This is a genomic window from Terrimonas ferruginea DSM 30193, assembly GCF_000425585.1.
In the GTDB taxonomy this organism is placed as follows: Bacteria; Bacteroidota; Bacteroidia; order Chitinophagales; family Chitinophagaceae; genus Terrimonas; species Terrimonas ferruginea.
Map to the genome: position 1 here is coordinate 200,722 of NZ_AUDS01000009.1, position 57,671 is coordinate 258,392.

Annotated in this window: 44 protein-coding genes (1 of these 44 running past the window's edge); 19 read left to right on the top strand and 25 right to left on the bottom strand. The window is 49.0% G+C overall.

The annotated features are described in order from the left end of the window. The first annotated feature begins 145 nt into the window (after positions 1-145). The 12 genes from trxB to H608_RS0102445 all read left to right on the top strand — a co-directional run bounded on the left by trxB (position 146) and on the right by H608_RS0102445 (position 12,657). Positions 146-1,096 (top strand): thioredoxin-disulfide reductase, encoded by a 951-nt coding sequence (trxB, locus tag H608_RS0102390; protein ID WP_028786270.1) that lies wholly within the window; start codon positions 146-148, stop codon positions 1,094-1,096. Between the two features lie 18 nt (positions 1,097-1,114). Continuing rightward, complete coding sequence (folB, locus tag H608_RS20970; RefSeq protein ID WP_038006830.1) at positions 1,115-1,474, top strand: dihydroneopterin aldolase; 360 nt, start codon at positions 1,115-1,117, stop codon at positions 1,472-1,474. Between the two features lie 179 nt (positions 1,475-1,653). After that, positions 1,654-2,484 carry a DUF3822 family protein gene (locus tag H608_RS0102400; protein ID WP_028786271.1) on the top strand — a complete coding sequence of 277 codons (831 nt, stop codon included), beginning with the start codon at positions 1,654-1,656 and terminating at the stop codon, positions 2,482-2,484. Then, entirely contained in the window at positions 2,472-3,032 is a 561-nt protein-coding gene (locus H608_RS0102405) for an RsmD family RNA methyltransferase (protein WP_028786272.1), read from the top strand. The genes H608_RS0102400 and H608_RS0102405 overlap by 13 nt, the downstream gene beginning before the upstream one ends. Continuing rightward, complete coding sequence (locus H608_RS23330; protein WP_028786273.1) at positions 3,032-3,601, top strand: 5-formyltetrahydrofolate cyclo-ligase; 570 nt, start codon at positions 3,032-3,034, stop codon at positions 3,599-3,601. The genes H608_RS0102405 and H608_RS23330 overlap by 1 nt, the downstream gene beginning before the upstream one ends. Beyond that, positions 3,591-4,685 carry a tetraacyldisaccharide 4'-kinase gene (gene lpxK / locus H608_RS0102415; protein ID WP_028786274.1) on the top strand — a complete coding sequence of 365 codons (1,095 nt, stop codon included), beginning with the start codon at positions 3,591-3,593 and terminating at the stop codon, positions 4,683-4,685. Before H608_RS23330 ends, lpxK begins: the two co-directional genes overlap by 11 nt. Further along, the gene (gene rnr, locus H608_RS0102420; protein WP_028786275.1) at positions 4,669-6,678 is read left to right on the top strand and encodes a ribonuclease R; all 2,010 of its coding nucleotides are present in this window, start codon (positions 4,669-4,671) and stop codon (positions 6,676-6,678) included. The genes lpxK and rnr overlap by 17 nt, the downstream gene beginning before the upstream one ends. Positions 6,679-6,744: 66 nt before the next feature. Next, positions 6,745-7,710 (top strand): polyprenyl synthetase family protein, encoded by a 966-nt coding sequence (locus H608_RS0102425; protein ID WP_028786276.1) that lies wholly within the window; start codon positions 6,745-6,747, stop codon positions 7,708-7,710. A 43-nt stretch (positions 7,711-7,753) separates the two neighbouring features. Next, positions 7,754-9,502 (top strand): amino acid permease, encoded by a 1,749-nt coding sequence (locus H608_RS20980; protein ID WP_051267945.1) that lies wholly within the window; start codon positions 7,754-7,756, stop codon positions 9,500-9,502. A 241-nt stretch (positions 9,503-9,743) separates the two neighbouring features. Then, a complete protein-coding gene (locus H608_RS0102435; protein ID WP_028786277.1) occupies positions 9,744-10,796 on the top strand; it encodes a Smr/MutS family protein in 1,053 nt (350 codons plus the stop codon). 11 nt (positions 10,797-10,807) lie between these two features. After that, on the top strand, positions 10,808-11,683 hold the full coding sequence (locus H608_RS0102440; RefSeq protein ID WP_028786278.1) for an aldose 1-epimerase family protein: 876 nt from the start codon (positions 10,808-10,810) through the stop codon (positions 11,681-11,683). Between the two features lie 209 nt (positions 11,684-11,892). Further along, positions 11,893-12,657, top strand: coding sequence for an oxygenase MpaB family protein (locus tag H608_RS0102445; protein ID WP_038006833.1), 765 nt, complete (start codon positions 11,893-11,895; stop codon positions 12,655-12,657). A 160-nt stretch (positions 12,658-12,817) separates the two neighbouring features. Here the strand turns inward: H608_RS0102445 and H608_RS0102450 are convergent, their stop codons facing one another. Then, entirely contained in the window at positions 12,818-13,807 is a 990-nt protein-coding gene (locus H608_RS0102450; RefSeq protein WP_038006835.1) for a type I glyceraldehyde-3-phosphate dehydrogenase, read from the bottom strand. A 136-nt stretch (positions 13,808-13,943) separates the two neighbouring features. Here H608_RS0102450 and H608_RS0102455 point away from each other — a divergent pair, with 136 nt between their 5' ends. After that, positions 13,944-14,426 carry a hypothetical protein gene (locus H608_RS0102455; protein WP_028786281.1) on the top strand — a complete coding sequence of 161 codons (483 nt, stop codon included), beginning with the start codon at positions 13,944-13,946 and terminating at the stop codon, positions 14,424-14,426. Here the strand turns inward: H608_RS0102455 and H608_RS0102460 are convergent. Next, entirely contained in the window at positions 14,423-15,202 is a 780-nt protein-coding gene (locus tag H608_RS0102460; RefSeq protein ID WP_028786282.1) for a TerC family protein, read from the bottom strand. The genes H608_RS0102455 and H608_RS0102460 overlap by 4 nt on opposite strands. A gap of 101 nt (positions 15,203-15,303) precedes the next feature. On the opposite strand from H608_RS0102460, the gene hutI reads away from it, so the two are divergent. From hutI to H608_RS0102475, 3 genes are all read left to right on the top strand, one after another. Further along, entirely contained in the window at positions 15,304-16,551 is a 1,248-nt protein-coding gene (gene hutI / locus H608_RS0102465) for an imidazolonepropionase (protein ID WP_028786283.1), read from the top strand. Positions 16,552-16,570: 19 nt separating this feature from the next. Beyond that, positions 16,571-17,800 (top strand): cation:proton antiporter domain-containing protein, encoded by a 1,230-nt coding sequence (locus H608_RS20985; RefSeq protein ID WP_051267947.1) that lies wholly within the window; start codon positions 16,571-16,573, stop codon positions 17,798-17,800. A 206-nt stretch (positions 17,801-18,006) separates the two neighbouring features. After that, a complete protein-coding gene (locus tag H608_RS0102475; protein WP_051267949.1) occupies positions 18,007-19,062 on the top strand; it encodes a formimidoylglutamase in 1,056 nt (351 codons plus the stop codon). Here the strand turns inward: H608_RS0102475 and H608_RS0102480 are convergent. The 4 genes from H608_RS0102480 to H608_RS0102495 form a co-directional block, all read right to left on the bottom strand. Then, the gene (locus H608_RS0102480) at positions 19,059-21,287 is read right to left on the bottom strand and encodes a patatin-like phospholipase family protein (protein ID WP_081658768.1); all 2,229 of its coding nucleotides are present in this window, start codon (positions 21,285-21,287) and stop codon (positions 19,059-19,061) included. The genes H608_RS0102475 and H608_RS0102480 overlap by 4 nt on opposite strands. A 97-nt stretch (positions 21,288-21,384) precedes the next feature. Further along, a complete protein-coding gene (locus H608_RS0102485) occupies positions 21,385-21,801 on the bottom strand; it encodes an SH3 domain-containing protein (protein WP_028786286.1) in 417 nt (138 codons plus the stop codon). 163 nt (positions 21,802-21,964) lie between these two features. Continuing rightward, the gene (locus H608_RS0102490; RefSeq protein WP_028786287.1) at positions 21,965-22,462 is read right to left on the bottom strand and encodes a BON domain-containing protein; all 498 of its coding nucleotides are present in this window, start codon (positions 22,460-22,462) and stop codon (positions 21,965-21,967) included. Between the two features lie 140 nt (positions 22,463-22,602). Next, the gene (locus tag H608_RS0102495; protein ID WP_028786288.1) at positions 22,603-24,585 is read right to left on the bottom strand and encodes an ABC-F family ATP-binding cassette domain-containing protein; all 1,983 of its coding nucleotides are present in this window, start codon (positions 24,583-24,585) and stop codon (positions 22,603-22,605) included. An 84-nt stretch (positions 24,586-24,669) separates the two neighbouring features. On the opposite strand from H608_RS0102495, the gene H608_RS0102500 reads away from it, so the two are divergent. Further along, on the top strand, positions 24,670-25,290 hold the full coding sequence (locus H608_RS0102500; protein ID WP_028786289.1) for a DUF3347 domain-containing protein: 621 nt from the start codon (positions 24,670-24,672) through the stop codon (positions 25,288-25,290). A 178-nt stretch (positions 25,291-25,468) separates the two neighbouring features. Here the strand turns inward: H608_RS0102500 and H608_RS0102505 are convergent, their stop codons facing one another. Next, positions 25,469-25,735 carry a hypothetical protein gene (locus H608_RS0102505; protein ID WP_028786290.1) on the bottom strand — a complete coding sequence of 89 codons (267 nt, stop codon included), beginning with the start codon at positions 25,733-25,735 and terminating at the stop codon, positions 25,469-25,471. Between the two features lie 365 nt (positions 25,736-26,100). Here H608_RS0102505 and lepA point away from each other — a divergent pair, with 365 nt between their 5' ends. Continuing rightward, positions 26,101-27,894 (top strand): translation elongation factor 4, encoded by a 1,794-nt coding sequence (gene lepA, locus H608_RS0102510; RefSeq protein WP_028786291.1) that lies wholly within the window; start codon positions 26,101-26,103, stop codon positions 27,892-27,894. A 226-nt stretch (positions 27,895-28,120) separates the two neighbouring features. On the opposite strand, the gene H608_RS0102515 is transcribed toward lepA, so the two are convergent. The 18 genes from H608_RS0102515 to H608_RS0102600 all read right to left on the bottom strand — a co-directional run bounded on the left by H608_RS0102515 (position 28,121) and on the right by H608_RS0102600 (position 55,732). Then, positions 28,121-29,908, bottom strand: a complete 1,788-nt coding sequence (locus H608_RS0102515; RefSeq protein ID WP_028786292.1) for a thiol-activated cytolysin family protein — start codon at positions 29,906-29,908, stop codon at positions 28,121-28,123. Positions 29,909-29,933: 25 nt separating this feature from the next. After that, positions 29,934-31,724 carry a lipase family protein gene (locus tag H608_RS0102520; protein WP_028786293.1) on the bottom strand — a complete coding sequence of 597 codons (1,791 nt, stop codon included), beginning with the start codon at positions 31,722-31,724 and terminating at the stop codon, positions 29,934-29,936. Positions 31,725-31,856: 132 nt separating this feature from the next. Then, positions 31,857-33,089: a hypothetical protein gene (locus tag H608_RS0102525; RefSeq protein ID WP_155990018.1), complete on the bottom strand. Its 1,233-nt coding sequence runs from the start codon at positions 33,087-33,089 to the stop codon at positions 31,857-31,859. A gap of 69 nt (positions 33,090-33,158) precedes the next feature. Next, the gene (locus tag H608_RS0102530) at positions 33,159-33,806 is read right to left on the bottom strand and encodes a response regulator transcription factor (protein WP_028786295.1); all 648 of its coding nucleotides are present in this window, start codon (positions 33,804-33,806) and stop codon (positions 33,159-33,161) included. A 53-nt stretch (positions 33,807-33,859) separates the two neighbouring features. Beyond that, complete coding sequence (locus H608_RS0102535; RefSeq protein ID WP_028786296.1) at positions 33,860-35,212, bottom strand: sensor histidine kinase; 1,353 nt, start codon at positions 35,210-35,212, stop codon at positions 33,860-33,862. Positions 35,213-35,282: 70 nt separating this feature from the next. Next, entirely contained in the window at positions 35,283-40,997 is a 5,715-nt protein-coding gene (locus H608_RS0102540; RefSeq protein ID WP_028786297.1) for a T9SS C-terminal target domain-containing protein, read from the bottom strand. Positions 40,998-41,187: 190 nt separating this feature from the next. Continuing rightward, positions 41,188-44,301, bottom strand: a complete 3,114-nt coding sequence (locus tag H608_RS0102545; RefSeq protein WP_028786298.1) for an efflux RND transporter permease subunit — start codon at positions 44,299-44,301, stop codon at positions 41,188-41,190. A 65-nt stretch (positions 44,302-44,366) separates the two neighbouring features. After that, the gene (locus tag H608_RS0102550; RefSeq protein ID WP_028786299.1) at positions 44,367-45,446 is read right to left on the bottom strand and encodes an efflux RND transporter periplasmic adaptor subunit; all 1,080 of its coding nucleotides are present in this window, start codon (positions 45,444-45,446) and stop codon (positions 44,367-44,369) included. Between the two features lie 30 nt (positions 45,447-45,476). Then, on the bottom strand, positions 45,477-46,715 hold the full coding sequence (locus tag H608_RS0102555) for a TolC family protein (RefSeq protein WP_028786300.1): 1,239 nt from the start codon (positions 46,713-46,715) through the stop codon (positions 45,477-45,479). 87 nt (positions 46,716-46,802) lie between these two features. Continuing rightward, positions 46,803-47,198, bottom strand: a complete 396-nt coding sequence (locus H608_RS0102560) for a hypothetical protein (protein ID WP_155990019.1) — start codon at positions 47,196-47,198, stop codon at positions 46,803-46,805. 343 nt (positions 47,199-47,541) lie between these two features. Next, positions 47,542-48,564 (bottom strand): hypothetical protein, encoded by a 1,023-nt coding sequence (locus tag H608_RS23335; RefSeq protein ID WP_051267951.1) that lies wholly within the window; start codon positions 48,562-48,564, stop codon positions 47,542-47,544. Between the two features lie 75 nt (positions 48,565-48,639). Further along, positions 48,640-49,881: an HAD-IIIA family hydrolase gene (locus H608_RS23340; protein ID WP_051267953.1), complete on the bottom strand. Its 1,242-nt coding sequence runs from the start codon at positions 49,879-49,881 to the stop codon at positions 48,640-48,642. 14 nt (positions 49,882-49,895) lie between these two features. Continuing rightward, on the bottom strand, positions 49,896-50,471 hold the full coding sequence (locus tag H608_RS0102575) for a D-sedoheptulose-7-phosphate isomerase (protein WP_028786302.1): 576 nt from the start codon (positions 50,469-50,471) through the stop codon (positions 49,896-49,898). A 239-nt stretch (positions 50,472-50,710) separates the two neighbouring features. Then, a complete protein-coding gene (locus H608_RS0102580) occupies positions 50,711-51,739 on the bottom strand; it encodes a GHMP family kinase ATP-binding protein (RefSeq protein WP_038006839.1) in 1,029 nt (342 codons plus the stop codon). A gap of 123 nt (positions 51,740-51,862) precedes the next feature. Further along, positions 51,863-53,017 carry a glycosyltransferase gene (locus H608_RS0102585; RefSeq protein ID WP_028786304.1) on the bottom strand — a complete coding sequence of 385 codons (1,155 nt, stop codon included), beginning with the start codon at positions 53,015-53,017 and terminating at the stop codon, positions 51,863-51,865. A 10-nt stretch (positions 53,018-53,027) separates the two neighbouring features. Then, positions 53,028-53,969 (bottom strand): glycosyltransferase family 2 protein, encoded by a 942-nt coding sequence (locus H608_RS0102590; protein WP_028786305.1) that lies wholly within the window; start codon positions 53,967-53,969, stop codon positions 53,028-53,030. A 3-nt stretch (positions 53,970-53,972) separates the two neighbouring features. Continuing rightward, positions 53,973-54,467: a DUF4199 family protein gene (locus H608_RS0102595; RefSeq protein ID WP_028786306.1), complete on the bottom strand. Its 495-nt coding sequence runs from the start codon at positions 54,465-54,467 to the stop codon at positions 53,973-53,975. Further along, the gene (locus H608_RS0102600; protein WP_028786307.1) at positions 54,464-55,732 is read right to left on the bottom strand and encodes a dihydroorotase; all 1,269 of its coding nucleotides are present in this window, start codon (positions 55,730-55,732) and stop codon (positions 54,464-54,466) included. Before H608_RS0102600 ends, H608_RS0102595 begins: the two co-directional genes overlap by 4 nt. Before the next feature lie 460 nt (positions 55,733-56,192). Here H608_RS0102600 and H608_RS0102605 point away from each other — a divergent pair, with 460 nt between their 5' ends. Continuing rightward, positions 56,193-57,671, top strand: partial view of a SusC/RagA family TonB-linked outer membrane protein gene (locus tag H608_RS0102605; protein WP_155990020.1) — the 5' end (the start) only. 1,590 nt of this gene lie beyond the right edge of the window; 1,479 of the gene's 3,069 nt are visible here — the first part of the coding sequence; the start codon lies at positions 56,193-56,195; the stop codon falls past the right edge of the window.

A 57,671-nucleotide genomic window follows, 5' to 3' on the forward strand; every position in this document is an offset into this window, starting at 1 on the left:
CTTGCGCCGGCTATTTAACTTAATACTTATACTTACTACTTACTACTTATAACTTAAAACGGCTGTTTAACCTCGCTAAAACTTTCTCACCTGCAATCTGTTATTTATAAAACACTTATTTTTGCCGATTAAATTATTGGACGAAATGGAATCTACCACCGTAAGTGAAAAAGTGAACGTATTGATCATCGGCAGCGGACCAGCCGGTTATACTGCTGCTATTTATGCTTCCCGTGCCAACCTGAAGCCCGTTTTGTACCAGGGTATCCAGCCCGGTGGCCAGTTGACGATCACCACCGAAGTGGAGAACTATCCCGGTTATGCCGAAGGAGTGCAGGGGCCGCAGATGATGGTAGACTTCGAAAAACAGGCTGCCCGCATGGGGGCGGATATCCGCTTCGGCCTGGCAACAAAAGTTGATTTTTCCGCACAACCCTATAAAGTACAGATCGATGAGGAAAAATGGATCGAAGCCGATTCGGTCATCATCGCCACCGGTGCTTCAGCCAAATGGCTGGGACTGCCAAGCGAGGAACGCCTGAATGGTTTTGGTGTAAGTGCCTGCGCTGTGTGCGACGGATTTTTCTTCCGGGGAAAAGAGGTAGCCATTGTGGGAGCAGGAGACACTGCCGCGGAAGAAGCATTGTATTTATCCAAACTCTGCACAACGGTGCACATGTTTATCCGCCGCAGCGAAATGCGCGCCAGCAAGGTGATGCAGGACCGTGTGGTCGAAACGCCCAATATCAAAGTATATTGGAACACCGAGACCGAAGAAATCCTGGGCGATAAAACGGTAACCGGTGTAAGGATACGCAATAACCTCACACAGGAAATACAGGAAGTGCCGGTAAACGGGTTCTTCGTGGCCATCGGTCACCAGCCCAACTCCGATATCTTCAAAGGATGGCTGGATATGGACGAGGCCGGTTACCTGAAAACCGTACCCGGTTCCACACGCACCAATGTCGAAGGCGTGTTTGCGGCCGGCGATGTGCAGGATAAAATCTATCGTCAGGCCGTTACGGCTGCAGGCAGCGGATGTATGGCCGCGCTGGATGCCGAGCGTTACCTGAGTGCCAAAGGACTTCATTAATCGAGATAAATCTGTTACATGAACATGTTGACCATTTCCCTGAACAATGTCCGCTTCCGCGCTTATCACGGATTGTACCCGGAAGAGAGACAGAAGGGAAATGATTTTGTCGTCAACCTGAAAGTGAAGTATACACCTTCCGCCGGTGTCATTCAATCACTTGATGAAACGATCGACTATGCCGAGCTGTTTGCCGTGATCAACGAAACCATGCAACAACCCGTCGATCTGCTGGAAACCCTTGTACAGACGATCGCCGTTGCGGTCCATCGCCGCTTTCCCGTGATCCGCGAGGCAGAAGTATCCGTGGAAAAACTCAATCCCCCAATTGATCAGTTTGAAGGTAGTGCGATGGTGAGCTATCGTGCGGTGTTTTAAGTTGCAGATCGTGAGACAATAAGTCAATAAGTGAATAAGGCAATCATTTTAAAGACGATTCACTTAATCACTGATTTGCTCCTTCGAGAGGCCGAAGGATAGGCCTCAGGGAGCACATACCTTTTATTCACCATTCACGATTGACCATTCACTATTCACAATTGCCTATTTTTGCAGCAATGAAACAACCCGTCAAAGAACTCTTTACACTTACTGGCGATGAGTCGACTCCGGCAGCCGACGGGCGCTTGTCCATCAGCGTCAGTGACACGCATGTCAGCTATGCCATCAGCAACGCGGCAGGTGATACCCTGTATTCGCTGAAGTGGTTCAGCCTGCCGGAACTGACAGTCGAAGCACTCGACACCTTGCGCCAATCCAATTCCGCCTTTTCCGGATCTTACCATCATATCCACATCGCTTACCTGTATCCCCAGACCTTACTGACGCCGGCTGCGGATGTTTCGGCAGCGTCGGGCGGACGTTTACTGAACCTCGTTCATGGTAAACCCGATACCGATGTGGTACTGGATGAAGTACTCGCAGGTGGACATATCCGGCAGGTATATAGCGTTCCCAAAGACGTACACGAATGGTTGCAGCAATATTTCCCCCAGGCAGTTTTCCATCACGGTTATGCACTTTTCGTTAATCGCATGATCGATGCTACGGAAAACGGAATACTGGCCGTTGATTTCCGCAACGAAGAATGGTCGGTCGTCGCCGGCGCCTCAGGCAAACCTTTGCTGGCGCAGACTTTCCCTTATCATACACCTGCAGACGTATTATTTTACCTGTTGAAAATATGCCAGGAACTGGGGTTGAAACAGGATTCCGTGCAATTGCAACTATCCGGACTGGTGGCAGAAAAATCTGCTTTATACAAAGAATTGTCGCAGTACTTCCGGGAACTTGCTTTCCACGAAGCTACCTGGGGCAGCATCGGCAACGGCGAAACACCTTCGCATTTTTTCACCTCATTGAATGAATTGAGCCTATGCGGATCATAGGAGGCGAACACGGCGGAAGAAAATTCAATCCGCCGGCCAAAATGCCGTACACACGGCCAACGACAGACATCGCCAAGGAAGGTCTGTTCAACGTATTGCAACATAAGATCGATATTCCTTCACTCGAAACGCTCGATTTGTTTGGCGGCACCGGCAGCATCAGCTACGAACTCGCTTCCCGCGGCGCGCAACAACTCACCATCGTAGAGAAAGATCCCGCTATGTTCGAGTTTATAAAAAAAACAGCGGCCTCGCTCCATATCGATAACCTGCACATGGTGAAGATGGATGTGTTCAAATTCATCGATCAGTGCAAATCTTCTTTTGATTTTATTTTTGCAGGTCCGCCATATGCACTTACGAACATCGACGATTTACCCCGGTTGATTTTTGAAAAAGGATTGCTCAAACCAGGCGGATGGTTTGTATTGGAGCACACACCACGCAACGATTATAAAACGTTTACCGGTTATAAAATGGAAAAGAATTACGGCACCACCATCTTTTCTGTTTTTGTACGGGAACCTAATCCTCCAGATCCTGCTTAATGAATAAACAAGCGGCACGCAGACATTTCCGGTCGTTACGCCAGTCGCTGACCTCCGCTGAGCGCAACCGGTTCGACGATCTGTTGCTGATCGGGTTTCAGTCACTCGACCTGCCTTTCATTCAATCGGTGCTGACCTACGCAGCGATAGATGCGCATGGCGAACCGCCAACCGGGCTCATTACCCGTTACCTGCAATTCCTGAATCCCGAACTGCAGATCGCCTATCCCCGCACCAATTGGACCGAAAACAGTTTTGATGCCATTGCCACCGGCGACGATCCCGTGTTTCAACTGTCGGAGCGTGGCATCCCCGAGCCCCCGGAGGGAGAGATCGTAGCTCCTGAAGAACTGGACATGGTAATTGTGCCACTGCTGGCGTTCGACCGGCACGGTTATCGCGTAGGATATGGTAAAGGATTTTATGACCGCTACCTGGCTCAGTGCAGCAGCCATTGCCTTTTGGCCGGAATAAGCTATTTTGAACCCCTGGACAAGATCACGGACGCCGGCGAATTTGATGTACCTTTAGATATTTGTATTACACCGCAAAACGTGTATGTTTTCTAATCTTTTTCTGAAATCCTTCCGCATACTGCTGCTGCCTTTTTCTATTTTGTATTGGGCAGGTATTGCTATCCGCAATTGGTTTTACGACCGCGGCTATTCCAAATCAGCTACTTTTGGTCTGCCCCTGATCTGTGTCGGCAATCTTTCCGTAGGCGGCACCGGCAAATCTCCGATGGTGGAATACCTCGTACGGCTGTTGCACGAACAATTTAAAACCGCCACACTCAGCCGCGGATACAAGCGCAAAACCAAAGGATATGCTTTGGCTGATGCACAAAGCACCGCGCTCGAGATCGGCGACGAACCGATGCAGTTTCACCTGAAGTTTCCCGAAGTGCCCGTGGCCGTCGGAGAAGAACGTATCGTAGCCATTCCGCAGTTGCTGCACGACCGGCCGGATACGCAGGTGATCGTACTCGACGACGCCTTTCAACACCGCGCAGTAAAAGCCGGACTCAATATTTTGCTGACGGATTACAGCAATTTATACACCCGTGATTTCTATTTGCCAACCGGCGACCTGCGCGACCTGAAGTCGGGAGCGCGGCGCGCCCAGATCATCATCGTTACCAAATGTCCGCCCGACCTCGATACCAAAAAACGGAATGCGATCATTGCTGAGTTGAAGCCACTCCCGGAACAGGAAGTTTTTTTTACCACGATCGAATACGGACAACTTTACCAGATCATGGGACAAAAGGTGCCGCCACCTTCATTGGATACGGAAGTGCTGCTGGTAACCGGTATCGCCAACCCGAAACCGCTGGAAAAATACCTCCTGCAATACTGCAAGTCCTACAACCTGCAGTCGTATGCAGATCATCATATTTTTACAATAGACGACCTCAAAGACATCCGCCGGAAATTCGATGACCTCGATGCACCCGGCAAAATCATTTTAACCACCGAAAAGGACGCCGTCCGGCTTTCGAAATTCAGTAACGAAATTGCCGACTGGCCATTCTTTGTTATCCCTGTGCGTCACCGCTTTTTATTTCAACAGGAAGCGCAATTCAACGCAAGGGTCATTAATTTTATTAAGGAGTTTACTCCTCAAACATCAACCTATGGGAAGAAAAAATAACAGCACCCGAAAAAAACAAAAATCTCAATCACAGAATGCAGGCAAATCCTTCAAAGGAACCCTTGATATTACCCGCTCGGGTATGGGGTTCGTGATCGTGCCTGACAACGATACCGATATCCTGATCCGGCCAAACGATTTTCATACCGCCATGCATGGCGATACCGTTTTGGTTAAAATCAAAGGTGATGGCGGAAGTGGCCGCCGCATGCAGGGCGAAGTAGTGAAGATCCTCGAACGCAAACGCACCGAGTTTATCGGACAAATTCAACTCAACGAAAATTTCGCCTTCTTCATACCCGAATCGGATAAACCGATGCCGGACTTTTTTATCCCGCTTGCCAATTTACAAAAAGCCAAAAATGACGACCGGGTGGTAGCCAAATTGGTGAAATGGGAGATGGGCGACAAACGCCCCGTTGGAGAAGTGGTCAGCATCCTTGACGCAGAAAATACCAATGATGCCGCCATGAAGGAAATATTGCTGGAAAATGGCTTCCCGCTTGAGTTTCCGGAGGACGCGCTCGAAGTGGCCGCCCGTATTCCCGATGCCATCAGCAAAAGTGAGATTGAAAACCGCCGCGACGTCCGCGATATCCTCACTTTCACCATCGACCCGGCGGACGCAAAAGATTTTGACGATGCCATTTCTTTCCGCAAACTGAAAGCCGGCATTTTTGAGATCGGCGTACACATTGCCGATGTGAGTCACTACGTCGAACCCGATAATGCGCTCGATAAAGCAGCCTACCAGAAAGCCACTTCGGTTTATTTACCCGATCGTGTGAACCCGATGTTGCCGGAACATATTTCGAATGTGCTGTGCAGTCTTCGCCCTAATGAAGACAAACTCACGTTCTCTGCTATTTTTCAGCTCAATGCCAAAGCAGAAGTGAAACAGGTATGGTTTGGCCGTACCGTTATTCATTCCGACAGAAGATTTACTTATGAAGAAGCGCAGGAAATTATCGAGTCCAAAGAAGGCGATCATGCCGAAGTGATCCTGACGCTGAACGACCTGGCGCAGAAAATGCGCAAGCGGCGTTTTGCCAAAGGCGCGATCAATTTCTCTTCGCAGGAAGTACGCTTCCGTCTCGATGAAAAAGGCGATCCGATTGGCATCATGATCAAGGAAAGCAAGGAGGCACATCAACTGATCGAAGAGTTCATGCTGCTGGCCAACAGATACGTGGCCGAGCACATTGCGAAGATCAAGGTGAAGAACAAACCGCTGCCATTTCCCTACCGTATCCACGATACACCCGACGAAGAAAAGCTGCTGCCCTTTATTGCATTTGCCAATAAATTCGGACACAAGTTTGACAACTCTTCACCCGAAGCCATCGCCGCATCTTTCAATACGTTGTTGAAAGACGTACACGGCAAACCGGAACAACACGTTCTCGAGCAACTCGGCATCCGTACCATGGCAAAGGCCAAGTATACGATAGAAAATGTCGGTCACTATGGTCTTGGCTTTGAACATTACTGTCATTTTACCTCACCCATCCGCCGTTATCCGGACGTGATGGTGCACCGCATACTCGCCGAAGTACTTGATGATAAATTCATCGTCGATAAAAAACTGGAAGACCGTTGCAAACATTGCAGTGAACGCGAACGTGCCGCGATGGAAGCAGAACGTGCCGCCAACAAATACAAGCAGGTGCAATACATGCGCAATTTCGTCGGCGAAGATTTCGATGGCGTGATCAGCGGTGTGGCCAGTTTTGGTTTCTGGGTGGAAACGGTCGAGCACAAATGCGAAGGCCTCGTGAGCGTCAGCAGCCTGCTGGAATACGACGAGTTCCGCCATGTGGAAAGCGACTATGCGCTGGTCGGCATGCGGAGCGGAAAGAAATTCCGGATGGGCGATAAAGTCCGCATTAAAGTGGTGGCTGCCAATCTCGCCAAACGCCAGTTGGATTACGATTGGGTAGTGGGCGTGGAGGATGAGCGTCCCGAGCCGCGGTCCAAAAAAAGAAAAAAGTAGGTTCGGGCCCGGAAAAAGCCCGGTTCTCATTATCTTTCCGGCTTAGTGCTAACGAATTAACTGCTGATGCATTCATTTGAAGAATTGTCGGGACTGTTTGCTACCCGTTTCAAACAAAGCCATTTTCCGGAGCAGCCGGCTACGCTTTATGAACCGAACAACTATTTCCTTCAGTTGGGAGGAAAGCGTGTGCGTCCTGTTCTGTGCGTAATGGGCAGCGAATTGTTCGGCGATATCAATCCCGAAGCATGGGAGGTAGCGACGGCTATCGAGCTGTTCCACAATTTTACCCTCATACATGACGATATCATGGACAAGGCACCGCTTCGCCGCGGTATGCAAACCGTCCATACCAAATACAACGAGAGCACGGCTATTCTCGCCGGTGATGTAATGCTGGTAACGGCATACGATTATATCAATCGCATCGGCACGGAGCACCTGCCTGCGGTGCTTGGACTGTTCAACCGTACTGCCCGCGAAGTATGCGAGGGACAACAGATGGACATGGATTTTGAGAACCGGTCCGAAGTAACCCTTGAGGCTTACCTGCACATGATCGAACTGAAAACATCGGTATTGATCGCGGCGGCGTTGAAAATGGGCGCCATTCTCAGTGGTGCCGGTGAACGTAACCTGGAGCTGATCTACTCATTTGGTCTTAAACTCGGCCTGGCCTTCCAGGTGCAGGACGATTACCTCGATGCGTTTGGCGACCCATCGAAATTCGGCAAGCAGGTTGGCGGAGATATATTGGCCAATAAGAAAACATTTTTACTCATACATGCGCTTGAAGCCTGCAATGAGCAGCAGCGCCTGGAACTGGATCGCTGGCTGGCGGGAAATGAACCCGGCAAAGTGGAAGGCGTATTGAAATTATTCCGCGAATGCGGCGTGGATGCATGGGCACTGGAACTAAAAAACAAATTCCTCGACGAAGCGTGGAAACATCTTGATGATATCGCGGTGCAATCGCAACGCAAAGAACCATTAACCAAACTGGCGCAGTTCCTGGTACAGCGCGATTACTGATAGCCGGGAAACGCTCACCTAAACCTCAAAAAAAGCAGAGCCGATGGCAAACTCTATTTTTAGAAAAAAATCCATTGCAACGATTGTACGTGAGGCGGAAAGCGGAATAACAGACGGACACGGTACAGGACTAAAAAAAGTATTGGGTGTAAGAGACCTTACCGCGCTGGGTGTGGCTGCGGTGATCGGTGCGGGTATCTTCAGTAGTATTGGCAAAGCGTCTGCGGACGGCGGTCCCGGCGTTGTGTTTCTTTATATTTTTACAGCCATTGCCTGCGGATTTGCCGCGCTTTGCTATGCACAATTTGCCTCGACCGTACCGGTTGCAGGCAGTGCGTATACTTATTCTTATGTCGCCTTCGGCGAAATTTTTGCCTGGATCATCGGATGGGATCTGTTAATGGAATACGCCATCGGCAACATTGCGGTAGCCATTTCCTGGAGCGATTATTTTACCAACCTCATGACCAAGGCCGGGATGCACATACCGGATTGGCTTACGATGGACTATGTAACGGCCCGGAATGGTTTTGCGGAAGTAAGTGACTTAGTTGCCAACGGATCGAAGCTGTCAGGCCTCGATGCCGGCATGGTAGAAAGGTACAATGCCTGGCAATATGCGCCACAGATCGGCGGACTTCGCCTGATCATGGATTTGCCGGCCTTGCTCATCGTGGCATTGATCACTTACATTGTATTCCGCGGCGTAAAGGAAAGCCGCAACGCAAGCAACCTGATGGTATTGCTCAAACTGGCGGTCATCTTCTTTGTAATAGTATTGGGTGCATTTTATATCAATCCTGATAACTGGACTCCCTTTACACCTACAGGCATCAGTGGCATTCTTAAAGGGGTATCGGCGGTATTCTTTGCCTATATTGGTTTTGACGCGATATCGACCACGGCGGAAGAATGCAAGGACCCTCAACGCGACCTGCCGCGCGGAATGATTTATTCATTGATCATCTGTACGATCTTATATGTAATCCTCGCGCTGGTATTGACGGGCATGGTGCCCTACACCACACTGAATGTGGGCGATCCGCTGGCGTCGGTATTCGATGCCAAGAACCTGAAATTCGTTTCCGCTATCGTAGCCGTAAGTGCGATCGTTGCCACGGCGAGCGTATTGCTGGTATTCCAGATGGGCCAGCCACGTATCTGGATGAGCATGAGCCGCGACGGACTTTTGCCCAAAATATTCTCCCGCATTCACCCGATCTATAAAACGCCTTCCTTCTCTACGATCGTTACGGGGCTGGTAGTAGCCATTCCAGCGCTTTTCCTGAACCTGGAAGTAGTGCTGGCACTGACCAGTATCGGAACCTTGTTCGCATTCGTGCTGGTTTGCGGAGGTATTCTGGTACTGGATGCGCGCAAGGATACACCGAAATCCAAATTCAAAGTGCCGTATATCAACAGCCAATATATCGTTCCGGGGCTGTTCCTGCTGGCGATTGCGCTGATCATCGCCAACCATCCCACCCATTTCCAGGAAATATTAACGGTGGAATCTTTCCCGATGATCCTCTTCTGGCTGGTTGTGACCATAATGAGCGTTTTGAGTTTTACGAGGAAACTATCCCTGCTTCCGGTATTGGGGATGATCAGCTGTTTTTACCTGATGGCACAGGAACATCATTCCAACTGGCTGCGGTTCCTGATCTGGCTGGGGCTTGGTCTGGTGATCTATTTCCTGTACAGTCGCCGCCATAGCAAGCTGAATCCGGCAAATACTACCTTGAAACAGCCGCCGCCCGATACTTCGGGCCGAAGCTTCGGCCATAAGTAGTAAGTATTAAGTAATAAGTACTAAGTAGCGGTGTTATAAAGTCTTTGCGCCTTTGATTCTTAAGCGCCTTTGCGTGAAACGGGCTCTTCGAGGGGAAGATGACCGGCTGTTTACCCCCCATTGAAGATTGACCAATCATGTTCCCGCTTTTTGAATTTTGGCTTTTTACTTTTGAATTAATCCCACAGTCTGGTTTTATCTTTGCGGTATAATTCGCCGAAGGCGAATGCTATAAAAGATTATGAAGTACCAGATAGGAGATAAAGTGCTGATCCTGCACTCAGACGAAGAGGGAGAGATCATTGATTTCATCAACGATAAAATGGTGATGGTAGAGGTACGTGGTGTTAAATTCCCCGTTTACCTCGACCAGATCGATTTTCCTTATTTCAAACGTTTTTCCCAGCAAAAAAATAAACCCGGCAGTAAACCCAAACCGCAGCGGCAGTTTGTGGATGATCTGAAAAAAGAAAAAGCCCCCGCTGCTCCCCGCGTGGAAGATGGCGTATGGCTGACCTTTCTACCCGTGATACATACCGATGAGTTTGGCGACGATGTGGTGGAAGAATTGAAACTGCACCTCGTTAACCGCACGAAGGTCCCTTACAACTATCACTATAAACTATTGTTTTTCGGGGAAAAGGATTTTGAGCTGAAAGGAGCGATTGCGCCTTTCGAAGACATCTACCTGCACGATGTGCAATTCTCCGATCTCAACGACAGCCCGGTTTTCGATTTCGAATTCACTTTGCAACAGCCCGATAAAACCAGGGCGCCGCACTATGAATCATCCGTTAAACTGAAACCGAAACAGTTGTTTGAAAAAATAGCGAAGCTGCAGGAGAGCAACGAAGCTACCTTCTCACAGCAATTGTTTGTAAAATATCCTTACGCCAATGCCGATGAACCGGAAAAGCCGGAAGATAAATTGGGATTGGGAAAACTGGCAGCGCTGGGTTATAAAGTGTACAATGCAAAAGAAGCGCGTAATCATCTCGAGCCTGCACGCAGTGTAGTAGACCTGCACATCGAAAAGCTGGCCAACGACTGGCTGCACATGAGCAATTTTGAAATCCTCACCTTGCAGTTGCGCACCTTTGAAAAATATTACGACCTGGCACTCGCGCACCGGCAACCGTCGCTGGTGATTATTCATGGAGTAGGAGAAGGGAAGTTGCGGGACGAAATCCATGAAATACTGCGCATGAAAAAAGAAGTTAAATCCTTTGTGAACCAATACGACCCGCGCTTCGGTTATGGAGCAACGGAAATCTGGTTTCAATACAAAAAATAATTGATAGGAATATGGAACTGGTAACGATCCGTACCGAAGACATAACGGTGAAAATAAATCCGCAGGGAGCGGAACTGACTTCTTTGATAAAGAATAAAGACGGACAGGAATATATGTGGAGCGCCGACCCCGCGTTCTGGAGCAAACGCTCTCCCGTATTGTTTCCGGTTGTTGGCACGTTGAAAGAAAACTGTTATTACTATAAAGGCGAACGCTATGAACTGGGGCGTCATGGTTTTGCACGTGACCGCCGTTTTGAAACGGAAGAACAAAGTGAGAAGGAAGTGGTGTTTTTGCTGAAGAGTGATGAAGAAAGTTTGGCGATTTATCCGTTTCACTTCAGCTTCCGCATCCGTTATCGTGTGGAAGGAGAATCGTTGCAGGTGAGCTACGAAGTATTGAATACAGGATCGGAAGAAATGTATTTCTCCGTAGGAGGACATCCGGCTTTTCGCGTGCCGGTTAAAGAGGGAGAGGAGTATAGCGACTATTACCTGGAATTTGAAAAAGCGGAAACAGTTGGCCGCTGGCCAATATCCGCCGAAGGACTGATAGAAGAATTTACGATGCCGTTGCTGGACAACAGCAACGAACTGCCGCTGGCCAAAGAACTGTTTGCACGCGATGCCATTGTATTAAAAGACCTGCAGTCGGAATCGGTAAAATTGTTGTCCCGCAAATCCGCTGCAGGACTGGATTTCAGCTTTAAGGGATTTCCTTACCTGGGAATCTGGGCGGCGAAAGGTGCTGACTTTGTGTGTATCGAACCCTGGTGTGGCATAGCCGATACGGTGAACGCCGATCAGCAATTACCGCACAAAGAAGGGATCAATAGTTTGTTTCCCGGAGATGTGTTCCGGCGCAGTTGGTCGGTGAGTGTGAAATAGAAGGTGCAAGGTTTAAGGCCCGACACTTCGGGCTAAGGGTAGAAGGTTAAACAGCCGTATTAAGTATTAAGTAATAAGTATTAAGTAGTAAGTAGTAAGTAGGGATGTTGTAAAGTCTTTGCGCCTTTGCTCCTTATGCGTCTTTGCGTGAAGGCGGGTGTTCTTTTTCACGTACGCTACTCACAATTTTGAATTTTTACTTTTGAATTTTGACTTTAACACCTTTTGTTCCTCCGCAATCCATCGTGCGCCGCATCTGGGGCCACAGCGATACAATACTCTTTGTGTTCGCCGGCGCTTCTGCGGAATTTGCTTTAAACAAAGCGGTTGACTGGTTATATTTTACAGGAAAATTGCCCGGTGATCCGCTGGGAAGGCTTTTCTCCACCGTGCTTTATGCCCGTCGTATTGTATTTGCAGAGAAAGAAGCGGCCCATAATACCATCGATCAGATCACACATATTCATCGCGCTGTTGAGAAAAGCCGCGGCGACGTGATCCCCGACTGGGCTTACCGGGATGTTTTGTATATGCTCATTCATTATTCCATCGCGGCCTTCGAAGTGTTGCACCGCCGACTAAAAGACGAAGAAAAGGATGATGTCTACGATGTTTTCTACCGCATGGGACAACGCATGCAACTCAAACAATTGCCAGCAACCTACCGCGAATGGCTGATCGACCGGGACAGGCATATGGAAGCCGATCTTGTACACTCACCACTGACAGATGATCTGTTCAAACAATACCGTAAACATCTTGGCGGTTTCCGTTACCGTCTATTGCTGGAGGTGCAAAAAACAGTAGTGCCTGATAAGGTAAGACGGCAACTTCATTTCAATAAACCGGGTTGGATCTTCGGCCTGCTGGGCATTTACAAATTTCTTCGTGCAATAGGATTGGGATGGTTTGCCAAATCATTGTTGCTGCCGAAAGAATATAAGCGGCAGGTGCGGGAGCTGGACAACAGGTGAATGGTGAATGGTCAATAGTGAATGGCTGTTTACTTACTACTTATTACTTAATACTTAATACTTATGGCCGAAGCTTCGGCCATAAGTATCGGGCGGCTGTTTCACCTTAACCCTTACGCCTTAGGCCGAAGTTTCGGCCCGAAGTGTCGGGCCTTAAGCCTTAAGCCTTCCTCCAGTATTCCAGCCAATCAATCATACGGCTGGTAAAACCGTATTCATTATCAAACCAGGCCACCACTTTCAACTGCCGGCCTATTACGGAAGTGAGGGTGCCATCGATAATGCAGGAATGGGTATTGCCTTTGATGTCGAGCGAAACGAGTTCTTCTTCGGTGTAATCAATAATGCCCTTGTATTCTTCGCCGGCCGCACGGCGGAACAATTCATTGATCTGCGCTGCGGTTACGTCTTCTTTCATTTGTATGGAAAAATCGGCGAGCGCTCCGTTGGCCACCGGTACGCGGATCGATACGGCGGCAAAACGGTCTTTCAGCCCGGGCAGCAGCCGTCCCACCGATTGCGGCAGATCTATTTCCACCGGAATGATGGATTCAGCAGCGGCACGTCCGCGGCGGAATTGTTTGTGTGGGGTATCTACCAGTTCCTGGCGTGATGTGTACGAATGCAGGATGGTTGCCTGGGCACTTTCGATGCCGATGGTCTGCAGGATGTACAGGATATGTGTGCTGCAGTTGGTCATACAACCTCCGGGTGACACGATCGCGGGATCGTTCTCCAGTTGCTTGTGGTTGTGGCCAAAGATCATCAGCGGTATATCGGGTGAACCGGTTGTCGATAACAATACGCGGCCGGCACCGGCTTTGAGGTGTTGCGAGGCTGCGTCGAGACTGGAAAAAAGACCCGCGCATTCCAGCACCACATCTACGTTGAGCTGTTTCCATGGCAGGTTGAGCGGCTGGGCTTCCTGCAGTACTTTTACCCGTTTACCCCCGGCGATCAGTTCCTGTTCCGCCGCCACATATTCAATACCCGCAAAGGCACCGTAAACCGAATCATACTTGATCAGGTAACCGAGATTGGCCGGCGGCATGATGTCATTGACCGCTACGATTTCTATGTCCGGATGGCCGGTAAGACGGCGGAAAAGCAAGCGCCCGATCCGTCCCATTCCATTGATTGCAATACGCATAAGGATGCAAAAGTAATAATAAGTAGTAAGTAATAAGTTATAAGTAGTAAGGATAGGCGGGAGGTATAGATAGGACGACTTAATACTTAAAACTTATTACTTACTACTTAAAACTCTTTTTTATTTTTGAATTTTTATGAAATCCGCAACAGTACAGGAGTTAAAAGAAGAATTGAGCGAACTGAAGCCGAAGGAGCTGGTAAACCTCTGCCTTCGGCTGGCCAGGTTCAAAAAAGAGAACAAGGAGTTGCTCACCTACCTGCTGTATGAGGCGGGCGATGAAGCCGGATTCATCCGCAGCGTACAGATCGAAGTGGACGAACTCTTCCAGGAGATCAACCAATCCCATCTTTATTTTGCCAAAAAAAGCCTTCGTAAGATTGTCCGGATCATCAGCAAATACTGCCGGTATAGCGGGCAGAAGGCAACGGAAGTGGACCTGCGGATTTATTTCTGCCAGAAACTGCATGATTCCGGCATTCCCGTAGTACCCAATCCGGTGATCAGGAATCTTTACCAGGGACAGTTGAAGAAGGCCCGCACATTGCTGAAAGCCCTGCACGAAGACATTCAATACGACTACGAGCGGCAACTCGAAAAACTGGAGAAAACTTATTAGTCAACCGGCCGCTGGTCATTCAGCTCAACCGGATCGTTTTGTTTACGCATACGCATGTTGAGCAATTCCACTACCAGCGAAAACGCGATCATCGAATAGATATAACTTTTGGCGATCTTTTGATGAAAGGCTTCGGCCACCAGCATCACACCGATCACGATCAGGAACGACAACGCTAACATCTGCAGTGTCGGATTTTTATTGATAAACCGGCTGATCGCTCCGGCAAAGACCATCATGATAATGATCGATATCACCACCGCCACGATCATGATAAACACTTCATCCACCAATCCGATGGCCGTCAGGATAGAATCAAAGGAGAATACCGCATCCACCAACACAATCTGGAACACTACCGAACTCATCGACGAGTAGATCTTTTTGGAAGATTCCGTATGTTTTGGTTTTTCAAGTTTGTGGTGTATTTCCAGCGTGCTTTTGATAACGAGGAACAAACCGCCCGCCAGCAGGATAATATCTTTCCAGCTCATATCCAGCGGAACACCTTCGTTTTTGATAAATGGTATGGTGAATACGGGATCTTTCAACTTCATGATCCACGTAATGGTCAGCAACAATATAATCCGGAACACCATCGCCATCAGCAGGCCGATATTGCGTGCCTTCCGTTGCTGAGCGGGATCCAGTTTATCGGAAATAATGGAGATGAAAATGATGTTATCGACGCCCAGTACTATCTCGAGAAACGTAAGCGTAAGCAGGCTTAGCCAAATGCCAGGATCGGAGAAATTCGGAATATCAGGGAAATCCATATAGACAAATTAACGACGCTGTAAACTACAAAATCTTTGCCATGAAGCAGGTAAAAATATTTACTGTACGGCACGCAGGAGAACTTTAGTAATATTGTAATATGGGCATCACCTATATCAAAAACATCAAAGGCCTTGCAGGACTTTCCGATCCGCAAAAACCTTTGCGTGGATCGCAGCTGAACGAAATGGAGGAGGCCGGAGATGCATGGGTGCTGATCCAAAATGACCGCATCCATGCCCATGGGAAAATGTCTTCTCCGCCATCTGGTATGCCCGAGCCGGATGAAGTGATCGATGCCACGGGCCGGTTTGTATTGCCCGCCTGGTGCGACTCCCATACGCACCTTGTATTTGCCGCCAGCCGCGAAGCGGAATTCGTTGACAAAATAAAAGGATTGAGTTACGCAGATATCGCTGCCAAAGGCGGCGGTATCCTCAACTCCGCCCGCCGTTTGCAACAGACAACGGAAGACGAACTGTTTGAGCTGGCCTGGCAACGTTTGCAGGAATTGATGCAACTGGGTACCGGTGCCATCGAGATCAAAAGCGGCTATGGATTAAGTCTTGAAGCCGAATTGAAGATGCTGCGCGTCATCCGCCGCATCAAAGAAAAAGCACCGATCCCGGTGAAAGCGACCTTCCTCGGCGCTCATGCCTACCCGGAAAATTACCGCGAATACCACGAAGGTTATATCCGTTTGTTATTGGAGGAGATGCTGCCCGCCGTTGCCGCCGAAGGCCTGGCTGATTATATCGATGTGTTTTGCGAGAAAGGATTTTTCTCTTACGGGGATACTATCCGCATTTGCGAAGCCGGTGCGAAATACGGCCTGAAAGCAAAGATTCATGCCAATCAATTGAATTTATCCGGTGGTGTGCAGGCCGGTGTGAAAACAGGCGCCGTTTCAGTAGACCACCTGGAAACAATGGACGACGAAACCATCAGCCTGCTGGCTTCGTCGGACACCATAGGAACATTGTTGCCCACGGCTGCTTTTTTTCTCCGCATGGCTTACCAACCTGCGCGTCAACTGATCGATGCGGGTTGTGCAATAGCACTGGCAAGTGATTTTAATCCGGGTTCTTCGCCATCGGGCAATATGAATTTTGTAGTGGCACTAAGTTGTATACAAATGAAGATGCTTCCCGCCGAAGCGATCAATGCTGCCACCATCAATGGCGCCTTTGCCATGGAATTACAAACTGAAGTGGGAAGTCTGACACCGGGCAAAAGAGCTAATCTTATCATTACACGGCCAATGCCTTCGCTGGAATATTTACCTTATGCTTTTGGCACCAATCTGGTGGAAAAAGTGATGCTCTCGGGAAACTTCATACGTCAATAAAAACACCAACCGGTATCGCATGCTTAAACTGAACACAGAAGAAATACTGATCGTCATCTGTAGCCTGGTGGTGCTGTCTTACCTGTTCTCGATTGTCAGCCGGTACATCAGGGTTCCCTCCGTATTGTTGCTCTTGTTTGCGGGTATCGGTTTCCGCGCGCTGGCCGATGCCAATGGTGTCAATGTTTCTTTTTCCGATCAATTGATCGAATCACTTGGGGTAGTAGGGTTGATTATGATCGTGCTGGAAGCCGGCCTGGACCTTAAACTTGCCCGCAATAAGGTAAAGCTCATCCGCGATTCCTTTTTCTCCGCATTGATCATATTTGCCATTTCCACCGCACTGATAACTTTTGTCCTGCACTTCTGGTTGCTCGAGCCATTGAATAAATGCCTGATCTATGCCATTCCGCTCTCGATCATGAGCAGCTCGATCGTTATTCCGAGTATTCACCCGCTCACCGAGCAGAAAAAAGAATTTCTGGTGTACGAAGCCTCGTTCTCCGACATCATCGGGATCATTGTTTTCAATTATTTTATTGCTTCCGACACGATGACCCTTTCTTCCCTCGGCACTTTCAGTTTCAATATTTTTTTCTCCGTTTTATTATCCGGATTGTTGTCGTTGCTGCTGCTGCTGATACTGGCACGGACAAAACTGAATATTAAATTCTTTCTTATTTTCTCGCTGCTGATCCTGATCTATGCGGGCGGGAAAATATTACACCTGCCTTCCTTGATCATTATCCTGGCGTTTGGGTTATTGATCAATAACTGGGAAAAGCTGACCTGGAAGCCTTTGTTGAAATATTTTCCGCATTCACAGGTGCAGGAATTGCGGCATTTGCTTCACTCGGTCACCGCTGAAACCTCCTTCCTGATCCGGACCTTTTTTTTCCTGTTATTCGGTTTTTCGATTTCGTTACAGTTTTTGTCGGATGCCAATATCGTTATCGGAGGCAGCCTGATCGTTGCCGGTCTTTTTGTGGTGAGGCTGCTGTACCTTCGTTTTTTTGTGCGGACGAATTTATTCCCCGAAGCTTTTTTTATCCCGAGAGGGCTGATCACCATCGTGCTTTTTTATAAAATACCTCCCGCACTGAAGCTAACCAGTTTCAACGACGGTATTTTGTTTTATGTGATATTAACGACAAGTGTGATCATGGCACTTGGAATGGTTTTCTATCGGAAAAAGCCGGAAGAGATTGTGGAAGAGGGCCAATTTTCCGAACGCCCGGATATTTTGTGAACGAATAAGTTTTAAGTAGTAAGTAATAAGTTTTAAGTTTAGGTGGATGGTTTAAGGCGTAAGGCATAAGGAATAAGTCCCAACACTTCGGGCCGAAACTTCGGCCTAAGGTGTAATGATTAGAATCGTGGCGACCTTATTCACGATTGACGATTCACGATTGACAATTGACGTTTTGAATTTTGACTTTTTAATTTTGAATTAACATGCAGCATTTTAAGGTTTATCAGAAACAGGACATTCTCGCACTGACAAAGATCAGAAAATTTGAAACGAAGGTGGGAGAGCGGTTGCAGGTACCCGAAAATCCAACGGACATCGAAGCCTCTTTACAGGCAAGTAATGCGCGTTTCGTACTGATCGGTATTCCGGAAGATATCGGTGTTAAAGCCAATCTGGGTACCGGCGGTGCTCACACCTTATGGATTCCCTTTTTACAATCCTTCCTTAATATGCAGAGCAACGACTTCTTCGATGGAGAAGAAGTATTATTGCTCGGGCATTTTGATTTCGGAGATATACAATACCTGATCGATACCACGGCGCGCGGCCCCGAGGAAAAAACCGAAGCCTATCGCCATGCCGTCAATACTGTCGATGATGAAGTGGAGAAACTGGCCAAGATCATTACGTCTGCCGGCAAGTTGCCACTCGTAATAGGCGGTGGTCACAACAACAGCTACCCGCTTATCAAAGGCGCTGCCAAAGGATGGCACAAGGCCGGCGTGTTGCCGCTCGCACAGATCAATTGCATCAACCTCGATGCACATGCGGATTACCGTCCTTCAGAAGGTCGGCACAGCGGTAATGCCTTCCGCTACGCGGAGGAAGACGGCTACCTGCAGAAATATTGCGTGATCGGCTTACAGGAAAATTATCTGCCGCAAAACGTGTGGGTAGACCTGGTCAACAATCCGTTTTTCGATTGCATCACTTTCGAAGATATTTTCCTGCACGAAAAAAGAACTTTCCTCCAGGCTGTGGCACATGCCACCGGTTTTACCAATGATACACTTACGGGGGTCGATCTCGATCTCGACGTGATTGAAGATACACTGAGCAGCGCCATGACACCGGTTGGTATTTCGCCACTTCATGCGCGTCAGTATTTACACCTGGCGGCATCGGCAGGACGCCCCGCTTATCTGCATATCACCGAAGGTGCCACCCATATTCCCGATCGCCCGATAGATCCGGGTACGGGTAAACTGGTGGCTTACCTGATCAGCGATTTCGTAAAAGCGCTTACACCTGCGGGTTAAAAGGGAATCCCCAGATTGATATAAGTCTGTACACGTTGTGTCTGGTCGCAAAACATGACACTTAGATCCAGCGGGCCAAGGGCAAAGTTGTAGGAAAAGGTGAGCGCATAACCGGAGTAGAAATCCTGGTACTTGAAGAAATCGCTGCGGCTGATAATGTTGTTGACTAAAATATTTGCGCGGCCGGCGAGATAAGCGCCCGGAAATAATTGCGCGCGGATACCTGCCTGCAAAGTAGCCAATGCCGGCGTATATACGGCGCCTTCCTGCATACCCGCAAAAGTGATCTGGTTACGGAACATCCGCGTCAATCCTCCGACGACAAATTCATTCATTGCATTGCGTTGGTAATTAAAGTTGGCTCCCGCCTGTGCCTGCGCGAAAGCGGTTATCCGTCTGCTCAGGGGCAAATAGCCTTCTGCCTGGGCAAAGAACCGGTAATAAGCCTGCTCGGAAATAGAAGCCGAATCGGGGTCCGAGGGCGGCACTCCGTTTACCAATACATCCAGGTTGGCACGCTGATGCGACACCCGCGCGAGTTCCAGTTCGATCTTCATACCGCGCCTTGGAAAAATCCCACGGTCAAGACTATTGTGATGCAGATAAGTGAAGAAGCTGGAGAAGGCATTGCTTCCTCTTACTTCAATGCCGGATGCTATTCTCGGATGATAGGTCACCCACTCAAATTTATGCCCGATGCCGAAGGTAAGGTCGCGCTTGGGAGAGTAATGCAGACGTTCACTTACTTCAAAAATATTCTGTTTGTAAAGACCGCTTTGCCGGTTTTTTATTTGTTCGTAGGTGATAACGTCAAACCGGTCGAATTGTGTTTTTACAGTAAACCCGTAATCTTTGAGTCTTCCCAGGTATTGCAGATGCTCTCCGCGGATACGGAAACTCTCACCCAGGTTGATGCTGGCCAGGCTACGGGAATTTGAAAACAATAAATTCCTTGACGTGATGTTAGCGATCACCCCAATACCGGAGAAGCGGTTGTAATGAATGGCCGCTTTAAGGTATGTAAGCGGATTTTCTTCGATGTCAAATACAATGCGGTAGTTGTTTTCTCCAACAGGAATCAGCGAATAATAAATACGGCTGTAATACCGCGTACCATAAGCCTGGCGGATCATGTCGGCCAGTTCCCTGGCTGTGTAACGTTTGTTGACATGAAAGTTCATCGTATTGATGAAAAAGTTGGAAGAAGTATTTTCCAGGCCTTTCACCTCCACTTCTTTCACATAAACCGTTTTGAGGTCGGGCATCCGGTTAACCGGCCATTTTATCTCTCCATAAATCGCATTCAGGGAATCTGCCAATGCTTTGAAGCGCGGATATAATTTGCGGCCTTCTTCCATACCGGCTTCCAGTATTTTATCCGCATCACCGAAACTGGCCATGGTATAGTTATCCAGCTTGAAGGGGATGTAGATATCGCAGAGCGGAACTTCTTTTTTATTGTCCTCCGCTTCGCGGAAAAAGGCGATCTGCAGCAGCAACTGAATAATGTTGCGTACTTTATCGGGAGGCAGCAACCCACTCGCTACGGTGCTGCCAATGACGATATCAGCGCCCATTTCCTTTACGTCGCGTACGGGAAAGTTGCGGCTGATGCCGCCATCCACCAATCTTTTGCCATCGTGATCAATGGCGGTAAACACAGAAGGTATGGCCATGCTGGACCGGATAGCGGAGATCAGTTCACCATCCTTCAGCACCACGGCCTGACCGTTGCCCACATCGGTGGCAATACAACGAAAGGGAATGCTGAATTGTGAAAAGTCTTTGGTAGGTGTTACGGGGAAATAAAACTCGGCGAGTTTGAGCCAGAGTTCCTGCGCTTCGAGGAATCCGGTTGAAATTTTGAATTTATTATTGACCCAGGGTAGTTCAATATCGTACTTGCTGTACTCGTCTTTTTCTTCCATGAAAAGGCTGCGCAGCGAGGCCTGGTTGCTCAGCAGCAGATCCCAGTCAACCGAGCGGGCAAGTTTTTCAATACTGTCGGCAGAGTATCCCACAGCATACAGGCCTCCGATCACGCTGCCCATGCTGGTGCCCGTAACGTAATCCACCTTTAGCCCGGCCGAGTCGATGGCTTTCAGAATGCCGATATGCGCGAGGCCTTTAGCGCCGCCACCGCTCAATGTTACGCCAACCTTCGGGCGTTGTGCCGAAAGCTGAAGGGACAGAAACAATAGAAGGGCTACCTGGAAAAATCTCATACTAAGGTTAAGGATGGCGTTATGCTAAAGAAAGACAGTGCAAAAATAGAAAAAGCTGCCTTTGCGCGGGCAGCTTTCGATTTTGACGGGCTCCTTATTATATAACCGGTTCCAGGTACTGAGCATAGGCATAGCCTTCTTCGCCGTCGGCGGTTCTGACAAGCCACCACTGATCATTGGATTTGCTGACCAGGGTAATTACTTCGTCATGGGCCGCTTTGCCAACGATCGGCTGATCCGTACCCGGACCTTTGCGGATATTGAGGTTGCTGGATTTGGTAACCACTTTTACCTTGCTGCCTTCGTCGGCAGTGGCCTGCACGTTGAGGATAAGATCGCCGCTGGCAAAGTCCGGATCAATTTTGTTGTAGACATTCCACAACTGATCCTTTACAGCGCCGGAAGGCGAATCGCCATCGATGTATAATACACCGTCCTGCTCGCGCACCTGCAGGTTGCTGACGCCGGCTGTTGTAGCTGCGTCGATGAGTTCTTTGTATTTTTCCTGAAGCATATGCTAATTTGAAGATTTGAGAATTTGAAGATTTGAAAATTCGGCAATAGTGAATGGTGAATGGTGAATAAGGCAAGTGACAGCTGTTTATGTTTACTTGTAACCTGAGCCCGAAACTTCGGGCAACCTCAGTGCTTATGTCTTAAACCTTACGCCTTACACCTTACTTCTTCACCAGCCCTTTTGAATCAATACTCTTCGGCTTGGTGGCCTGGAGTTTCTCCATTAATGTGCGAAGCTCAGCGCGTTTGATTTCGCCGGTGACAATGATCACGCCTTCTTTTACTTCCGCTTTTACGGTCGGATGATCTTTGATAGCATCACGGACGGCTGTGGTCAGTGCGTCATCGGCAGTAATTTCGGGAACGTTGGTGGGTGGAGCAGGTGGTGCAGCAACGGTTGTATTGTTCACTACCTGTTTTACTCCTTTAATTTCGGACAACTGTGCATCCACGGCAGAGCGTGCACTTTCATCGGCCACTTCACCACTAACGGTAACAACACCTTCTTTTACTTCGGCGGAAAGGCCCGACAATGCAGAGTTTGAGGACAGCGCAGCCATTACCTCTTTGCGGATATCTTCATCTTTGGGTTTGCTTTTACAAGAAATGACACAAAGGGCGAGAGAAGCGATGACAAGGATCGCCAGCATCTTTTTCATAGATCGTTTGTTTAGGTTTACAATGATATGCTCCCTGGAGGCGGCATAAACAATGCCATAAAACCCATTTAAACAATTTCATGACCAGACGCAACCGGCGATGTTAATAAAAAACCGGAGCGTCAACTCCGGTTTTTATTTTACTGGCCTTCCAGTTCCATCAGTTTTTCAAAAACTGTCTCATATTCTTTGTTCAGCTTTTCCACTTCGCCCGCGGCCTGCTGATAAGCGGATTCCGCTTCGCGGAATTTATTTTTATCTGCATAGATTTCCGGATCGGAGAGCGCCTTTTCCAGTTTGTCCTTGCGGACTTTCAATTCGGCGATCTGTTGTTCCAGTTGCTGAAATCTTTTCTGTTGTTTTTGTAATTCCTTTTTTAGTTCTTTATTGATAGGAGTGTTGGAAGCGGCCGGTGTTTCTTTTGGTGCCGGTTCTTTTTCCTTTTCTTTCTCTTTTTGTTGCGGAGCGGTCTTTTCATTCTTTTCCGCTTTTTCTGCCTTTTTGCTTTCGGCTTCCAGGCGTGCCATCCGTTCTTTCCAGGCTACCCATTCATCATAGCCACCTTTGAACTCCTTGATTTCGTGATCTACGATTTCCCATATTTTATTGGCCGTTTTCGATACGAAATAACGGTCGTGGCTGACGAGCACCAGGCTGCCCTGGTATTTGTCCAACGCATCGATCAGCAGGTCGCAACTGTGCATGTCAAGGTGGTTGGTCGGTTCGTCGAGCATGAGGAAGTTGGCCTTGCTTACAATGGTTTTGGCCAGGGCAACTCTTGCTTTTTCTCCACCGCTCAGTACGCGGATCTTTTTATCGGAATCATCGCCGCTGAAGAGAAAACATCCCAGCAGACCGCGGAGTTCCAGGTCGGTCATCTGGCTGCCGCATTCACGCATTTCATCTAAAATGGTGTTATTGACGTTCAGCGCTTCCAGCTGGTGCTGCGCATAGAAGCTTTCCTCTACGTTATGTCCCCACTTGCGCTCCCCGCTATCGAAGGTTTCTATACCGGCGATGATGCGGAGCAGTGTTGATTTTCCTTTACCGTTTGCGCCGATCAATGCGATCTTGTCGCCCCGGTCGATCTCTACGCTGCTGTTTTTTATAATGAGGTTGTCGCCGTATGATTTGCTCACGTTGTGCAATTCGGCCAGTACTTTACCGGGTACCTTATCCACGCGGAAGTTGATGCGGATATCGGGTCTTTCCAGTTCGGCATCTTCAATACGCTCTAGTTTGTCGAGGCGTTTCATGATGCTTTGTGCCTGTGCGGCTTTGCTGGCTTTGGCTTTAAAGCGTTCGATGAACCGTTCCTGCTGGCGGATATAATCCTGCTGGTTCTCGTAGGCCTTTTGTTGCATTTCTATACGGATGGCTTTCTCTTTTTCATAGAAGTCATAGTTGCCATTGTAGATATGCAGTTGTTGCTGATACACTTCCACGATCTTGTTCACCATACGGTTGAGGAAGTATTTATCGTGACTCACGATCACCACGGAGCCCTGGTAATGCAGGAGGTATTTCTCCAGCCATTCGATCGAGGGCATGTCAAGGTGGTTGGTCGGTTCGTCGAGCAGCAGCAGGTCGGGTTGTTGCAGGATCATTTTGGCGAGCAGCACACGCATGCGCCAGCCGCCGCTGAATTCTTTATAGGGGCGTTGCAGATCGGCGTTGGTAAAACCAAGTCCCTGCAATACTTCTTCGGTGCGGTGATGGATATTGTAACCGCCGAGCGTTTCGAGTTCGTGCAGGCGGTCGGTGTAGGCGAGGAGGGTGGTTTCGTCGCCGGTGCGCTCCAGTTCTTTACCGATCTCTTCAATCTCTTTCTCGAGTTCGAGTACGCGCTCGAAGGCACCCAGGGCAACCTGTAAAATGGACTCTTCGGTATCAAAACTCAACAGATCCTGGTGAAGGTATCCGATGGAAGTAGACCGGCTTCTTTCTACTGTGCCGGCGGAAGGCAGGTATTGTCCTACCAATAGTTTGAGCAGGGTAGACTTACCCGTACCGTTGTACCCGATCAGGCCAATGCGTTCGCCTGGCTGAATATGCCAGGTAGCTTCGGTCACGATGGCGCGGGCACCAAACTCAAATGTCACATTCTGAAATCCTGCTAACATGCTTCAACTGAAATTTGCGCAAAAATAATGCATTCGGACTGCTGATCGTTTAATATTAACTTTGCTGCAAAATTTAACGACGCCATGAAGAAATTTCTCCTGTTTTTGCTGTTGATCGTAGCCGTCAGCGCTGGTGTATGGTTTTTCCTTCTCCGTGGAAAGAAAAATACGCACAAAGGTCCTAAACCGGTGTCGATGGCGGTGAGCAAGCACAGCGAGGCTTTCAATGCGTCCATCGAGTCGATGCTCGGCAATTACTACCAAATGAACGAGGCGTTCGTTAACTGGGATGTGAACAAGGCCAACGAAAGTGCGGCGGCACTGAAGCAGGGGCTGGATTCCTTCAGCCTGAAAGAACTGGAGAAGGATTCAGTGGAAATTGCGCAGAGTGCTTCTTTTTTCCTGGATAATGCCCGTGCCGAAATCCAGAATATTATCAATCAGCCGGACATTGCCGCTAAAAGAACTTCGCTCAATAGTCTTTCCGATGCGCTGTATATGTTGATGAAAACGGTGCGTTACGACCGTTCAAAATTGTATTTGCAGGAATGCCCGATGGCTTTTGGTGAAAATCAGTCTGGTTATTGGCTCAGTGCCACACAGGAAGTACGCAATCCCTATCTTGGTACGCAGCATCCGCAGTATAAAGCGTCGATGTTGAATTGCGGTGAGCCGAAGGATACGGTGAATTTTATGCAGAAGTAAGGTATGGGATAAGGTATAAGGTATAAGGGATAAGGTGTAAGGTAGAGGATATAAGAGGTATAAGGGGATAAATTTATAAATAAAACAGCCATGTCATGTTAAGATACAGACATGGCTGTTTTATTCACGATTCACGATTGACGATTGACTCCCGAAATTTCGGGATCACCATTCACGCTCACTCGTCATCCTCTTCTTCCTGGTAAGCATCCTCACCATAATACTGTTTCTCCCATTGGCTGACCGCTTCGTCGCTCAGGCATTCAATGATGTCAGACAATGTATCGGTCTTGAGTTTCCATTCCGTTTTGGTAGGATCATCAAACCGTTGAATAAACAGGCAATGATCCGTCTCCACAGTCACCTGGATCAGTTCGATCGGTGAATTTTCTTTGTCTTTTACCAGATAATAACATCCGTTTTCCAGCAGGTCATAGCTGTACATAATCCGTCCTCCCTTGTTTAAATTTCTATAATTTAATACCAGTCAAAAGCCGATGGCCCGGGTTAGTAAGTGAGAATGTAATGGGTTGTGGGGTAGAATCCGGGGTAAGTAGAGCACAAAAATACGAAGAAAGATGAGACAGGAAAGGAAAAATGACGCATCCGGTACATTTTTCTTATTTAATTGATTTATAATAACATTATAAGCGTTTGCTTTTATTTAATATAAAAATAATGCCGGTTTTTTGCAGCTTCGGTAACACCTGAAAATACTGCTTGCCGATCCTGTTGAATTAGACCGGCACTTATGCCATAAGCTCGCGGCTTTCCCTTACCTTTGCACGTCCGAAAAACGGGCCGAAGTACATGAAAAATATACGGAATTTCTGCATCATCGCGCATATTGACCACGGCAAAAGTACCCTGGCTGACAGGCTGTTGCAAAGCACCAACACCATCAGCGACCGGGAAATGATGGACCAGGTACTGGACGATATGGATCTTGAACGGGAAAAAGGTATCACGATCAAGAGCCACGCCATCCAGATCAACTACCGCCATACCGACGGACAGGAGTTTATCCTCAACCTGATCGATACGCCCGGTCACGTAGACTTCAGCTATGAGGTGAGCCGCGCGCTCGCCGCCTGTGAAGGCGCTCTGCTGCTTGTGGATGCCACACAAGGTATCCAGGCCCAGACCATTTCCAATCTTTACCTCGCCATCGAAAACGACCTTGAGATCATTCCCGTGATCAATAAGATCGATATGGACGGCGCCATGATCGAGGAAGTACAGGACCAGATCATCGAATTGATCGGTTGCAAACCGGAAGATATCCTGCTCGCCAGCGGCCGTACCGGTCTTGGTATCGAAGGAGTGCTGGCGGCAATCGTAGACCGCATTCCCGCACCCAAAGGTGATCCCGAAGCACCGCTGCAGGCATTGATCTTCGACAGCGTATTCAACAGCTTCCGTGGTATCATCGTTTATTATCGTATTCAGAATGGCACCATCCGCAAGGGTGATAAAGTAAGATTTGTTTCAACCGGACAAGACTATGAAGCCGATGAAGTAGGCATCCTCAAATTGAAGATGACCGAAAAGAAAGAAGTGAAGGCCGGCGACGTAGGATATATCATCACCGGTATCAAAAATGCCAAGGAAGTGAAAGTTGGTGATACCATCACGCTTTCCAACAGACCTACAAAGGAACCTATCAAAGGTTTTGAAGAAGTGAAACCGATGGTATTCGCCGGTATCTACCCCGTTAATACCGACGAGTTCGAGGAACTGCGCGATTGTATGGACAAACTGCAGCTCAACGATGCGTCACTGACATACGAATTGGAAACATCGCAGGCACTTGGTTTTGGTTTCCGTTGCGGCTTCCTCGGTATGCTGCACATGGAGATCATCCAGGAACGTCTCGAGCGCGAGTTCAACCAAACCGTTATCACTACCGTACCCAACGTTAGTTTCATCGCTTATACGACCAAGGGAGAAAAAGTGATGGTCAACAACCCATCCGAGTTTCCCGATCCGGTGAAGACCGAACGGATAGAAGAACCTTATATCCGCGCGCAGATCATCACCAAGCCCGAGTATATCGGCAACATCATGACGCTCTGTCTCGGCAAACGGGGAATCCTGATCAATCAGAGCTACCTCACTACCACACGCGTGGAACTGATTTTCGAAATGCCCTTGACCGAGATCGTATTTGATTTCTACGATAAGCTGAAATCACAAACGCGCGGTTATGCATCGTTCGATTACCATGCCATCGGTTACCGCGACGCCCTGATCTCTAAAATGGATATCCTGCTGAACGGTGAAAAAGTGGATGCCCTGAGCGCGCTTATTCACCGCAGCCGCGCCGAAGATTTCGGTCGTAAACTCTGCGAAAAACTGAAAGAGTTGCTGCCACGCCAGCAATTCCAGATCGCTATCCAGGCCGCTATCGGCGCCAAAGTGGTCGCCCGCGAAAACATCTCCGCCATGCGCAAAGACGTAACCGCGAAATGTTATGGTGGTGACATCAGCCGTAAACGCAAACTCCTGGAAAAACAGAAAGAAGGTAAGAAACGTATGCGCCAGATAGGCAATGTGGAAGTACCGCAGGAAGCATTTCTTGCAGTACTGAAACTGGACGATTAAAAAAAAAGGAGCCTGAAGGCTCCTTTTTTTGTAGTAAGTTTTAAGTAATAAGTTATAAGTAAGATAATAATACAGTCAATACATCTTAGAAGCTAATCATGTATAAGCGAACCAGGGAAGTGCCAAGCTTAATACTTAATACTTAATACTTAATACTTAATACTTAATACTTAATACTTAATACTTAATACTTAATACTTAATACTTAATACTTACTACTCACCACTCACTTCCGCGTCACTTTCACTCTATACAGGATGGCGATTGCCGAATGCTCTTTATCGCCGTTCTCATACAACTTCACTTCGTGAGTTTTATTTTCCAATTCTACTGAACGTCCGGCCGCCAGGTTCATGATGGAGTTAATGTTGGCTGTTTTGTCGAGCGAATATTTCAGATCCAGGGGTTGATAGGCCCGGTAGACCGGTTTGTGAAAAGGTTCCCAATCCTTCAGGGTCTGACTGAATACCAATTGCAACTCCCGTAATTGCGCCAGGGTAAGATCTTTTACAATCACTACCTCTTTGTCGTCGCCGATTGTTTTATTCGCGCCAATACTCCAGGCAGCATCCTCGTTGATGCCAAATAAACGTTTGCCATTGACATCACAGGTGCCGAAAATATCTTCTTTATCATCAGGGAAAAGCTCCACCACCTTGTTACATTTCAATCCTTTAAAAATTACTTCCACATCATACCGCGGGTTGAGGCAGTCGTCTACTTTATAGTTGGAAGTTGAACGCACACCGATAATACGTCCGTCGGAGATGCGTTGTACCACATATTGCAAAGGCAGCGCACCGGTACGGTTATTCAGCGTGGCAGCCGATGGATCACGGATATACTGATAAACTGCTTCGGGATCGCCAGCCACACTGTTGGCTGTCTGGCCATTACCACCATACACCAACGCCTTGAATTCTTTAATGTCACGGACAAACTTATTGCGCACATCGCCGGAAATAGAACCACCCAATGAGGCATTGGCCAATTCACCTCCGGTGAAATTAATACCCAAACGCGCAGACACGCGGCCGAATGCTTCCGCCGAATCAAGTGTGGAGCGGAATGTCATCATGATCATGCGGCCGTATACAACCGACTTTACGATACCCTGGTGAATATTGGCAGCAGCACTTGCGTTCGTAAACAACAAACCCGGATCTTCTTCTTCTATCGTATACGCATACATCGGTTGTATGAATGATAACATGTACTGGCGTTCCACAGAACCGTTTACCATGTTGCCGCTTGCCCGTATACCCTGCGACAGATCGAGCGGAATACCAAATTCTTCCAGCGGCAGCATCAGCCCCGCAGAAAAATTAAAGGAGGCTGTCAGTTCCTGCTGGCTGCGCAGTTCCATTGAACGATAGGCGAACACGGAGGGAATGGCAGCACCATAATGGCGATCGCGCAGGTTTTCATCCAGCACACGATTGTTGTTGCTGCCGAAATTGCTGACCGTGTAAGTTCTGGAACCTGAATCAGGGTTACTGATGCTGATGGCCACCGTCAAAGGACGACGTTGTGCAGGTGATACATACGTTACCGGCGATCTCCCCAGCAAACTTCCCGCATCGATGAAGGCTCCGGGATAAATGGCATTGGGAAAATTCAGCCGCAGGTCGATCAGGCTGAAGGCAGACTCATTGAGGTAGTCGAGGTTATAAGATTGTGTAAGACAATAGCCATCACCGGACGGTTCTTTGCCGGGTGTACCTACCGCTCTTACAGGAGCTGCGGCACGGGGAAGGTTTACACCCACTATACTGGTGTTTGCACCGCTGCTTCTTGTAGTAATGGTATTAGCCGGAGCACCACCGGAAGCGCGCGCTGGACGAATAGCCGTGAAGTACCAGTCGAGCGGTGTTCTTTGTATCAGTTTGGGGTTGACCGTTACGTTAGCGGGTAATTTGCCTATCGGTCGCGTTATCGGGCCCTGCGAAAAACTCAACTGCGGACATGCAATAATAGCAATAAGCAGGAGGAGGAATTGACTATATGTTTTCATATTTCTTTGTTTTGCGTTTGTGAGATTAGTTTGCCGGTTCGATCGTCCAGATCTGTGTCTGGTCGTCGTTGACAGGGCGCCAGGTTTTTACACCACAGGTGGCGCTTTGCGTGCAACCGTTGTTGGCGTCGAGCACTTTGCCGTTGGCCAGGTTTTTAATGATGTATTTTTTATCTTTTAACCTGATCAGCAACCAGCGTTGGTTCGCGCTGACCCCGGGCATGCCATTTTTTTCCCATAATAAAATATTGGAGGCACCATCATCAAACAGGTCGCTCATTTCGCTGTCGAGCACGTACTCTTTACCGTCTTTTATAGCGAAGCGGATAGCATAACCGATTGTTCCGAACCGCTGTATGTACAGCCGCTGCCTGGTCTTGTTCAACTGCACATCTTTACCGTTGTCAATACCGCTTTTATCATTCAGTTGCAGTTCGTCTCCTGATGCATGTGAACTGATATAATAATATCCGCTGGATAGTGCTGCACCTGTAACATTATCGAGTATGCTTGTAGCGGCGAAGCGTATTTTCTCGATCGTTTCACCGATTGCGGCAATCCCTTCTTCGATCATGCTTCCGGGAGCAGCAGCGTTGATGCCTTTGTTGCGTGCCAGCATATCGCAGGGTGAGGAGTAGTCATTCACGTTGTTGTCGGGATGCGGCAAGGGCAGGGGGACCGGCACTTTTGCGCGCTCTTCCCTGGACAATTGCTCGTAGGCGGCCCGCAGGTACCAGGTGGGATGGTGATAACACAATTGCGATCCGGCGAGGTTGAATCCTGCTGCACCTGTTAAAGCCGGAACCAGCGCAAGTGCGTCGGTGAAACTGCGTTCCGGCGCGCGGAAACGCATTGTTTTGATGTCTTCATAAAAAATGCGGGTACCTGCCCGGCGATAGCCCAATGTGTAAGGGGCAATGGTGGTAACAGGATCGCTGGAAAAATCAAAACGCTGCAGCCTGTCGCCCGGAAAGAGCTGATTCATGGCCGTTACAAATTCCTGCGTGCCCGGGTGCGGCGAAGCGTAAACATACACCCCCTGCACAGGTACATTTTTATTCCGCAGGTACATGGCAAACAACTGCGCATGAGCGGCACCGAGACTGTGCCCGGTAACCCAGATCTTTTTAGTGCGACCATTCTCTGCAACGATCCTGTTCATCAGTTGCCCTTTGAAATTCTGGTAGCTCAGCGAGTGCCAGAAACCTGCATGTACTTTTCCTGTTATATCGGGGTCGGTGTGCTGACGGGCATCAAAGTCTGTCAGCAACCACTCGGCCCAGTCAAACATGAAGGAGCTGACGAAGTTTTCTTTTTTGTTGGACGCAACACGATCAGTGCCACGAAACACAACGAAGATGGCATCGTCGGTAGAAACGATCATGGCTTCCGGGTCGTAGCCGCCGGCGAAAGATTCCTGGAAGAAAAAGTACTTCGGATTGTTGAACAACCGCGATGTATACAATTTATATTCCTGCTCAAATGTGCTGCGGCTGTTGTGTAAACGTGTGATGTACTCGGGCGATGCGTCACCGGCAACCGTGGCGAGGTATTGCGGATAGATCAGCGTAGTGAGATAACAAAGCAGGTAAGCATTGATATCATTACGACCCGTAGCTGTCATGTTGAAATAACGTCCGAAAGCATTGCCGGGAGTATTGACGACTGTGGCCAGCCGCGCCATACCGGGTGTGATACGTACGGGCGTCACGATGTCCTTGCTCGGCAGCGAAAGCTGCGCTTGAGAGATGGTGCTGCCCAGCAATGTTGCAAGGGCAAAGAGATAACACCACCTCTTTTTTAAGAAGTAATACATGGTAAAATGGTTAAATGGTTATGAAAAAAATTACTGGTTATTTATTGGCGATCGCTTCTTTGAGGGCCGAAGTATCGGTCTCCGATAATGGACTATGGCTGTTTATTGACGATTGACGATTCACTTGTTGCATCATCGCATCAGGCACGCTATGGATGCCACCGGTGTGAAGGTGCGGAATGTCCAGTTCTGATCGAAGGAAAAGCGCATACCGTAATTGATGATTACGTTGCGGCTTATTCTCCAATCTCCGCCGATGGTCAGTGTAGTGGGCAACACGGAACTCCAGTTGACGGATGATCCGACGACTTCCGTATTGGGATCAGGTGAGAATACTTTATTGAGTGCAGCACCTGCAGTGGAGGTACTCTTTTTTTCGTAAAAAATTTCGGCAAAGAAATTATAAATAGGACCACCGTAGCGGAAGTTAAGACCCGCTGTATACAGCATCGTGCTTGCCACGGCCTGTTGTTCTGTTTCTTCAAACGTATCTAGATCGCGCAGCAGGAAATTCAATTGTTCTTCGTAGAAGGTGGTTCTAATCAACCCGGTTACCAGCATTTTTTTACCAATACCAAAGCCGCCATTGAGCCAGGCGCCCCATCCCGTATTGCGGTTGAGCCGGAGTTTGCCCAACGAACCTGCGCTGTCTGTCTGATAAGTATAGACCTTGCCAAAGGCTATGTCCAGCGAAGCGGCGTTCCAGTTTTCCGCTGCATAGATCGCTGCCCGGGTGTTGATTTCGGCTTGTCTTCTGGAGCGCAGGGAAAGCAGTTGTTCCTCCACGCTGTTGATCTGGCTGCGAAGACCCGGCCGTTGCAATACCTGTGACGTGGTATCGAGCTGGATCATCAGTTCTTTCAACTGTGCTTCGAGAGCGGCTTTTTCTTCTGTGAACTGAACATGGAGGTCTTCATACAACGAGCGCGCCATCAGCGGATCTTTTTCGCGGTAAACGCCCATCTTGATGGCGAAACCGATGCGGCGGTCATTGAATTCATCCTGTACGGAACCGACGGATACATCAAGCGAAGCGAGGCGCCGCATAAAAGGAGACGCCTGCTGGTAACGCGACAGGTCTTTTCTGTTGTAGAAAATTTCCCAGAGCGGCTGCGATTGGATCGCGAGATTGGGATTGAGCTTCCAGGATTTGAACGACCAGTCTACCTTGAAATCTTTGATGTCGGATGTGCGGTTGACCAATGAAGGCGTAACACCCATGAGGTCAAATACGGGGGAAGCGGGAATTGCCAGCTCTTTGGGACTTAACTTACCCGCCGTTTGCTCCTGCGTTTGCTCCTGCGCAACGCAGGAGAGACCCGACAAAAGGGCGATTGAAAATGTGATACAACGAAGACGTGACATACAGGTAATTTTCCGCCAAATTAGGGGAGCCGCCTGCCGGTAACAATCGCCAGATGTGGTTAAGACTTATCAGGAAATGATCTTCTTGCGAAAGGCGATGGAGAGCGCTTCGCCGAGGCTGTTTACTTGCAGTTTCTGGTATATTTTACGGATGTGTGAGTGGACCGTTTCGTAGGCAATATCCAGGGATGCAGCCACCATTTTATAACTCTGTCCGTTGCTGAGTTGTAAAAGAATTTCTTTCTCGCGCGGTGTGAGATTGTATTCGTTTTCTACCGGCTGATGTTTATGAAAATGGTCGATCACTTTTCGTGCAATGCCCGGTGTCATGGGGCTGCCACCGGCCATCGCTTCTTCAATGGCGCTCAGCATTTTCAGCGGGGAAGCGTCTTTGGTCAGGTAGCCCTGCGCGCCCGCCTGCAGGCTTTGGAAAATGCGTTCCTCATCGTCAAAAATCGTCTGCATGATTACCACTACAGAGGGTAATATTTCACGGATACGCTTCACTGCTTCTATGCCGTTGATACCCGGCATGTCGATATCCATCAACACAACATCCGGCAGGCATTGTGCAAGTTTATCTTCCAGCCCGCTGGCATCTGCATAAACGCCCGATACTTCAATACCGGGAGATCCATCGAGCAGCAGATGGAGGCTGTTGCGAAACCGGTCGCTATCATCAAATATGGCCACTTTAATCATGGTACGCCTGTTCATTTACAAACATAAAAATACACGAGTGCGGGCGGGAAGCCTATCACCAAATATGGTTAGGATGCAACCTGCATCGGGAGCTCGAACCGGACCTGCGTGCCTCCCTGCGTTACCGGAAACAGGTCCAGGCGGCCACCAACGCCTTTAGCACGCTGCTGCATATTGCGCAAACCGTTGCCATCCGAGCGTCCTGCGGTGGGCGGCAAACCGGCTCCGTCGTCGGTCACGGAAATGGTTAATTGCGCTTCCGCGCAGTCAATGGATACGATGATACTTTGCGGTGATGCATGCTTGATGGCGTTGTTGATGGCTTCCTTCAACACCAGGAAAATATTCTTGCGCGCACCGAGCGAAAGTTCGGGCATGGCTGCAACCGGCAACCTGAACTCCAGGTGAATTTCTTTTTCCGCACAGAGTGGTTCCGCATATTGCCGTAGCCGGTCTATCAATTGTTCGAAAGTGAAATGGGCCGGTTGAATAAACCAGATCGTGTCTTTCATTTCCGATAAAATATCTGAAGCGGTATTACTGATGATGTTCAATACCTGTGCGGCCGATGCGGGTTGCTTTTCCATCCGCTGACGCGCCACCTGGCTGTACATGGCAATACTGCTGAGGCCGGCACCGATGTTGTCGTGAAGATCGGAAGAGAGTTTTGTCTGCATCGTACTTAGACTGGTGCGCAACATTTCGGTTTGTTGCAACTGATGGATCAGCCTGTCTTGTGTATCGATGATTTGTTGTTGGGTACGCTTGTTTTTTATCACCAGTCCCGTATTGAGCAATAACAGCTCAAGTAATATGGCTACTTCAAAAGCAACGTATACAAGGATGGTTCGTTGTTCCGGGTCTTCTGCGATCAATGTGAAAATATGACCGGAAATACCGCCGATGGCAATGCACACGCCACCAATCACCAGGAGATTATTCAACAGGTTCCGTTGTACCAGTAGTTTGTAAAGGAGAGGGGCCGCAGACAGTGCCAGCGATACCGATGCGATCATATAAATAATCGAAGAAGTGGTATAGCTGAATGAAAAGGGGATGCAAATGCATTTTGCGATAATAAAAACCATGAAAAAGATTTCTACCAGCCGTGCATTCCTGTAGAGTGCGGGCTGCGTTTCTTTTAATTCAAGGAAATAATAACCGAAACGGATATACATCCAGCAGGCAAAGATGATCAGCGGCTGATCGAGGTATTCGTCCAGCATCGGAGGAATAGGAGCCGGAAAAAAATGCAATACACTGTCAAGCCTCGTAATGAGAAATAAGAGCGTGCTGCACATATAAACAATGTAATACAGGTAGTCTTTACGCCGGAAAACAAACCATTGTACCAGCATGAAGGTGGCCTGGAATAGCATGGTTCCGATCAGTAGGATGTGAATCCAGTGAAGGAGCGGCATGTGAACGGGTTTATGTTAATGGTGGCCGAATATATTGAAAAATCCCCGCACAACTGGCGGGGATTTTCGCTTATCGTATCAGGGTTACTGTTCCCTTTCGTTCGATGACGCCGCAATTGGTAACGGCTTTTATGAAGTACACATACACACCGGCCGGTTGATCCACCCCCTGGAATTTTCCATTCCAGCAGGCGTAGGGATCGCGTGAATAGAAAATCCGTTGTCCACCTCGGTTGTAAATACTGAAATCGATTTTTTCAATCACACCCCAATACGAAATACCATAGCAGTCATTTCGCCCGTCGCCGTTTGGCGTGAAGGCATTGGCCATGAGATTATCCCCGTGACGGGTATCGGTGATTTCAACCGTGATGCTGTCGCGGTTCACGCAGCCATTGGCATCCGTACCGGTTACATAGTATTTCGTTTCTGTTGTGGGACGGGCAAGCGGGTTGTAAATGGTGGTGCTGCTCAATCCTGCCGGCGGAGTCCAGTTGTAACGTATGGCACCGGAGACGGTCAATTGGGTGCTGCCGAAGTTACAATCCAGGTCGTTTGATTTGGTGACCTGCAGCGTTGGCAACGGATGTACCACAAATGTTACTGACTGGCTCGGCAGAACAGTGCCCGGCGCGGTGATTACGCAACGGATATAGGCACTGGTGAGGGCGGTCATCGTGAGTTGCGATGTGGTCGCTCCGGGGATGTCCGTCCAGGTACTGTTGTTGCCGCTTTGCTGCCATTGGTATTGCAAGGTCACCAAGGGACTTTGCGCTTCGGCAATGATAGTAAAGCGTGCCTGTTCATTGGTACACAAAGCGAGCGGCGCAGGTTGCTGGCGGATGTTAACGACAGCCCCGGTGATGGTGAACGTACCATTGACAAATACAAAGTTGTAGTTGGCCGCTGTTCCGCCACTGAAGGTAATCGGGTATTGTCCCGGCATACTGGTGAGGGTGGCGGTGGTGCCGATAACCGGCGGCGTGATGACGGATTGATTTTCTCCGTAAACAAAACCACTGTAACTGAAGGTGAGCGGAGGATTGTTTTCACCGTAAGGCCGTGTTTTGTCATCCGCGGTTATCAACAAATTCTTCGGTGTTACCACGAGTGTAAAGATTACCGGCGAGGCACCGAGGTAAATATTGTCGCCGGCCTGATCAGCCGCAATAAGCGTGGTGCCAACACTATGAATGGTGATCTGACCTGTTGCGTCAATGGAGGCCACCCCGTTATTACTGCTGCTGTAGGTTACCGGCAAACCGGAAGATGCGGTGGCGCTGCCATCCTGTACGGGATCCCCATAGGTAACTGTTACCGTGCTATTGCTGGTTTGTGTGTTAAAGGAAATGGTTTGCGGCCGTTTGTTGACGGTCAGCAATGCCGCGTTGCCGGTTGCATTTGGCAGACAGATGCCTGTTACAATACAACGATAGAGGTAACCACTGATATGCGGTACATTGGTCAGGGTGAGTGTGGGAGACTGGCTGCCGCTGTAAAGCATTCCGTCGGTAACCGGAGCGAAGCCCGCGCCATCGTTGACTTCCCATTGATATGTAAGCGGACCTGTACCGGAAGCCGTTACCGAGAAGCTGGTATTATCCTGGATAAAAATAACCGAAGGTTGCGGCTGTAGCGTAATGGCCGGAGCGGTATTCACGATCAGGTTCAATACAGTCGTGCTGTCACAACCCGTGATCTGTGAAGGCATCGTGAATGTGGCCACGTTGTTTCCTCCCGCTGTGATACTTTGTCCATTCCAGGTATACGGCAATGCGTCTGCGCAGATCGTAATCGTTTCTGTTTCGTTGATCAGTGGGTTCACGATCAGGTTGAGCACAGTCGTGCTGTCGCAACCCGTGATCAAAGATGGTGTAACAAATGAAGCTACCGCGTTTCCGCCTGCAGCGATGCTTTGTCCATTCCAGGTGTAAGGCAATGCATCTGCGCAGATCGTGATCGTTTCTGTTTGATTGATCAGCGGATTAACGATCAGGTTCAGCACAGTCGTGCTGTCACAACCGGTGATCAACGAGGGCGTGATAAATGTGGCCACGTTGTTACCTCCCGCTGTGATGCTTTGTCCGTTCCAGGTGAAAGGCAATGCGTCCGCGCAGATCGTGATCGCTTCTGTTTGATTGATCAGCGGGTTTACGATCAGGTTCAGCACAGTCGTGCTGTCACAACCGGTGATCAACGAGGGCGTGATAAATGTGGCCACGTTGTTACCTCCCGCTGTGATGCTTTGTCCGTTCCAGGTGAAAGGCAATGCGTCCGCGCAGATTGTGATCGTTTCTGTTTGATTGATCAGCGGGTTTACGATCAGGTTGAGTGTTGTTGTACTGTCGCAACCGGTAACGATCGACGGCGTAACAAATGTGGCTACGTTATTACCACCTGCGGTCATGGTTTGCCCGTTCCAGGTGTATGGCAATGCATCCGCACAGATGGTGATGGTTTGTGTTACGGCCGGTGCGGGATTGACGGTGAGGTTAAGGGTAGTGGTACTGTCGCAACCATTTTCCGTTGAGGGCATGGTAAACGTTGCTACGTTGTTGCCGCCGGCAGTTATGCTTTGTCCATTCCAGTTGTAGGGCAGTGCGTCCGCGCAGATCACTATATTTTCCGCCGCATTTTTAACCAGGTTCACCGTGAGGTTGAGCGTAGTGGTACTGTCACAGCCGGTGCCGGCTGATGGCGTGGTAAATGTTGCCACAGCAGTACCACCTGCCGTTATGCTTTGTCCATTCCAGCTATAGGGCAATTGGTTGGAACAGATGGTGATATTTTCCGTTGCGCTGATCAGGGCATTTACTATCAGGTTGAGTGTGGTGGTACTGTCACAACCCGTAACGAGGGATGGTGTGGTGAAAGTAGCTACCCCATTTCCACCGGCATTGATCGTTTGCCCGTTCCAGGTATAGGGCATGCTACTGGCACAGATAGTAAGATTTACGGTCTGATTAATCAGTGGATTGACAATAAGATTTAAAGTAGTGGTACTGTCGCAACCGGTGACCAGTGACGGAGTGGTAAATGTTGCTACAGCGTTACCGCCGGCCGTGATCGGTTGTGCGTTCCAGGTATAGGGCAATTGGTTTGCGCAGATCGAAATGGTTTGCGTGGTGTTGATGAGCGGATTAACAACAAGATTTAAGCTGGTGGTACTATCACAACCATTGACCAGCGACGGAGTAGTATAGGTGGCTACGCCATTTCCTCCTGCCGTTATCGTTTGTCCGTTCCAGGTATAGGGCAATGCATTTGCACAAATGGTAATGGTTTGTGTAACGGGCGGTAAATTGTTTACGACCAGGTTAAGCGTGGTGGTACTATCACAACCGTTGATCAACGACGGAGTTGTATAGGTGGCTATGCCATTGCCTCCTGCGGTTATGGTTTGCCCGTTCCAGGTATAGGGCAATGCGTTCGAACAGATGGTAATGGTTTGTGTAACCGGCGTTACCGTGTTTACGATCAGGTTAAGCGTGGTGGTACTATCACAACCGCTGGTCAACGACGGAGTTGTATAGGTGGCTACACCATTGCCTCCTGCCGTTATCGTTTGTCCGTTCCAGGTATAGGGCAATGCATTCGAACAAATGGTAACGGTTTGTGTAGCGGAGGTTACACTGTTTACGACCAGGTTAAGTGTAGTGGTACTATCGCAACCTGTCATCAATGACGGGGTCGTGAATGTCGCTACACTATTGCCTCCTGCAGTTATCGTTTGCCCGTTCCATGTATAGGGCAATTGATTGGTGCAGATCGTGATATTTTGAGTAGCTGTTTTAAGCGGATTGACGGTGATGACGCTGTTGACCGGCGTGCTGGTACAGCCATTTGCGGTGCTGGTTATGTTATAGCTGACGGTTCCGGGCAGCGTGGCGCTATTGGTCAGTGTTTGCGAAATAGGGCCTGTACCACTGCCGGCTGATACACCTGTGATACTTGGGACGGTTGAAGCTGTCCAGGTATAAGTGGTTCCTGTTACAGAGGAGTTTAACGCAATATTCGGATTCTGCCCGCTGCAAAGCGGATTGATGGCGGGAATGGCGGTAACCACCGGTCTTGGATTCACGGTTACGTTTACCGTATTGGCATTCGTATTACCGCAGGCGTCGGTAAGCGTAAGATATACAGGAATAGTTCCGTTAGCAGGAAAGGTGAGATTGGCGGAAGCGCCTGTGGCGGCAACAGGCGTACCTGTGGGGTTAAAGCTCCAGGAATAGCCATAAGGACTAACACCACCACGGCCCGTTGCTGTGAGCATAGCACTGGTACCCTGGCATACCGCTGCACCTGTTGAGGGCGTTATGGTCACGGGGGAGGCCAGTTCAACGGTACGTCCTGTAATCGTCATCGTCCAGGGACTGGCAGCGCCAATACAGCTTCCGCTACAGCCGGCAGACGAAGTATAACAACGATAAAAGCGCATTTCGAATGGGATGTTGGCAGAGGCGCAGGAAGCAGCCGGTAAGCAGGAGGCCAGATCGTTCATGATCGAGATGTTGTTTCCGCTGCAGGTACCGGTACCGATGCCGTTGCAAAACCAGTAATTTCCTGCGGCGCCCGGGCTATTACAGGTGCCGGAGCGAAAGGTCACAGCGCCATCATACATCCAGCAGGAGCCTGTTGCAATATAGCTGAATGTCCAGCGGATGTCCTCTATGTCGAAACTGGCCGGTCTCGTCACGTTCAGGTTGTAGGAACAGTAGGCTGTGAAGCAGGCAGCACCATAGGCTGAACCGGTAATCGCTGCCTGTGCAAGCGTGTTGCTGGCCGTTACCAGCGGATCAATCACCAATTCATGTTGCCCGATATATTTGTTGATCCAGTAAGCCGGTACGATCATGTCCATAGCGCCATCACTGATATCATAAGCAACCGCCATCATGCTTTCCTTACCGCCATTTTTTGCATAAGCATAACCGGCATTTACTTTCAAGGCATCGGCGCCGTTCAGCAACACGGTTAACTGGCCAACACCCTTTTGTTCGTTGCCTTCAGTGAATTGCAGTCGTGTATTTTGTCCACTATTGAATGCATCCCGGAAGATCAATTCATCGAAAGAACCGAATGCATTTCTTTTGATAATAAAATTTGTCTTAATGGCGCCGCGGAAGACTTTCAGTTCAGCATCGATGCCTTCGAATACATTGGTGATGTACATGCCGTCTTCACCAATTGTATACCGCGACCAGTTAGCCTTTCCAATTGTTTCCACCGTGCCGTTGCGGCGTATCAGTAAAGTCCAGTCGTTGAATTTTACATTACCCACCACGGTCTGTAAACTTATTTGTTGGCGGGAGAGATCGAAGATGGCGGGCTCCGGGGCATATCCTGAACGGTACACGCCATTGGCACCTGGTTTCAATTTATGCTGGATGGTGATCCATCGGCCGTCCACCAGCGTGTTCAGCGAGCCAAGCGATTGCTGGATATATTGCAATGTGGAATCTTTCAGGCTGCGGAACAATCGTTTATCCGCTTTGCGTTCGGCATATACTTCCACGCAGGTGTCGCAGGGCGCACCATCGGGCAGTATACCATATTCGGGGTGCGTAAGGTCTTTTTTGCTATTGTATTTTCCCCACGCTTCAAGATCCGGTGATTTTTTTCTTTCGGGAAAAGTGTAATAGTTGTCTTCCGACGCTTTCATCTGCCCATCCGTATTTTTTCCCGGATGAACAGGTTGCAACGACTGCACATAATGATCCGCAGGATTTTGCGCGTAGTTGTTCAGGGTCAGGCATACGAATACGCTGAACAGAAAGACTCTCATGTAGTGGTTCATGGGCTCAGAGGAAGTATTGGGCGGGCGGACGGGAGCCGGCAGTTAATTTTCGGTTTAGTTTCTAGTCAACGAAAATACAAGATATTCCCGCAAAACCTAGTGTTTACCCATAGTAATATCACCCCGTGATAAAAAAGAAAGGACGCCGAAGCGCCCTTTCTAATCCTACTCTAATCTATCAACCTGCTGCAGCAGCAGCTTTTTTCGCTGATCGTCGGTAGAACAACCAGAATAATATGGGGAATACTAATAATGTAAGAACCGTTGCCGTCACCAGTCCGCCAATGATGGCCACCGCCAGCGGCTTTTGGCTTTCCGACCCGATACCTGATGATAATGCAGCAGGCAATAAGCCCAGCATCGCCATCAGTGCCGTCATCACTACCGGACGTATCCGCGATATTACCCCTTCACGTATCGCCATGGCCAGATCCATACGTTGCCTTAGATTCTGATGGAACACGGTAATCAGGATCACACCATTCTGCACACAAATACCAAACAAGGCAATGAAGCCGACACCGGCCGATATACCGAAGTTGATACCGGATATGTGCAGGGCCAGAATGCCTCCGATGAGGGCAAAGGGCACGTTCATCAGCACAAGACCGGCGTCTTTCACATTGCCAAATGTGATGAAGAGCAAGACAAAAATGGCCAGCAGGCTGATCGGCACTACAGTAGCCAATTGCCTGCTCGCCCGCACCTGGTTTTCAAATTCACCGGCCCACTGAATAGAATATCCTTTGGGAAGTTTGACCAGCTTGTCTACGGCTGCCTGCGCTTCGCTGATCGTGCTGCCAAGGTCGCGGCCGCGCACGGTGAATTTTACACCGATGAAGCGTTTGTTGTCATCGCGGTAGATGAAAGCCGGACCCGTTACTTTACGCAGATCGGCGATACTGCTCAGCGGAATCTTTCCTCCTTTGATCGTTGGCACCATCAGCGACATGATATCCGCTTCGTCTTTCCGGTATTCAGGTTGATAACGGATGCGTACATCGAAGCGTTTTTCCTCTTCGTATTTGGCAGTGGCCGTTTTACCACCGATCGCCATTTCAATAACAGCCTGCGCATCCGCAGTAGCCACACCGTATAAGGCCATTTTTTCTTCGTCCAATATCACGCTGATCTCGGGTTGCCCTACGTTGCGCAGTATACCCGCATCTTTAATACCATCGATGTCTCTGATAGAAGCATATACCACATCGGCCAGGCTATCCAGTTTTTCCAGGTCGTCGCCAAAGATCTTCACCGCATTGGATGCCTTGAAACCTGCGACGGCTTCGGCTACGTTGTCTACTACGGGCTGGGAATAGTTGTAGGTAATGCCCTGGATTTGTCGCAGCCGCTCATCCATTTCCTCGATCAATGCTTCCTGCGACAAACTGCGTTTCCATTCTTTCTTTGCTTTCAGGTTTACCTGGAATTGTATAAAACCAAATCCGTTCGGATCGGTACCATCGTTGCTGCGGCCGGTTTGCGAGAGCACACCATTTACTTCTTCGAAGTCCATCAGCTTTTCCCTGATCGTGCGCGTGATCTTCATTGATTCGGTAAGCGAGGTGCTCATGGGTAGTTCAGCCGTCACCCACAAAGCGCCTTCATTCAACTCGGGAAGGAACTCTGATCCCAAAAATTTTGCGGAACCAAATGTCAGTCCCATGAATACAAATGCGCCCAGCAGACTTTTGCGTTTGTTGCGGAAACACCAGGTAAATGCGGAGGTGATCGAACGATTGAAGAAACGTACGATGAAGTTTTCTTTTTCACGCACATTTTTATTCAGCAACATCGAGCACAATACAGGCACCAGCGTAAGCGTAAAGATCAAGGCGCCCAGTAGGGCAAACCCTAATGTCCAGGCGAGCGGCGAGAACATTTTGCCTTCCACTTTCTGAAAAGTAAAAATCGGAATGAGGGCCGTGATGATGATCACTTTCGAGAAGAATACTGCTTTACCCAGATCGCCACCGGTTCGTTTTAATAATCCCAGTTTGGATAGCTTGTTGAACCTGGGCATGCCGACTTTGTGTGAAAGATGGGCGAGTGCCACAAACATACCTTCTACCATTACCACGGCGCCGTCGATGATGATCCCGAAGTCGATCGCCCCCAACGAGATCAGGTTGGCACTCATGCCTTTCATCCGCAAACAGAAAAATGCGAAGAGTAATGATAACGGAATGATCAGCGATACGATCAGCGTGGTGCGCCAATCAGCCATGAAGATGAGTACGATCACCGTTACGAGTATGATACCTTCCACCACGTTGTGCGAAATGGTATCAGTACAATAACTCATGAGCACATCACGGTCATAAAATGTTTCCATCTTCACATCGGCGGGCAATACTTTTTCATTCAGTTCTTTTATTTTTTCTTTTACGGATGCGAGTACAGCCGACGGATTTTCATCTTTCCGCATCACCACAATCCCTTCCACCACATCGTCGTCCTTGTCAAGGCCTACCTGGCCTACACGAGGCAAGCCGCTTTCCTGCACGGTAGCTACATGTTTGATCAGTACGGGTGCATCGCCGTTTTGCTCTACGATGATGTTTTCGATATCCGTGCTGCTGTTGAGCAAACCGATTCCTCTGACCACATAAGCCTGGTTGTTTTTTTCAATCACATCCCCACCCACGTTCAGGTTGCTGCGTGATACGGCCGTGAATACTTCGAGCGGCGTAATGTCATATTTAACCAGCAGGGTAGGGTTGACACGTATCTCGTATATTTTTTCTTCACCACCAAACGCCACCACGTCGGCCACACCGGGCACGGCTCTTAGTTGCCGGTCGATCGTCCAGTTCTGGATGGTCAGGAGTTCGCGGCTGTTGCGCGATTTGCTGCGCAATACATAACGGAATATTTCACCGGTAGGACCGTAAGGCGGTTGCACTTCCGGATCCACGTCGTCGGGAAGACTGACGGTTCTCAACTGATTATTGACCTGTTGCCGCGCGAAGAAATCGTCGACGCCGTCTTCAAAAATTATTTTCATCACACTCAGACCAAACATGGTAATGCTGCGCACATTTGTTTTGCGCTGCACACTGTTCATGGCCACTTCGGTGGGGCGTGTTACAAAACGTTCCACTTCTTCGGCGCTTCGGCCGGGCCATTGTGTAACGATGATGATCTGTGTATTGGTTACGTCCGGGAAAGCCTCGATGGGCGTCCGGACAAAGCTTACAATTCCCGCAATGATCAGTACTCCGGTGAGGAAGAAAACGAAGAACTTGTTCTTGAGGGAAAAAGCTACAATATTTCGGATAAACTTGTTCATGCAAAAAGATTGGGCAGGCAGTGTCACACGGCAATAGCCGGCAGTGGTGCTACCTGCGGTTTAGCTTAATCATTTAAAGCATCATAGACCAGCAAGGCGTTGCGGCTGATGACGCGCTCGCCTTCCTGCAGTCCGGCCCTGATCCAGGTGATGTTGCCGGTAGTGCGCAAAGGCTCTACCACACGCGTTTCAATGCTGTCGCGGCTGTGAAACACCATCACGTAGTTGCGGCTTTTGTCAAACACCACGGCTTCGGCGGGAATGGCTGGTTTTTTATCCGGTTCATTGCGGCTGATATAAACAGTGGCTGCCATCTCCGGTTTGAGTTCATAACCGGAATTCGGCAAACGGATACGGATCTTGAGTGTTTTAGTTTCCGGATCCAGCACGTTCAGCATCTTGTCAATTTTGCCGTAAAAACGTTTGCCCGGATAGCTGAGCAGTTCAATTTCTGCGGGCATACCTACCGACAAACGTGCTATATCCGTTTCATAAACATTGGCTGTTACAAAAACCTCGTCGATCTGCGCGATGGTGAAGATGCTCTCACTGAAACCTGCAGGCAACTGCATGTCGGCGTTGATCTTTTTATCCGTAATAAAACCGCTGATGGGTGCAACGATGTTGTAGTTGGCACCATCGCGGATATGATAAATTGAAAACACTTCATTGATCCTGTTGAGTTCGGCCTGTGCATTTTCCACTTCGCGTTGCGCGGCGGTCAGATCCCGTTCGGTGTTGAGCCTGGAATCGGCTAGTTCCTGTTCGGCTTTAAGGTTTTTACGGGCCGTCATTAATGCATTCTCCGCATCGCGGCGTTGCTTTTCAAAATCGGCGATGTCGGTGCTCCGGATTGTAGCCAATACCTGCCCCTTGTGTACAAAATCACCCAGCGATACATTGAGACGGGTTACATAACCTGCCACCACGGGAAAAATGGAAGCGAGTTTGTTGTCTTCGGGAGTGATCTTACCGGAGAAGCGCAATTCGCTTTTTACATTTTCCAGCCGGGTGGTATCTATCCGGATCCTGCTCATCATGGTATCGGTGAGGGAGAAACGGTTGTCGCTTTCCTGCGGTTTTGAATGGCTGCAGGACAAGAGAATACCTGCCAGTGCAGCGGTTATAAGAATTTTATAAAGCATAAACTTTTTTTATCAGACTGATTAATTCGGTTAGTCGAAAGAAGCACCTGTCACGTATTCCAATTCTTCCCAGGCGAGCCGGCGTTGCTTGCGTAATTCATTTACCTGTCGCATGGCGGTATTGTAGTTCTGGAAAAAATCCATGAACTCCAGCATGCTCATATTGCCTTTGTTGAAATTTTCAATAACAGAACGGTTGACGGCAGGGAAATCTTTGTTGAAGCCTGTTTGCGAGAACTGGTATTCTTTTTCGGCTTCCAGCAGGCGCGCGTAACTTCCGGCGATCTCTTTTTCAATGGTTAATTCCTTGTAGTCTTTTTCCAGCTCGGCCACGCGTATCTGCGCTTTGGCCTGTTTGATCTGTCCCTGGTTCCTGTTGAAGAAAGGGAGATCGATCGATGCGCGGAGCGAGTAAAAATTGGATACATAATTACCATCCTGGTCGTATCCGGCACCAACGGTAACATCGGGAACGGCCATCGCTTTTTGCAGGCGGTAGTTCAGTTCTTCCTGTTTCACCTGGCTGTATTTCATGCGCAGATCGGCGCGTTCTTTCTTTGCCATCTCCAATAAGGTTTCGCGTGAAGGCAAGGGACGGCCTGCCCATTCTTCTTTTGACGGCATTACATTGACGCTGGTATCGAGCAGCAACTGCAAGGTCTGTTGTGCATTGAGCGCGTCCATGATCACGGCATTGCGGTCGGCGCTGAGCTGGATGTATTCCGATTTCAGGCGCACGGCATCTTTCAGGGAAACGTTGCGGCGGTTGGCCTCCTGTTCATACGAATTGATGAGTTGCTGCAGCCATTGCAATTGCTCGGTGTACTGTGTTGCCAGTTCGGTCGCGTATACTTGTGTATAAAAACTGGCGCGCAGTTCATACTTGAGTGTGCGCAGCAGATCATAAAAGGCCAGGTCTGTTTCGCGGGTTTGCTCGCGGGCCAATTGTACACGTTTGTTGCGTTTGCCGGCCAGGATGATCAGTTGGTCGAGTCCGAACTGTTTCTGCCCGCGGCGGCCGATGTCGAACCATTTGCGGTTATCGCCGTAAGTGGCGAGATCGGTGCTGAAGGTCGGGTTAGGATACAATTTTTCCTGTATTTCATTGGCTTTGGCCGCATCCACCTGGTAGCGGCTGGCCAGTAAAAGCAGGTTTTTCTTGAGAAATATTTCCTCTGCCTGTTGTATGGTTACAACGATGCTGTCTGCCTGTTGCGCGTAGGCACAGGTAACAGTGACGCAAAGGAATAATGAAGCAAAAAATTTCATTATTGCCTGTTTTGATTCAGAAAAGGGAATAGCGCTACGTGCGCGTCAGTTGGCACATAGGGAAAACAAATGATCGGGGATGATCAATCAGGCTGTTCGGTCAGGAGGTTGCAGGAGGCGGTTGATATAACCGGCGGGAAGCAGGAATGCCGCTTCGCGGGCGGAAGGTATTGAATTGGCTCGTGTGAAAACGGGCGAGAGAAGTCGTTGTTTTTTTTCCGGCAGGGAAAAATCGAAACCTGCTGCTTTTTTGAGGATGCTTTGCTGGTCGTTGCCGGTGCTGTCGGGGAATTGTTCTTCGTGATCAGTTGTTTCATTCACCAGATATTCCAAGATGCTTTCGATTTCTGTGTAAGAAACACCGTCATCTGCCTGGTCGGTCAGTGATTGAAACACGGCACCGTCGTCCACGATATCGATACTGGTATTGAGTATGGACAGCGCTACGATCCAAAGAATGATATGTTTGCCAATTTTCAGCACAGGCGGCAAAGATAGGGCAGAACGGTAAAACCCTGTATGCTAGTAGACTGATAATAAAATGTTAATACGAAGGGGAGGAGTAAGGAGTAAGGTGTAAGGGATAAGGTGTAAGGTATAAGGAGTAGGGTATAGGGTATAGGGTATAGAGTGTAGGGTTGAAGGCGTAAGGTTGATAACTATAAGCCTATTCACGATTGAAGGCCGACCCGAAGGGTGGTTCGTGAAAACACGAACCACGGGTGCGTTGGACAAACATTCGGCTATTCACTGATTCACTTATTGACTTATTCACTCCCGAGACTTCGGGATGACCATTCACCATTCACCATTGACGATTGACAATTCACTTTTTCACCGGTGGCACCGGCGCTGGCTGTTCGCGCTGCTTATTCTTCTCCGATTGCTCTATGAGTTTTTTCTCATTCTTGTTGCCCTTGCCGTCGAGAATGGGTTTTTCGACCGGTGGTTTGCCCATATACGGATCCGCATCACTCATATCTATTTTATAAGTAAATGCTTTGTCGATATGTATCCATTTGCCATTTTCCCACTTAAATGCTTCGTTATCGCCGTCCGGCACGTATGTCCAGGGATTATCGGGTTCATCATTCTCGGATATCAGGTGATCGACCAGGATTACATTCTCTTCCGGCAAAAAATCCATCAACACACGCACATCTTTTTTAAACTCCAGGCTGAAGCGGTTCTGATCTGGCTTCGGAATGCTGTCTTTGGCAAAACTGAAAAACGGACCTCCGAAAACCGGTTCGCCACGTCCGTTGAACGTAAGTACTTCCAGCCATTTTTTACTGCTGCGCACCGTGTGCCCGTCAAAGCCGAACAGGGTATAAAAGTTCTTTCCGTTGTATTGTGTGCGAATGATGTTGTAATACACTGCGCCGATCCAGTTGTTGCGGTCGCGCGCAGAGTCCATCGGATTCTCGGTGAATTCCGATACATCCCGGAGCGGAAATAATTTAAGCGATCCGTCTTTCGTGCGCATCTGGATGGCTCCGCGTTGACGGGAGTAGTAATTGTCGTAGTTCAAATTCCAGGTAAATATGCGGAACGTGCTGTCCGGTGCATACATTTTAGAGATGCCAAGAACCGAATCAAACGGATAATAGAAAGAGTTTTTGACCTGCAGCGCCCGCACCAGTGTTCTGATGAAAAAGCTGTCTGCGATCATGCGGTCGGCCATTTCCTGCTCAACGCTCATGTCTTTCGAATGCTTCGATAAGGAATCTTCTTTGAGCCTCAGCTTCTTACGGTCTGCTGAAGAGATCGGCGACTGCGCATAAACGGAAGTTCCGGCGGCGAAGGCGATCAGTAAAACAAGGCTAAGGCGTAAGGTCAACTTTTTCACTTTATCTTTTTTGATCCGCTACGTCGGTAACGGTGTTCAGGTAACGTCTTTCCGGCAGGAAAATTACACAAAGAACTATAAAGATTTTGCAAAAGCGTAAAGTGACTCAAATTGCCAGTCCACATCCTGGTGGGGAAGTTCGTATGGCGGGTTGGTGGTTGTGAGATAAACGGTGTACAATCCCGCATGCCGTCCGAATTGCATATCGCTTGGATTATTACCGATCATGATCGTTTTGGACAGATCGATATCCGGGAAATCATGTTTGGCGAGGAAGGCCATCCCGGGGTTTGGTTTGCGTATGGGATCGAAGTTGGACATGGCCGTTGCGGAGTAGACGTGATCGATCAACCCGCCGTTTTCTTTTACGATCCGTTGCAATTTATCGTTCACCGTCTTCAGGTCTTCGAGCGTCATCAGACCTCGGCCCACACCGCGCTGATTGGTGGTGACGATCACCCGCCCGAATTTTCCGTGAATGATCCGGGTAGCATCCAGCGCACCGTCATAAAAAACGAATTCATCGGGATGAAAAACATAACTGCCGACCTTATCATGGTTGAACACACCATCACGATCCATGAACAAAGTCCATGATTTGTCGATGTCTTTTAAAGAGATAGCAGGCCGTGCCAGATCCTGTTGTGCCTGGTTGTAATCATCCGGAATGCCGATATCGATGAAATAATCATCCTGGGCAATGCCGTATAATTTATCATCAGCATACCGCGCTTCGAGGAAATCTTTTTCGAAGGAAAATTTTTCCGGTAATCCTGCAGCGAGCAATGCTTCGCGATCGATTACATAAAGTCCGCCATTGATCGTTCCCTGTTCGTACTGTTGTTTTTCTTTGAATGCGGTAATGCGTCCTTCATTGTTTATTTCCACCACACCATAGCGGTCGAAATGTTGCATGGGTTTTAAAGCAAGCGTGCAGATGGCATGATTACTACGATGCAATTGCAACATAGCCGGTATATCTGCACGGAACAATGTATCGCCATTGGTAACGATCACTTGCGACGAATGTGCCTGTGCGGCGGCAAGGAGAATGGCACCGCCGGTGCCCAATGGTTCTTCTTCGATAACCGTTTTATAGGAAAGCGTAGCAAAATCTTTCTCGAGGTAATCGGTGATGAGTTCATGTTTATAACCCAGCGAAAAAATAAAATCGTTGATGCCCTGGCTGCGGAGGTAATTGATCACATAAAATAAAAACGGACGCCCGGCTACGGGCGCGAGACATTTCGGAAGATCGGGAACGGCAGAACGAAGCCGCGTGCCCAGCCCGCCGGCCAGGATGATTGCTTGGGTCATATCAGTAGTGGAGCTCAGCTTTGAAAATAGGTTTCTTCTACCAATTGGCAGACGATATGCCCTGCAAGGATATGACTTTCCTGTATGCGTGGCGTATCGGTTGAAGGAATATTGATAAGATAATCACTGAGTGCTTTTAGTTGTCCGCCGGTCTGACCGGTAAAACCAACCGTCACCATACCACGCTCTCTCGCCACTTCGAATGCTTTGATGATGTTGGCCGAATTACCGGAAGTGGAGAGACCTACCAGCACATCGCCCGGTTGTCCGATGCCATCGATCAGCCGGGCATAAATTACGTCGTAGCTGTAATCATTACCAACGGCGGTAATGTAAGAGGTGTTGCAGTGCAGCGCTTCTGCGGGTAAGGCCTTGCGGTCGGTATAAAAACGCCCGGAAAATTCTGCAGCGAGGTGTTGCGCATCGGCAGCGCTGCCTCCATTGCCGCAGAAATAAACACGCCTGCCGTCACGAAAGGCATTGGTGATCACATCGGCAACCATGCCAATCACCGATACCAGTGCGTCATCTTCCATCAATTGTTGTTTGACGCTGATAGATGCCTGTATGAGCTGTTTAATCTTTTCCATCGGGAGGGGTAAAGTTATACGTTTTAGACGAAGGTAAAAGGTTTAAGGTTTAAGGCTTAAGGTGTAAGGTGGAACAGCCGCCCGATACTTCGGACGTGAGTATTAAGTTATAAGTATTAAGTAATAAGTTAACAGCCGGTGGGAGGTGTAACTATGGATAATTCGCTCATTCACCAATTGACTTATTCACTATTGACCATTCACTATTCACTATTCACCATTCACTTTTGGCTTTTGAATTACAACGACCATGTGGTTAGTCCGTGTTCTACAAACTGGTAACGGCGGGTTTTGCCACCGAAACGTTCCAGGCTGCGGATTACATTATGCTTGGTTGTGCCGGGGCAATAAAAGATCATGAAGCCACCACCGCCGGCACCGGATATTTTTCCTCCTGTGGCACCGGCTGCTTTGGCCGTTTCATAAATTTCTTCCATCAGGCTGTTGGAAATGCCTTCTGCCATGTTGCGTTTTTGCTGGAAACCGAAATCAAGAATCTCACCGATTTCGTGCAGGCGGCCGCGCAGCAAAGCTTCTTTCATACGTTGCGCCTGTTCTTTCAACTGATGCATAGCCTCGATCGATTTGCCCTGTTTGTTTACCACATTTTTGCTTTGTTGCTCGATGATCCGGGCGGATTCGCGGCTGGTGGAAGTATAGTAGAGGAGGAGATTGTTTTCGAGTTCAAAAAGATAGCGCTGTTTGATGCGCAGCGGGTTGACGATCACGCGGTCGTTCTCATAAAATTCCATGAAGTTCACACCGCCGAATGTGGCCGCATATTGGTCTTGTTTACCACCGGCGAGATTGAGGTCGCGGCGTTCGATTTCATAAGCATAGTGAGCGATATCGTATTCACCCAGGGGCAGCTTGAGCATTTCGGCAAATGCACCAATGATGGCCACAACAAGTGTTGAAGAAGTGCCAAGGCCGGAACCCGCAGGTGCATCGACAAAAGTTGATAAATGAAAACCTGTATCGGGCATGCCATAGTCGCGGCGGATACGGTTATATACACCTTTCAGCAGATCAAGATAGCCATCGGTAGCACACTCGCTTCCTGTTATGTGCTGCTGATGTTCGTTGCGGTCAACGGCTGTAAAATGGATTTCGGGTTTGTCGATTATTTCAATGCTCGCGTGTGCATAGAGGGATAAAGTAGCATTGAGAATGGCGCCTCCGTAGAGATCGCTGTAAGGGCTTACATCGGTGCCGCCGCCGGCCAGCCCTATCCGCAGGGGAGCTTTGCTCCTGTAGATTGTACTCATATTCGTCAATCGTGAATGGTGAATCGTCAATGGTCAATAGTGAATGGTGAATAGTGAATCGTCAATCGTCAATAGAAAGGCCGTTACCTAAAACCTATTACCCTATGCCTTACACCTTAAACCCTACACCTTATGCCTTACCTCGCGGCCCAGTTCCTGTATAGTTTCTACCAGTTGTTCCCAACTGTAGCGCTGTTTTTCTTTTTGCAGATTGGGAATGAAGTGTGCTTCTCCCAATTCAAAATAGGCTTCTATTCCGTCGGCGATCGATTCGGGTGTGGGTTCGGTCACTAACCCTGACACACCGTGTGGCACCAGTGCAGGCAGTCCGCCCACGTTGGTTACCACCATAGGTTTATCGAAATGATAAGCCAGGGGTGTAACGCCGCTTTGCGTGGCATTACGGTAGGGTTGGATCAGCACGTCTGCCGCACACAGGTAATACCGCACTTCGCTGTCGGGAATAAAATCCGTACGAAGAATCAGCATATCTTTTATACCGAGTTTATCGATTTGCTGCTGGTATTTTTGTTCGTCTTCATAAAATTCACCGGCAATCAGCAAACGCATATCGGATGCATAAGCGGCATTTCGCTGACGAAGAACGCTGACCGCATCGAGCAGCAGATCGAGCCCTTTATAGGCACGGATGAAGCCAAAGAACAACAACAGCTTTTTCACCGGAGGTAAACCCAGATGCTGACGGGCCTGCTGCTTGTCCACTGCTTCGCCGAAGTTATCGTACAGTGGATGCGCAACGAGCTTTGCCGGTTTGGTCTTTTCAAACAACCGCAGATCCTGCATTACTTTTTCACTCATGGTGATAAAAGCATCGCAACTGCGGAGGAAGTAACGGGTGAACGGACCATCTCCGGGCCTTTTTTCATGAGGGATGACATTGTCTGCGAGACAAATGATGCAGGTATGTTTATTTTTTTTTACCTGGCGCAATATCGTTCCCAATGCAGGCCCCATCAACGGTAGCCAGAAACGTACCAGAATCAGATCCGGGCGTTCGCGGCGGAGTCGACGGCCGATTTTGAGCCAGTTCAGTGGATTTACCGAATTGATGACGGTATGAATATCTATTCCTTCGGGTGCAGGTTCGTCGGTGTATTGCGTCTTTCCCGGAAAAATAAAAGACGGGTATTGAAGAGAAAAGGAATAAATAGAACAGGAATGACCGGCATCGTTGAATGCACGGGCCAGCCGTTGATTAAAAGTAGCCAGTCCGCCCCGCAACGGATGCGCAGGACCTATGATCACAACTTTCGCCATAAAGAGGATTTTATATGCCCGCTTTTTCTTCGATCAGGTAGAAATTGCGCGACGCGGAATTTCGTGTCACCAGTTCTCCCAGAAATCCTGCCAGGAATAGCTGTACGCCGAGAATCACTGCGGTAAGCGATATATAAAATCCGGGTCGGTTGGTGATGCCAAACTCCGGTTCGATCAGTTTGGATATAACCAGGTAAAGCGCAAAGCCGAGACCGATCAGGAAAAAGATCGTGCCCCACAAACCAAAGAAGTGCATCGGGCGCTTGCCGAATTTGCCAATGAAAAAGATCGACAGCAGATCGAGGAATCCATTGATAAAACGGTTCCATCCGAATTTGCTCACCCCGTATTTTCTTGCGCGGTGTTCCACTACCTTTTCACCGATACGGCGAAAGCCCGACCATTTGGCCAGCACCGGCACATACCGGTGCATTTCACCATATACCTCGATGCTCTTAACCAGTTTTTTGCGGTAGGCTTTGAGGCCGCAGTTGAAATCGTGCAGTTTTATTCCGCTCATGCGGCGGGCTGCCGCATTAAAGAGTTTGCTGGGAAGGTTTTTGGTAAGCCTGTTGTCATAACGCTTCTTTTTCCATCCGCTTACCAGGTCGAGATTGTCCTCCAATATCATCCGGCGCAGTTCAGGAATTTCATCCGGACTATCCTGCAGATCCGCATCCATGGTAATGATTACCTCTCCCTGAGCGGCTTTGAAGCCTTCATTGAGACCGGCGGATTTGCCGTAGTTGCGTTGGAATTTGATTCCCTTGACATGCGGGTTGCGTGCGCGGAGTTGCTGGATTACTTCCCAGGAATTGTCCGTGCTGCCGTCGTCAACGAAAATAATTTCGTAGGTATAATGATGTTCATCCATTACCCGCTCAATCCAGGCGGTGAGCTCGGGTAATGATTCTTCTTCGTTTAAAAGTGGTATGACAAGGGAAAGATCCATGTGTTAACGTCTCCTGATTAAAATAATACCTGAACCTGTAACGGTGAATATAACACCAAATATCAAATAACTGAAAATCGCACCGTATACCACGCCGGTGGTATAACCCTTGCGGGTATTCTCCACGCTTTCTTCAATCTGCGCGGGCGTCATATCTTTATTGTTTTGCTGAAGGTACTCCCGTGTGGCCACGGCGGCTTCGTCTGCAAATTCAGGGTGCATTTTCGAGTTGATGGCAAAGAAAAAGATCATCGCTATCGTAACGACGATGAAACATCGGAATCCCTGGTTGAACAGGGTGCCGAAGGCGGGCTGATAATCTGCAGATGCCTTGTAGTTAAACAATGTCCACATTATTCCCCCTCCATACAGTGCATAGATAAGATAGGCAAGCGGCGAATTGGCGGGTGCGTAATAGAAAACCAGGATACTCAGAAGTATCATTGCAGCGGCCGTAATAAGGCCTATCACCAGCGGTGTAAGTTTAATTGATCTCATGCCTGATTCAGTACAACCTGGTTTTTGTGAATAATTCCGGCCACTTTGCCTGTGAGAGTCCGGCCGAGGAAGGGTGTATTACGTGAGCGCGAACGAAGCGATGCCGTTCCTACCGTCCATTGTACATCGGGTTGGAAAAGCGTGAGTGATGCGGGTTCGCCTTCGCGGATTGTTTTTGCGGGTAATCCGATCAGCTTTGCCGGATTGACAGACAGCAGTTCCACCCATTTTTCCTGGCTTACTCCGGGTAAGGCAGTCCGCAATACTGCGTATACGGTTTCGAGGCTGGTCATGCCGGATTTGGCATATTCGAATTCCACTACTTTACTGTCATATTCATGCGGCAGGTGATGGCTGGCAATCGTATCGATTGTACCATCGGTGATGGCCTGCTGCAAGGCTTTACGGTCGGCGGGCGTGCGGAAAGGTGGATTTACTTTCAGGTTGGTATCGTATTCCTGCAGGTCTTCATCGGAAAAGAAAAGATGTGCGGGCGTTACGGAGCAACTGATCAGCGTATTGCCTTTGGCGCGTGCCTTGCGGATCAGCTCGAGCGATACGCCGGCTGATATGCCTGTGAAGTGTAAACGTGAACCGGCATAAGCGGCCAGTTCAATGTCGCGCGCCACAATAAGTTCTTCGGCCAGTACCGGTTTGCCGGGCAGTCCGAGCCTGGTGGATACGATGCCTTCATTCATCAGGCCGTGCGGGTTGATGCTGCGGTCTTCCGGTACCTGGATCAGCAGGCCGTCGAATGCTTTTATGTATTGAAGGGCTTTCACCAGCAGTCCGGCAGACTGTATCGGGTGTAATCCATCTCCGAATACGATGGCTCCGCTGGCGCGCATATCGTACATCTCCGCCAGTTCGCGTCCTTCCGCTTCGCGGGTAACGGCACCCATCGGATGCACATTTACGGGAAGAGACCGCGATTTCTGCACGAGGTATTCTACCGCGGCTTTGTTGTGCACAACGGGTTTGGTATTCGGGATTACCACTACATCGGTAAAACCTCCGGCCGCGGCAGCGGCCGCACCTGATTCGATGGTTTCCTTGTATTCAAGGCCGGGATCGCCGAATTGGGCAAAAAGATCTGTCCATCCGGGCGAAAGATGCAGTCCCGGCAGGTCAATTACCTGATCTGCGGACACCGCATCGTTGCCGATTTGCCGAATAATACCATTTTCAATGAAAACCGGGACGGTTTGCCCGTTGAAAGGAGAGGAAGGATCTACAATTTTCGCCTGCTTGACAAGTATTTTCATTAAGCGGCAAAGTTAACGGTTGTTTTGGAAAAAAAGCCTGCGTGGGAGAGGTATTAGGTTACAAGTAATAAGTTTTAGGTAAACAGCCTGTACGGAGGTGTGAGGAGTAAGGTATAGGGTGTAAGGTAAAACAGCCGCCCGGTACTTCGGGCCGAAGCTTCGGCCGTAAGTATTAAGTAATAAGTTATAAGTAGAACAGCCCTATTCACGATTCACCATTCACTCCCGAGGCTTCGGGATGACCATTGACGATTCACTCTCTCCCGAAAAACGAATGACGGTAAACAATCAGCGCAGGTCGCTCATCGGCCACCCAACGCCGTGCCTGGGCCTTTTCGCTCTTTCCGGCATACGGCAATGGTAGTAGGTTGATTTGCCTGTCAGCCGATTTTCCCGCCGGTTAATTTCAGCGGCTAAACAACTCCGGCACAGCCGGGAAACTAACCCCAAAACCAAAATTATGAGGAAAATCAGTCTTTTGTGTGCCCTGCTTTTGACAGGCTGGTGCACGCTGCTGGCCCAGTCCCGCCAAATAAGCGGAAGGGTCACGAACGAAAAAGACGAGCCGCTTCCTGGTTCGTCTGTACGCGCAAAAGGAAGCTCTTCCGGAACAGTCACCGACTCCACGGGAATGTTCCGGCTTATGGTGGATGATAAAATAAAAACGCTGGTCATATCATCACTCGGTTACGGAGAAAAAGAAATAGCGTTGAACAGCCAGGATTTTTTTGCTGTAAAATTGCTGCAACAGGATGCCGGTCTCGACGAAGTGGTAGTAGTCGGTTATCAGCAGATAGCCCGTGTGAACCTGACCGGATCCGTTGCCAAAGTGGGCGGTAAGGAAATTGCCAACCGCCCGGTGATGAGTTTTGATCAGGCATTGACCGGTAAAGCTGCAGGTGTGCAGGTAAACACTTCTTCCGGGTTGGTAGGCGACAACGTGATTATCCGTGTACGTGGTGCCGCGTCTATTTCTTCCGGCAGCCAGCCGTTGATCATCATCGATGGTGTGCCCATCACACAGGGAAATGACGGTCAGCTTTACAACCCCGTCAACACCCTCGCCGACATCAATCCCAACGATATTGAAAGTGTGGAGGTACTCAAAGATGCTTCGGCCGCCGCCATCTACGGCAGCCGTGCTTCAGCCGGTGTTATCCTCATCAGCACACGTAAAGGCCAGGCAGGTGCCGCCCGTATAACCTATGACGGTTATGTAGGCGTCAACACGGCCTCACGTCGCCTTACGGTACTGAATGGCGATCAATACAACACGGTCATTAATAAAATGCGCGCTGCCGCAGGTCAGACTCCCGCAGCGGCTTATGCAGATTTCAATGGCGATGGCACCATCGATCCCGTCAGCACTGACTGGCAGGATGAAGTATACCGCAACGGCCTTACACAAAGCCACCAGGTAGGTATCAGCGGCGGCACGGCTAAAACCACGTTTTATGCCTCAGCCGCGTACAACGATTTTCAGAACTACATCATCGTGAATCGCCAGAAACGTATGTCGGGCCGTATCAACCTCACCACAAAAGCCACCAACTGGCTGGAGACCGGCATGACGATGCAATACTCTCAAACCACTTCGTATGGCTTGGGCAGCGGCACCGGTGGCGGATTAAGCGGGGTACCTTTCGGACCACTGACCGCCTACCCCAACATACCCGTGTATGCAGCTAATGGCGGCTACTACCTCGGAGCAGGTGGCAATACGGTTTTCAATAATACACCCAACCCTGTTGCCGTACAAAACCTGAACTATGATACACGCCAGACGCAACGCCTGATCGGCAGCCTTTATGGTGAAGCCAGGCTGTTCAAAGGTTTGAAGTTCAAATCACAGTTCAATGTCGACCAATTATTCGGCAATACCGATCAATACTGGGACAAACTTGTTGGCGACGGTTCAGGCCTCGCAGGTCTTGCGCAG

What these genes read in the sequence shown, in the direction of transcription:
- H608_RS0102400 (WP_028786271.1), top strand. Translation starts at nt 1,654, where the DNA reads ATGAAACAACCCGTCAAAGAACTCTTTACACTTACTGGCGATGAGTCG.
- H608_RS0102585 (WP_028786304.1), bottom strand. Translation starts at nt 53,017, where the DNA reads ATGGCGAAAGTTGTGATCATAGGTCCTGCGCATCCGTTGCGGGGCGGA.
- H608_RS0102525 (WP_155990018.1), bottom strand. Translation starts at nt 33,089, where the DNA reads ATGTCACGTCTTCGTTGTATCACATTTTCAATCGCCCTTTTGTCGGGT.
- H608_RS0102580 (WP_038006839.1), bottom strand. Translation starts at nt 51,739, where the DNA reads ATGAGTACAATCTACAGGAGCAAAGCTCCCCTGCGGATAGGGCTGGCC.
- H608_RS0102530 (WP_028786295.1), bottom strand. Translation starts at nt 33,806, where the DNA reads ATGAACAGGCGTACCATGATTAAAGTGGCCATATTTGATGATAGCGAC.
- H608_RS0102550 (WP_028786299.1), bottom strand. Translation starts at nt 45,446, where the DNA reads ATGCTTTATAAAATTCTTATAACCGCTGCACTGGCAGGTATTCTCTTG.
- H608_RS23340 (WP_051267953.1), bottom strand. Translation starts at nt 49,881, where the DNA reads ATGACCCAAGCAATCATCCTGGCCGGCGGGCTGGGCACGCGGCTTCGT.
- H608_RS0102490 (WP_028786287.1), bottom strand. Translation starts at nt 22,462, where the DNA reads ATGAAAAAGATGCTGGCGATCCTTGTCATCGCTTCTCTCGCCCTTTGT.
- H608_RS0102500 (WP_028786289.1), top strand. Translation starts at nt 24,670, where the DNA reads ATGAAGAAATTTCTCCTGTTTTTGCTGTTGATCGTAGCCGTCAGCGCT.
- H608_RS0102555 (WP_028786300.1), bottom strand. Translation starts at nt 46,715, where the DNA reads ATGAAATTTTTTGCTTCATTATTCCTTTGCGTCACTGTTACCTGTGCC.
- H608_RS0102435 (WP_028786277.1), top strand. Translation starts at nt 9,744, where the DNA reads ATGAAGTACCAGATAGGAGATAAAGTGCTGATCCTGCACTCAGACGAA.
- H608_RS0102590 (WP_028786305.1), bottom strand. Translation starts at nt 53,969, where the DNA reads ATGGATCTTTCCCTTGTCATACCACTTTTAAACGAAGAAGAATCATTA.
- trxB (WP_028786270.1), top strand. Translation starts at nt 146, where the DNA reads ATGGAATCTACCACCGTAAGTGAAAAAGTGAACGTATTGATCATCGGC.
- H608_RS0102505 (WP_028786290.1), bottom strand. Translation starts at nt 25,735, where the DNA reads ATGTACAGCTATGACCTGCTGGAAAACGGATGTTATTATCTGGTAAAA.
- H608_RS0102425 (WP_028786276.1), top strand. Translation starts at nt 6,745, where the DNA reads ATGCATTCATTTGAAGAATTGTCGGGACTGTTTGCTACCCGTTTCAAA.
- H608_RS0102515 (WP_028786292.1), bottom strand. Translation starts at nt 29,908, where the DNA reads ATGAAAACATATAGTCAATTCCTCCTCCTGCTTATTGCTATTATTGCA.
- H608_RS0102575 (WP_028786302.1), bottom strand. Translation starts at nt 50,471, where the DNA reads ATGGAAAAGATTAAACAGCTCATACAGGCATCTATCAGCGTCAAACAA.
- H608_RS0102450 (WP_038006835.1), bottom strand. Translation starts at nt 13,807, where the DNA reads ATGCGTATTGCAATCAATGGAATGGGACGGATCGGGCGCTTGCTTTTC.
- H608_RS0102535 (WP_028786296.1), bottom strand. Translation starts at nt 35,212, where the DNA reads ATGCCGCTCCTTCACTGGATTCACATCCTACTGATCGGAACCATGCTA.
- H608_RS0102540 (WP_028786297.1), bottom strand. Translation starts at nt 40,997, where the DNA reads ATGAGAGTCTTTCTGTTCAGCGTATTCGTATGCCTGACCCTGAACAAC.
- folB (WP_038006830.1), top strand. Translation starts at nt 1,115, where the DNA reads ATGAACATGTTGACCATTTCCCTGAACAATGTCCGCTTCCGCGCTTAT.
- H608_RS0102440 (WP_028786278.1), top strand. Translation starts at nt 10,808, where the DNA reads ATGGAACTGGTAACGATCCGTACCGAAGACATAACGGTGAAAATAAAT.
- H608_RS0102480 (WP_081658768.1), bottom strand. Translation starts at nt 21,287, where the DNA reads ATGAGATTTTTCCAGGTAGCCCTTCTATTGTTTCTGTCCCTTCAGCTT.
- H608_RS0102485 (WP_028786286.1), bottom strand. Translation starts at nt 21,801, where the DNA reads ATGCTTCAGGAAAAATACAAAGAACTCATCGACGCAGCTACAACAGCC.
- lepA (WP_028786291.1), top strand. Translation starts at nt 26,101, where the DNA reads ATGAAAAATATACGGAATTTCTGCATCATCGCGCATATTGACCACGGC.
- H608_RS20985 (WP_051267947.1), top strand. Translation starts at nt 16,571, where the DNA reads ATGCTTAAACTGAACACAGAAGAAATACTGATCGTCATCTGTAGCCTG.
- rnr (WP_028786275.1), top strand. Translation starts at nt 4,669, where the DNA reads ATGGGAAGAAAAAATAACAGCACCCGAAAAAAACAAAAATCTCAATCA.
- H608_RS23330 (WP_028786273.1), top strand. Translation starts at nt 3,032, where the DNA reads ATGAATAAACAAGCGGCACGCAGACATTTCCGGTCGTTACGCCAGTCG.
- H608_RS0102600 (WP_028786307.1), bottom strand. Translation starts at nt 55,732, where the DNA reads ATGAAAATACTTGTCAAGCAGGCGAAAATTGTAGATCCTTCCTCTCCT.
- H608_RS0102595 (WP_028786306.1), bottom strand. Translation starts at nt 54,467, where the DNA reads ATGAGATCAATTAAACTTACACCGCTGGTGATAGGCCTTATTACGGCC.
- H608_RS0102460 (WP_028786282.1), bottom strand. Translation starts at nt 15,202, where the DNA reads ATGGATTTCCCTGATATTCCGAATTTCTCCGATCCTGGCATTTGGCTA.
- H608_RS0102520 (WP_028786293.1), bottom strand. Translation starts at nt 31,724, where the DNA reads ATGTATTACTTCTTAAAAAAGAGGTGGTGTTATCTCTTTGCCCTTGCA.
- H608_RS0102405 (WP_028786272.1), top strand. Translation starts at nt 2,472, where the DNA reads ATGCGGATCATAGGAGGCGAACACGGCGGAAGAAAATTCAATCCGCCG.
- H608_RS0102475 (WP_051267949.1), top strand. Translation starts at nt 18,007, where the DNA reads ATGCAGCATTTTAAGGTTTATCAGAAACAGGACATTCTCGCACTGACA.
- H608_RS20980 (WP_051267945.1), top strand. Translation starts at nt 7,754, where the DNA reads ATGGCAAACTCTATTTTTAGAAAAAAATCCATTGCAACGATTGTACGT.
- H608_RS0102495 (WP_028786288.1), bottom strand. Translation starts at nt 24,585, where the DNA reads ATGTTAGCAGGATTTCAGAATGTGACATTTGAGTTTGGTGCCCGCGCC.
- hutI (WP_028786283.1), top strand. Translation starts at nt 15,304, where the DNA reads ATGGGCATCACCTATATCAAAAACATCAAAGGCCTTGCAGGACTTTCC.
- H608_RS0102455 (WP_028786281.1), top strand. Translation starts at nt 13,944, where the DNA reads ATGAAATCCGCAACAGTACAGGAGTTAAAAGAAGAATTGAGCGAACTG.
- H608_RS0102545 (WP_028786298.1), bottom strand. Translation starts at nt 44,301, where the DNA reads ATGAACAAGTTTATCCGAAATATTGTAGCTTTTTCCCTCAAGAACAAG.
- lpxK (WP_028786274.1), top strand. Translation starts at nt 3,591, where the DNA reads ATGTTTTCTAATCTTTTTCTGAAATCCTTCCGCATACTGCTGCTGCCT.